General features: G+C 39.6%; 59 protein-coding genes and 3 tRNA genes (1 of these 62 only partly in view). 43 read left to right on the top strand and 19 right to left on the bottom strand.

Features of this window, described 5'->3' with window-relative positions:
- Window positions 1-55, bottom strand: partial view of a YtxH domain-containing protein gene (locus BLR37_RS04440; protein WP_039481004.1) — the 5' portion only. Its footprint begins 173 nt before the window's first position; 55 of the gene's 228 nt are visible here — the first part of the coding sequence; its start codon is at window positions 53-55; the stop codon falls past the left edge of the window.
- A gap of 90 nt (window positions 56-145) precedes the next feature.
- On the opposite strand from BLR37_RS04440, the gene BLR37_RS04435 reads away from it, so the two are divergent.
- Complete coding sequence (locus tag BLR37_RS04435) at window positions 146-769, top strand: HAD family hydrolase (RefSeq protein WP_090765141.1); 624 nt, start codon at window positions 146-148, stop codon at window positions 767-769.
- A 47-nt stretch (window positions 770-816) separates the two neighbouring features.
- On the opposite strand, the gene BLR37_RS04430 is transcribed toward BLR37_RS04435, so the two are convergent.
- On the bottom strand, window positions 817-2,505 hold the full coding sequence (locus BLR37_RS04430; protein WP_090765138.1) for a DUF6600 domain-containing protein: 1,689 nt from the start codon (window positions 2,503-2,505) through the stop codon (window positions 817-819).
- Between the two features lie 279 nt (window positions 2,506-2,784).
- On the opposite strand from BLR37_RS04430, the gene BLR37_RS04425 reads away from it, so the two are divergent.
- Together BLR37_RS04425 and BLR37_RS04420 are read left to right on the top strand one after the other, a co-directional pair.
- Window positions 2,785-3,486, top strand: coding sequence for an SAM-dependent methyltransferase (locus BLR37_RS04425; RefSeq protein ID WP_090765135.1), 702 nt, complete (start codon window positions 2,785-2,787; stop codon window positions 3,484-3,486).
- A gap of 250 nt (window positions 3,487-3,736) precedes the next feature.
- Complete coding sequence (locus BLR37_RS04420; RefSeq protein WP_090765130.1) at window positions 3,737-3,916, top strand: hypothetical protein; 180 nt, start codon at window positions 3,737-3,739, stop codon at window positions 3,914-3,916.
- Window positions 3,917-3,990: 74 nt separating this feature from the next.
- Here BLR37_RS04420 and BLR37_RS04415 read toward each other — a convergent pair whose 3' ends face one another.
- Complete coding sequence (locus BLR37_RS04415; protein WP_208599597.1) at window positions 3,991-4,515, bottom strand: DinB family protein; 525 nt, start codon at window positions 4,513-4,515, stop codon at window positions 3,991-3,993.
- A 320-nt stretch (window positions 4,516-4,835) separates the two neighbouring features.
- Here BLR37_RS04415 and BLR37_RS04410 point away from each other — a divergent pair, with 320 nt between their 5' ends.
- The gene (locus BLR37_RS04410) at window positions 4,836-5,597 is read left to right on the top strand and encodes a M57 family metalloprotease (RefSeq protein WP_090765125.1); all 762 of its coding nucleotides are present in this window, start codon (window positions 4,836-4,838) and stop codon (window positions 5,595-5,597) included.
- A gap of 78 nt (window positions 5,598-5,675) precedes the next feature.
- Here the strand turns inward: BLR37_RS04410 and BLR37_RS04405 are convergent, their stop codons facing one another.
- Both BLR37_RS04405 and BLR37_RS04400 read right to left on the bottom strand, forming a co-directional pair.
- Window positions 5,676-6,347, bottom strand: coding sequence for an NAD-dependent epimerase/dehydratase family protein (locus BLR37_RS04405; protein WP_090765122.1), 672 nt, complete (start codon window positions 6,345-6,347; stop codon window positions 5,676-5,678).
- Window positions 6,348-6,426: 79 nt separating this feature from the next.
- Window positions 6,427-8,562: a S9 family peptidase gene (locus BLR37_RS04400; protein ID WP_090766487.1), complete on the bottom strand. Its 2,136-nt coding sequence runs from the start codon at window positions 8,560-8,562 to the stop codon at window positions 6,427-6,429.
- Between the two features lie 224 nt (window positions 8,563-8,786).
- Between BLR37_RS04400 and BLR37_RS04395 the strand changes: the two genes are divergently transcribed.
- The 7 genes from BLR37_RS04395 (at window position 8,787) to BLR37_RS04365 (ending at window position 13,431) form a co-directional block, all read left to right on the top strand.
- The gene (locus tag BLR37_RS04395; protein ID WP_090765118.1) at window positions 8,787-9,359 is read left to right on the top strand and encodes a Crp/Fnr family transcriptional regulator; all 573 of its coding nucleotides are present in this window, start codon (window positions 8,787-8,789) and stop codon (window positions 9,357-9,359) included.
- Window positions 9,360-9,467: 108 nt separating this feature from the next.
- Complete coding sequence (locus tag BLR37_RS04390; RefSeq protein ID WP_090765114.1) at window positions 9,468-10,004, top strand: YceI family protein; 537 nt, start codon at window positions 9,468-9,470, stop codon at window positions 10,002-10,004.
- A 28-nt stretch (window positions 10,005-10,032) separates the two neighbouring features.
- The gene (locus tag BLR37_RS04385) at window positions 10,033-10,251 is read left to right on the top strand and encodes a tautomerase family protein (protein ID WP_090765111.1); all 219 of its coding nucleotides are present in this window, start codon (window positions 10,033-10,035) and stop codon (window positions 10,249-10,251) included.
- Between the two features lie 4 nt (window positions 10,252-10,255).
- Window positions 10,256-10,990 carry an SDR family NAD(P)-dependent oxidoreductase gene (locus tag BLR37_RS04380; RefSeq protein ID WP_090765109.1) on the top strand — a complete coding sequence of 245 codons (735 nt, stop codon included), beginning with the start codon at window positions 10,256-10,258 and terminating at the stop codon, window positions 10,988-10,990.
- 49 nt (window positions 10,991-11,039) lie between these two features.
- Window positions 11,040-11,444 carry a nuclear transport factor 2 family protein gene (locus BLR37_RS04375; protein ID WP_208599596.1) on the top strand — a complete coding sequence of 135 codons (405 nt, stop codon included), beginning with the start codon at window positions 11,040-11,042 and terminating at the stop codon, window positions 11,442-11,444.
- A 12-nt stretch (window positions 11,445-11,456) separates the two neighbouring features.
- Window positions 11,457-12,542: an NAD(P)H-dependent flavin oxidoreductase gene (locus BLR37_RS04370; RefSeq protein WP_090765103.1), complete on the top strand. Its 1,086-nt coding sequence runs from the start codon at window positions 11,457-11,459 to the stop codon at window positions 12,540-12,542.
- Between the two features lie 175 nt (window positions 12,543-12,717).
- Window positions 12,718-13,431, top strand: coding sequence for a hypothetical protein (locus BLR37_RS04365; RefSeq protein ID WP_090765100.1), 714 nt, complete (start codon window positions 12,718-12,720; stop codon window positions 13,429-13,431).
- A gap of 6 nt (window positions 13,432-13,437) precedes the next feature.
- Here BLR37_RS04365 and BLR37_RS04360 read toward each other — a convergent pair whose 3' ends face one another.
- Window positions 13,438-14,181, bottom strand: coding sequence for an ankyrin repeat domain-containing protein (locus tag BLR37_RS04360; protein ID WP_090765098.1), 744 nt, complete (start codon window positions 14,179-14,181; stop codon window positions 13,438-13,440).
- 256 nt (window positions 14,182-14,437) lie between these two features.
- On the opposite strand from BLR37_RS04360, the gene BLR37_RS04355 reads away from it, so the two are divergent.
- Window positions 14,438-15,310: an alpha/beta fold hydrolase gene (locus BLR37_RS04355; protein WP_090765095.1), complete on the top strand. Its 873-nt coding sequence runs from the start codon at window positions 14,438-14,440 to the stop codon at window positions 15,308-15,310.
- 80 nt (window positions 15,311-15,390) lie between these two features.
- Here BLR37_RS04355 and BLR37_RS04350 read toward each other — a convergent pair.
- From BLR37_RS04350 to BLR37_RS04340, 3 genes are all read right to left on the bottom strand, one after another.
- Window positions 15,391-15,477, bottom strand: a tRNA-Ser gene (locus BLR37_RS04350).
- A gap of 86 nt (window positions 15,478-15,563) precedes the next feature.
- On the bottom strand, window positions 15,564-16,994 hold the full coding sequence (gene pyk / locus BLR37_RS04345) for a pyruvate kinase (protein WP_039481053.1): 1,431 nt from the start codon (window positions 16,992-16,994) through the stop codon (window positions 15,564-15,566).
- Between the two features lie 149 nt (window positions 16,995-17,143).
- Window positions 17,144-17,563, bottom strand: a complete 420-nt coding sequence (locus BLR37_RS04340; RefSeq protein WP_090765092.1) for an IPExxxVDY family protein — start codon at window positions 17,561-17,563, stop codon at window positions 17,144-17,146.
- 158 nt (window positions 17,564-17,721) lie between these two features.
- On the opposite strand from BLR37_RS04340, the gene BLR37_RS04335 reads away from it, so the two are divergent.
- From BLR37_RS04335 to rnc, 3 genes are all read left to right on the top strand, one after another.
- Entirely contained in the window at window positions 17,722-17,958 is a 237-nt protein-coding gene (locus BLR37_RS04335; RefSeq protein ID WP_008508386.1) for an acyl carrier protein, read from the top strand.
- A gap of 21 nt (window positions 17,959-17,979) precedes the next feature.
- On the top strand, window positions 17,980-19,233 hold the full coding sequence (gene fabF, locus BLR37_RS04330) for a beta-ketoacyl-ACP synthase II (protein WP_090765090.1): 1,254 nt from the start codon (window positions 17,980-17,982) through the stop codon (window positions 19,231-19,233).
- A gap of 93 nt (window positions 19,234-19,326) precedes the next feature.
- Entirely contained in the window at window positions 19,327-20,055 is a 729-nt protein-coding gene (gene rnc, locus BLR37_RS04325) for a ribonuclease III (RefSeq protein WP_052266397.1), read from the top strand.
- A gap of 514 nt (window positions 20,056-20,569) precedes the next feature.
- Here rnc and BLR37_RS04320 read toward each other — a convergent pair.
- Together BLR37_RS04320 and BLR37_RS04315 are read right to left on the bottom strand one after the other, a co-directional pair.
- Window positions 20,570-21,280 carry a hypothetical protein gene (locus BLR37_RS04320; RefSeq protein WP_090765087.1) on the bottom strand — a complete coding sequence of 237 codons (711 nt, stop codon included), beginning with the start codon at window positions 21,278-21,280 and terminating at the stop codon, window positions 20,570-20,572.
- Window positions 21,281-21,287: 7 nt separating this feature from the next.
- Window positions 21,288-22,004: a hypothetical protein gene (locus BLR37_RS04315; protein ID WP_090765081.1), complete on the bottom strand. Its 717-nt coding sequence runs from the start codon at window positions 22,002-22,004 to the stop codon at window positions 21,288-21,290.
- 192 nt (window positions 22,005-22,196) lie between these two features.
- Here BLR37_RS04315 and BLR37_RS04310 point away from each other — a divergent pair, with 192 nt between their 5' ends.
- The 6 genes from BLR37_RS04310 (at window position 22,197) to BLR37_RS04280 (ending at window position 27,872) form a co-directional block, all read left to right on the top strand.
- Complete coding sequence (locus BLR37_RS04310; RefSeq protein ID WP_090765078.1) at window positions 22,197-22,925, top strand: lysophospholipid acyltransferase family protein; 729 nt, start codon at window positions 22,197-22,199, stop codon at window positions 22,923-22,925.
- Window positions 22,926-23,303: 378 nt separating this feature from the next.
- Complete coding sequence (locus BLR37_RS04300; RefSeq protein WP_039481089.1) at window positions 23,304-24,167, top strand: YicC/YloC family endoribonuclease; 864 nt, start codon at window positions 23,304-23,306, stop codon at window positions 24,165-24,167.
- A gap of 58 nt (window positions 24,168-24,225) precedes the next feature.
- Window positions 24,226-24,792, top strand: coding sequence for a guanylate kinase (gene gmk, locus BLR37_RS04295; RefSeq protein ID WP_090765072.1), 567 nt, complete (start codon window positions 24,226-24,228; stop codon window positions 24,790-24,792).
- Window positions 24,793-24,914: 122 nt separating this feature from the next.
- Window positions 24,915-25,490 (top strand): nicotinate (nicotinamide) nucleotide adenylyltransferase, encoded by a 576-nt coding sequence (gene nadD / locus BLR37_RS04290; protein ID WP_090765069.1) that lies wholly within the window; start codon window positions 24,915-24,917, stop codon window positions 25,488-25,490.
- A 110-nt stretch (window positions 25,491-25,600) separates the two neighbouring features.
- The gene (locus BLR37_RS04285) at window positions 25,601-27,301 is read left to right on the top strand and encodes a glycoside hydrolase family 3 protein (protein WP_090765066.1); all 1,701 of its coding nucleotides are present in this window, start codon (window positions 25,601-25,603) and stop codon (window positions 27,299-27,301) included.
- A 358-nt stretch (window positions 27,302-27,659) separates the two neighbouring features.
- Window positions 27,660-27,872, top strand: a complete 213-nt coding sequence (locus BLR37_RS04280) for a hypothetical protein (RefSeq protein WP_090765063.1) — start codon at window positions 27,660-27,662, stop codon at window positions 27,870-27,872.
- A 63-nt stretch (window positions 27,873-27,935) separates the two neighbouring features.
- Here BLR37_RS04280 and BLR37_RS04275 read toward each other — a convergent pair whose 3' ends face one another.
- Complete coding sequence (locus tag BLR37_RS04275; RefSeq protein ID WP_090765059.1) at window positions 27,936-28,469, bottom strand: thioredoxin family protein; 534 nt, start codon at window positions 28,467-28,469, stop codon at window positions 27,936-27,938.
- A 206-nt stretch (window positions 28,470-28,675) separates the two neighbouring features.
- On the opposite strand from BLR37_RS04275, the gene BLR37_RS04270 reads away from it, so the two are divergent.
- From BLR37_RS04270 to BLR37_RS04220, 11 genes are all read left to right on the top strand, one after another.
- Window positions 28,676-29,332 (top strand): TatD family hydrolase, encoded by a 657-nt coding sequence (locus tag BLR37_RS04270; RefSeq protein WP_090765056.1) that lies wholly within the window; start codon window positions 28,676-28,678, stop codon window positions 29,330-29,332.
- Window positions 29,333-29,415: 83 nt separating this feature from the next.
- A complete protein-coding gene (locus BLR37_RS04265) occupies window positions 29,416-30,204 on the top strand; it encodes a tRNA threonylcarbamoyladenosine dehydratase (protein ID WP_090765053.1) in 789 nt (262 codons plus the stop codon).
- 92 nt (window positions 30,205-30,296) lie between these two features.
- Complete coding sequence (locus BLR37_RS04260; RefSeq protein WP_208599595.1) at window positions 30,297-30,800, top strand: endonuclease domain-containing protein; 504 nt, start codon at window positions 30,297-30,299, stop codon at window positions 30,798-30,800.
- 99 nt (window positions 30,801-30,899) lie between these two features.
- Entirely contained in the window at window positions 30,900-34,115 is a 3,216-nt protein-coding gene (locus BLR37_RS04255; protein ID WP_208599594.1) for a UvrD-helicase domain-containing protein, read from the top strand.
- Window positions 34,116-36,974: a PD-(D/E)XK nuclease family protein gene (locus BLR37_RS04250; RefSeq protein WP_244154591.1), complete on the top strand. Its 2,859-nt coding sequence runs from the start codon at window positions 34,116-34,118 to the stop codon at window positions 36,972-36,974.
- Between the two features lie 287 nt (window positions 36,975-37,261).
- Window positions 37,262-37,699, top strand: coding sequence for an IS200/IS605 family transposase (gene tnpA, locus BLR37_RS04245; protein WP_090765048.1), 438 nt, complete (start codon window positions 37,262-37,264; stop codon window positions 37,697-37,699).
- Window positions 37,699-38,256 (top strand): GNAT family N-acetyltransferase, encoded by a 558-nt coding sequence (locus tag BLR37_RS04240; protein ID WP_090765045.1) that lies wholly within the window; start codon window positions 37,699-37,701, stop codon window positions 38,254-38,256. Before tnpA ends, BLR37_RS04240 begins: the two co-directional genes overlap by 1 nt.
- Before the next feature lie 246 nt (window positions 38,257-38,502).
- Window positions 38,503-39,489: a pyruvate dehydrogenase complex E1 component subunit beta gene (locus BLR37_RS04235; protein ID WP_090765042.1), complete on the top strand. Its 987-nt coding sequence runs from the start codon at window positions 38,503-38,505 to the stop codon at window positions 39,487-39,489.
- 187 nt (window positions 39,490-39,676) lie between these two features.
- Window positions 39,677-40,246 carry a pentapeptide repeat-containing protein gene (locus tag BLR37_RS04230; RefSeq protein ID WP_090765039.1) on the top strand — a complete coding sequence of 190 codons (570 nt, stop codon included), beginning with the start codon at window positions 39,677-39,679 and terminating at the stop codon, window positions 40,244-40,246.
- A gap of 44 nt (window positions 40,247-40,290) precedes the next feature.
- On the top strand, window positions 40,291-40,662 hold the full coding sequence (locus tag BLR37_RS04225; protein WP_090765036.1) for an iron chaperone: 372 nt from the start codon (window positions 40,291-40,293) through the stop codon (window positions 40,660-40,662).
- A 128-nt stretch (window positions 40,663-40,790) separates the two neighbouring features.
- Window positions 40,791-43,079: a Tex family protein gene (locus BLR37_RS04220; protein ID WP_090765034.1), complete on the top strand. Its 2,289-nt coding sequence runs from the start codon at window positions 40,791-40,793 to the stop codon at window positions 43,077-43,079.
- A 59-nt stretch (window positions 43,080-43,138) separates the two neighbouring features.
- Here the strand turns inward: BLR37_RS04220 and BLR37_RS04215 are convergent, their stop codons facing one another.
- On the bottom strand, window positions 43,139-44,218 hold the full coding sequence (locus BLR37_RS04215; protein WP_090765031.1) for a mechanosensitive ion channel family protein: 1,080 nt from the start codon (window positions 44,216-44,218) through the stop codon (window positions 43,139-43,141).
- A gap of 146 nt (window positions 44,219-44,364) precedes the next feature.
- On the opposite strand from BLR37_RS04215, the gene pnuC reads away from it, so the two are divergent.
- From pnuC to tsf, 7 genes are all read left to right on the top strand, one after another.
- Entirely contained in the window at window positions 44,365-45,027 is a 663-nt protein-coding gene (pnuC, locus tag BLR37_RS04210; protein ID WP_090766478.1) for a nicotinamide riboside transporter PnuC, read from the top strand.
- On the top strand, window positions 45,024-45,989 hold the full coding sequence (locus tag BLR37_RS04205) for an AAA family ATPase (RefSeq protein ID WP_090765028.1): 966 nt from the start codon (window positions 45,024-45,026) through the stop codon (window positions 45,987-45,989). Before pnuC ends, BLR37_RS04205 begins: the two co-directional genes overlap by 4 nt.
- Window positions 45,990-46,030: 41 nt before the next feature.
- On the top strand, window positions 46,031-46,159 hold the full coding sequence (locus BLR37_RS25730; RefSeq protein ID WP_208599613.1) for an ORF6N domain-containing protein: 129 nt from the start codon (window positions 46,031-46,033) through the stop codon (window positions 46,157-46,159).
- Between the two features lie 136 nt (window positions 46,160-46,295).
- On the top strand, window positions 46,296-46,739 hold the full coding sequence (rplM, locus tag BLR37_RS04195; protein WP_039481184.1) for a 50S ribosomal protein L13: 444 nt from the start codon (window positions 46,296-46,298) through the stop codon (window positions 46,737-46,739).
- 3 nt (window positions 46,740-46,742) lie between these two features.
- The gene (gene rpsI, locus BLR37_RS04190; RefSeq protein ID WP_090765025.1) at window positions 46,743-47,129 is read left to right on the top strand and encodes a 30S ribosomal protein S9; all 387 of its coding nucleotides are present in this window, start codon (window positions 46,743-46,745) and stop codon (window positions 47,127-47,129) included.
- Window positions 47,130-47,147: 18 nt separating this feature from the next.
- Window positions 47,148-47,981 carry a 30S ribosomal protein S2 gene (rpsB, locus tag BLR37_RS04185; RefSeq protein WP_039481189.1) on the top strand — a complete coding sequence of 278 codons (834 nt, stop codon included), beginning with the start codon at window positions 47,148-47,150 and terminating at the stop codon, window positions 47,979-47,981.
- A gap of 129 nt (window positions 47,982-48,110) precedes the next feature.
- The gene (gene tsf / locus BLR37_RS04180; RefSeq protein ID WP_039481192.1) at window positions 48,111-48,956 is read left to right on the top strand and encodes a translation elongation factor Ts; all 846 of its coding nucleotides are present in this window, start codon (window positions 48,111-48,113) and stop codon (window positions 48,954-48,956) included.
- Between the two features lie 122 nt (window positions 48,957-49,078).
- Here tsf and BLR37_RS04175 read toward each other — a convergent pair whose 3' ends face one another.
- Window positions 49,079-50,284: a metallophosphoesterase gene (locus tag BLR37_RS04175; protein ID WP_090765023.1), complete on the bottom strand. Its 1,206-nt coding sequence runs from the start codon at window positions 50,282-50,284 to the stop codon at window positions 49,079-49,081.
- A gap of 85 nt (window positions 50,285-50,369) precedes the next feature.
- On the opposite strand from BLR37_RS04175, the gene nagA reads away from it, so the two are divergent.
- The 3 genes from nagA to frr all read left to right on the top strand — a co-directional run bounded on the left by nagA (window position 50,370) and on the right by frr (window position 52,839).
- Window positions 50,370-51,467 carry an N-acetylglucosamine-6-phosphate deacetylase gene (gene nagA, locus BLR37_RS04170; RefSeq protein WP_090765021.1) on the top strand — a complete coding sequence of 366 codons (1,098 nt, stop codon included), beginning with the start codon at window positions 50,370-50,372 and terminating at the stop codon, window positions 51,465-51,467.
- A gap of 64 nt (window positions 51,468-51,531) precedes the next feature.
- Window positions 51,532-52,236 carry a UMP kinase gene (gene pyrH, locus BLR37_RS04165; RefSeq protein ID WP_090765018.1) on the top strand — a complete coding sequence of 235 codons (705 nt, stop codon included), beginning with the start codon at window positions 51,532-51,534 and terminating at the stop codon, window positions 52,234-52,236.
- Window positions 52,237-52,275: 39 nt separating this feature from the next.
- Complete coding sequence (gene frr, locus BLR37_RS04160) at window positions 52,276-52,839, top strand: ribosome recycling factor (RefSeq protein ID WP_039481207.1); 564 nt, start codon at window positions 52,276-52,278, stop codon at window positions 52,837-52,839.
- A gap of 61 nt (window positions 52,840-52,900) precedes the next feature.
- Here frr and BLR37_RS04155 read toward each other — a convergent pair whose 3' ends face one another.
- The 3 genes from BLR37_RS04155 to BLR37_RS25240 form a co-directional block, all read right to left on the bottom strand.
- The gene (locus tag BLR37_RS04155; protein WP_090765015.1) at window positions 52,901-53,917 is read right to left on the bottom strand and encodes a LacI family DNA-binding transcriptional regulator; all 1,017 of its coding nucleotides are present in this window, start codon (window positions 53,915-53,917) and stop codon (window positions 52,901-52,903) included.
- 147 nt (window positions 53,918-54,064) lie between these two features.
- Window positions 54,065-54,209: transfer RNA gene (locus BLR37_RS25245), tRNA-Asp, on the bottom strand.
- 70 nt (window positions 54,210-54,279) lie between these two features.
- A tRNA-Asp gene (locus tag BLR37_RS25240) sits at window positions 54,280-54,396 on the bottom strand.
- 156 nt (window positions 54,397-54,552) lie between these two features.
- On the opposite strand from BLR37_RS25240, the gene BLR37_RS04150 reads away from it, so the two are divergent.
- The gene (locus BLR37_RS04150; RefSeq protein ID WP_025145395.1) at window positions 54,553-55,029 is read left to right on the top strand and encodes an Lrp/AsnC ligand binding domain-containing protein; all 477 of its coding nucleotides are present in this window, start codon (window positions 54,553-54,555) and stop codon (window positions 55,027-55,029) included.
- 272 nt (window positions 55,030-55,301) lie between these two features.
- On the opposite strand, the gene feoB is transcribed toward BLR37_RS04150, so the two are convergent.
- Complete coding sequence (gene feoB, locus BLR37_RS04145) at window positions 55,302-57,410, bottom strand: ferrous iron transport protein B (RefSeq protein ID WP_090766475.1); 2,109 nt, start codon at window positions 57,408-57,410, stop codon at window positions 55,302-55,304.
- 11 nt (window positions 57,411-57,421) lie between these two features.
- The gene (locus BLR37_RS04140) at window positions 57,422-57,637 is read right to left on the bottom strand and encodes a FeoA family protein (protein WP_039481214.1); all 216 of its coding nucleotides are present in this window, start codon (window positions 57,635-57,637) and stop codon (window positions 57,422-57,424) included.
- Window positions 57,638-57,671: the final 34 nt, after the last annotated feature.

Here is a 57,671-nt window from a genome sequence, read left to right as displayed (position 1 = left end):
CTCCTAATGCTGCTCCGGCTAAAACGCCTACTATAATTTTTGTCTCTTTTTTCATGATATTAGTGATTTACTTATTAAACATATTTAGCGAAAAGGTGTTTTAATTTTTTTAATCTACAGGGATTCAAACAAAAACCAATCCACAATGAAAAGCATATTCTTTATAGATTTAGACAATACCATTTACTTTACCAAGCCAAACGAAGCACAGTTAATGGGCGAATTGTACCAGTTTTTAGAAAAACAGGATCTGGGAATTAGTAATGAAGCTTTTGCACTTGCCAAACAGGACATGTTGCGTACTCCTTTTCAAAAAGTGGCTAAAAAATATGGTTTCAGTGAAGAAGCGATGCCTGCCGTGCTGGCTTATTTACAGAACAGGGAAGTAACGCAACCCTTAAAACCTGCCGACGATTATCCCTGCATCAAAAATTTAAAAGGCCGGAAATTTATTGTAACCGCCGGTTTTACCAAACAACAAAATTCGAAAGTAAAAATGCTGGGTATTGCTGCCGATTTCGATTCTGTTTATGTAGTTGATGTATCGGTAAGCAATAAAAAGGAGGCCTTTCAGCAACTCATTGATAAACATAAGCTAAACAAAGCCGATATTTTAATTATTGGAGATGATGCCGAATCGGAAATTAAATTTGGTCTGGAGCTCGGTATCGATACTTTTTTGCTCGATCCTGAAAACCTGCATCCCGATGCGCCAAGTACTTTTCGGGGAATTAATCTGAGTAGTTTGCCGGCTGCTGCGGGGCAATGATTTGTAGACAAATAAAAAAGTCCCGGTTTGCACCGGGACTTTTAATGTTATCCTCTACCACCTCTTGATGGTCTTCCGCCTTCAGAACCGCTTCTTTCTCCGCCACCACCACGTTGTTGGGGAGCTTCCATTCTTCTTTGTTCCTGACGTTGTTGCATTTGCTGTTGTTGCTGTGCCCTTTGTTGTTGTACCTGAGCGTCACGCTGTGCACGTTCCTGCTGTTGCTGCTGTGCACGTTGTTGCTGCATCTGTGCATCTCGCTGAGCTCTTTCCTGCTGCTGTTGTGCACGCTGTTGCTGCATTTGCTCATTACGCTGTTGTTGCATCTGAGCATCGCGTTGTGTCCTTTCCTGCTGTTGTTGGGCACGTTGTTGTTGCATTTGCTCGTTACGTTGCTGCTGCATCTGAGCATCACGTTGCGTTCTTTCTTGTTGCTGCTGTGTACGTTGTTGCTGCATCTGCTCATTACGTTGCTGTTGCAATTGACCATCGCGCTGAGCACGCTCTTGCTGCTGTTGTTGTGCACGTTGTTGGTCAGCTTGTCCACGTTGTTGCATTTGTATATCACGCTGTGCGCGTTGCTGATCCTGACTCATACGGTCCTGATTACGCTGTTGACGCATCTGCTCAAAACGTTGTTGCTGCTCCTGACTTCTGTCTGGGTTAGACTGGCCATTTCTGCCATCTATGCCATTTGCACCATTTCTGCTTATCCTTCCGTTCCCATCTCTGTTGTAAGCTTCACCTCTGTTATTATTAGGCTGGTTATCCCTGCCAACATTGTTATCGTTGCGTCTATCAGGTTGTCCTATACGATTGTTATCATTTCTTGATCCAAAACGGTTGTCATTATTGTTGCCATTGCGTTGCTCACGGGTAGCATAACCTTCATTTCTACCGTTTCTGCTTATACCAGCATTGCCTTGCTCAAATCTTCTTGGCGCTGCACTGCGGTTATCAACCTGGTTACGTTCTGGTCTTGGCCTGTAAATAGATACTTCTCTGCCACCTACCCGGCTTGCACCCGGTCTGTTGCTTTGCGCATACCTGTAAACGGTTACATCGCGATTGGTTGCCCTTCTGATATCTTCAATCCTCGGACCACCGTAGTAACTTCTTCTGTTGTACACATAAGTGTTGTTAATGATTGTGGTGTTACGGATGTACACATTGTTACGGCCATAATCATAACGAGGGAAACTGCTGATATAAATATTACGTTGTGGAATAAAGTTCCAGCAGAACTCTGGCACTACATAACGGCGGCCAAAGCTTAAATGGATGCTAATGGTTGGCGCCATTGGTGCCCAGCCGTAATAACCATCTCCACTTCTCCAGTCAACCCATGCAGGTCCCCAGGTAGTATCTGGCAACCAGATCCATTGTCTGTAACTGTTAATTACCCAGCGGCCATAGTGGAAAGGTGCCCAGCCCCAATCGTAATTGGAAACCCAGGTATTACCGTATTCGGTCATTGCCCAGCGGCCATTGCTATAGTAAGGACGGAAATCGCTCTGATCTACATCCGGGCGCCAAACATAACCATATTGCGGGTCTTGTATCCAGGTGCCATAAGGCGAAAGCTCATCGTAGAAAGTTTGTAAAGAAATATTGCCAGTGCTATAACCATCATCCTGGTAATCGTCCTGGTAGTCTTGTGCCCTGACAAGGGTGGTGGTTCCGGCAAGGAGCCCAAAAAGCCCCAGCACAAGTGCCGTAAATTTCAGTGTTTTCATTTGTGTGTTTTATTTTAATAACCTAATGTGTGTGTATCAATTAGAGCACCAAAAATTCAGAAAGTTTAATATGCAAGCATAGTTTCGATGTTTTCCCTCAAATATTGCCCTAAAGGCCATATTTAACTCTTATTTAACGTTTTAAGCAAAGTTTAATTGTGCAGAAAAGAAGTCAGTTAGAAATAAAATTTGCTACACCTGTGTTTACAAAAGAGATTATATTGCAACTGTATTAAACTTTAAAACATAAATCCTATTTATTGTAAGTATTTTTGTAGCATGCAAAAAGGCACTTTATACCTTATTCCGGTACCGCTGGCTGAAGAGGTAGCACACAAAACTTTCACCCCTTATCTGGTTGATACGATTAACCAGATCGACACTTATATTGTAGAAAACAGCAAAACAGCCCGCCGCTTTTTAAAGGAAGCCGGATTGAAGACCCCGCAAAAGGACTTAATCGTTCATGATTATGGTAAACATAACCGCAATGATTTAGGGCAATTTTTTACAGAGCTTACGGCAGGTAAAGATGTTGGTTTAATGAGCGAAGCCGGTTGCCCGGGCATTGCCGATCCCGGAGCGGATATTGTTGCCGAAGCACACAAGCGTGGTATAAAAGTAGTACCATTGGTAGGGCCAAGTTCTATCTTGCTGGCGTTAATGGCATCAGGCTTTAACGGTCAAAGCTTTGCTTTTTGGGGATATTTGCCTATTGATAAAGAACAGCGAACCAAAAGGATTAAAGATTTAGATTTATCAGCGAGCCGTTATAAACAAACCCAGATTTTTATCGAAACACCTTTCCGCAATAACCAGTTGTTTGAAGAGGTTTTAAAAAGCTGCAAACCCAATACCCAGGTTTGTGTAGCCTGCAACCTGACTGGTGAAGATGAATTTATTAAAACCCAAAGCGTTTACAACTGGCGCAAAGAGGAAATAGATTTGCATAAAAAACCAACTATATTTTTGTTGTATTAGGTGGTTTAATCGTTCATTAGCCATTGGTTCATTGGTATTACAAACTGCCATTTGTAAACTGGTTAATTGTTTAAATTGGTTAACCGACTCAAAAGGCAGTCACCTAACTCTAAACTTATATTTAGTTTATTGGAAAACTGCATATTGACAAACCGGCTGAAAGCATTTCTCTAAAAAAACAAAACATATTGAAAGCCCTGCGGTTGTTATAGTAGCGCTCTTCAATATGGTTACACTAAATTTTAGAGTTATGAAAAACACGGGCACACCAAAAAACAACCCGACGGTACAGGGAAGTTCAATCGCCGACAGGGCTAATCACGATGTTAAAACCGATAAAAAAATACAGGGAATAACCAATGGTGGTGGTCAAAGGTCTGATCAGACTTCCAATAAAGACAACCAGCGAAAGTACGACAACAAGAAATAAAAAAATGCGGATGATCTTCAAATCATCCGCATTTTTTTATCACTAATCTATTTTTCTGACAGAACAAAAATGCCTTATTTGGCCATCACATTATAAAAATTATAATCCGTCATAGGTGCACCGGTAATGCCTAAATTGTGGCATATGGTTATAATCTGTCCACGATGGTAAGTACTGTGGTTAAACACATGCATTACATATTCAAAGTTCTGAAAATCGCTGGTAAACCAGGGGCTCTGAATTGGTGTATTTTCCTCAAGCCTGCTTTCGCTTAATGCGGTAACGTACACCGCCAGATTTTCCGACTGTTTTAGCAAATCATCAAAGACATTATCCAGACTTCCATACTCGCGAAATTCAAATTCGGTTTTACTTAAAATTGAATACCAATACTCCTGCGTTTGTAAGATATGGGCTAAGGTTAATTTTACACTTTTAAAGCTCGATAAAACTTCTTGTTCCAGTAAATGTTCCGGATGGTTTTTTAACCAGTTTACCAGGGCTAAATTGGCCCAGAAATTATAGTTAGCATAATTTTTCATTAAATAAACAAGAGAAGTTTCTTCTTTTGTTTCAGCGAATAATGGTTCTTGTATCATATCTTTTTGCTTTAGTTACACAAAGAAACTACACCCCACTGACAACCCTATGGCAGTGTAGTTTTTACACAAAAAATATTTTTGAAAATTATTTACCAGCCTGTAAAAATCTTTTAAAGAAGTCTTCAAAAACAATATAAACATACAAAATATAAGGCATTAAAAATATACTTGTGTAAATTTTAAAATACAATAACGATTTTAACCTAGCTACAGCACAGCAAGATTCAGTTTTCGTGTAAAATTCTGTCACAGTCAAATTCCAATGTAACAAGTTGTGTTACATTTGTTTTGTTACCGAAACAACTAACTTATTATTTATGAAAAAATTAATTCAAACTATCGCTGTGGCAGCGATGATGACCCTTGTAATCGTATCGTGTAAAAAAAACCAGGAAACGATAACCGACGAACCACAGGCAACCGTAAAAAATGCCGACAAAGTTTTGCAATACATTAAAGATCTGGGCTTCCCGGCCGAAAGTATTGTAGATAACGGAAGCGAATTTGTGGTGGAAGAAGATATCCTGTTTCCGAAAGATATGGTAGTCCCTTTTGTTACTGAAGGGCCAAAAACGGAGCAATATTACACAGGGAGCATTGTTAACAGCACCAAAAAGCTAAACATCAGGGTTTTTATAGATCCTTCTATGACCTCAATGACCAGCGAAATTAACAGTGGTATTGCCCAATGGAATGCAGTACCGAACTCTACACTCCGCTTTAATGTGGTAACCGCAGCTCCTTACGATATCCTGATTAAAGATGAAAATTTAGGATCGGGCACCTGTGGCCAGGGTCAATTTCCATCAGGTGGAAGTGCTGGTGCTTTAATTAAAATCAACAAAAGTTACATTGCCGGCAATTCATTTGCACAACGTGCCAGAACGATTTGTCATGAATTTGGCCATTGCATCTCATTCAGGCACACCAACTGGGCTGCACGTGGCGAATCGACAGCTACAAATGTACCTGGAGTTACCGGAACAGATGCTTTATCGCTCATGAACGGTGGCCAGTGTAATTCTGGTGCAACGGTATTATCACAAAAAGATAAAGATGCTACGGCAGCTTTATATTAAAATATTTTTCAGATCAATTATTAACCTAATCCAGTTTGGGTAACAAGATAAGCTCGGGCTGCCAACTGGCGCCCGAGCTTATGCTTTTGCCAAAGCAATAATATCTTTCCCTTCCAAAACCCGCCTTTGGTTATGCTGCTTAAGAGTATGAATCATGGCATCGCTTAATTCGGCCATGGTACAGAAACCACCCGGATAAACTGCCCTCCCAATGGGAAATAGCCAGTTAATGTATTTGTAAAATTTATGCGCATATTTTTGACCGGGCAGAGGTTTAATAAAACCCGGGCGAAAATTAAAAACCTGTTGAAAAGGTAATTTCTTCAAATCGTTTTCAGTTTTACCCTTTACCTGTGCCCATTTTAAGCGGCTGTTTTCATCAGTACCGCCCCCAGATACATAGCAAAAAGTCATGCCGCTATTCAACCTGCTCAATGTTTCGGCCACATGCATGGTTAAAGTATAGGTCATTTTATAATATACCTCGCTATCAACCCCCACCGAACTTATACCCAGACAAAAGAAACAGGCATGATAGCCCGATAGCTGGCTTTCGATGGTTGAAAAGTCAAAAAAGTCGGTATGGATAATTTCTTTAAGTTTAGGGTGCGTATAACCACAGGGTTTTCTGTTAATCACCAAAACGGTATCGATCTCTTTGCTTTCCAGGCAACGCATTAAAACACCTTCGCCAACCATGCCCGTAGCGCCGGTAATAATCACATTGTGCTGATCTTTCGTTTTTTCCATGGTCTAGGCCTTTTTATTTATAACCTAAAATACGTGTTTATTTAAACAAAAAGAGCAGCTAAATAGCTGCTCTTCAAAATTATCTGTTCACTGAACCTTGCATCGGGTAATCTTTTGGTGTTTCAGCACCTAAAAGATGCTGTACAAAATAATCCCAGCGGCGACGCATCATGTAAGGCGAATAAGCCCCATAACCGTGTGCGCTGTTTGGAAAAATAACCAGATCGAAAGATTTATTAGCCTTTTCTAAAGCCTCTACAACCAATAACGTATTATAAGGTGGTACGTTATCGTCCATCATACCGTGTACCAGCATTAATTTACCTTTTAAGTTTTTTGCATAGTTCTGGTTAGCCTGTGCTTCATAATCCGAATTTTCTACCAAACCGTTATAACGTTCGCCCCAATCATCCTCATAGTTTCTGTTATCATGGTTACCTGATTCGGCAATACCCACTTTAAAGAAATCGGGGTAACGGAACATGGCTGCAGCAGTGGCAAAACCACCGCCTGAATGGCCCCAAATACCTACCTTAGTAGTATCCATAGGATATTTGGCAGAAAGCTGACGAATAGCTGCAATCTGATCTGGCAAAGTATTTTCGGCCATGTTACCATAGCTCATATCGTGAAAGCTTTTAGAACGATCTGGATTACTGGTTCCTTCCATTACCACTACAATAAATCCCAGTTCGGCTAATGCCTGGTTATCTCCACGTGAGGCTGAAAATGCCCAGCTGCCCACACTTCCGCCCTGCGGACCTGGATAAATATAATCGATAACCGGGTATTTTTTAGTTGCATCCATTTGGGTTGGCGTAAATACCAAACCATAAATATCGGTTTTACCGTCTTTAGCTTTAACCGAAACCGGTGTTGGTGCTTTCCATCCGGTGGCCGATAAACGCGAAACATCTGTTTTTTCTAAATTCTGAATCAGATTGCCTTTAATACTCCGCAATACGGTAACCGCTGGCACATTGGGCTGCGAATAACTATCAATAAAATACTCGAATGATGGGGAAAAAGTAACCTGGTGATTGCCTTCTTCAGGTGTTAACGATACCAGGTTTTTACCATCGAAACCAATTTTATATAAATGGCTGAAGTAAGGATTACCTGCTTCACGACCATTAGCAAAGAAATAGAGCGTACGGTTTTTTTCATCAACCTTAACCAGGCGGCTAACCACCCAGTTTCCTTTGGTAATCTGGTTTTTCACTTTTCCAGTTGTTGCATCGTACAAATACAGATGTCCCCAGTTATCGCGCTCCGAATACCAGATAATTTCTTTAGAAGCAGGTAAGTAACGCCAGTTAATGGCTCCTTGCCCTGATTCATATTGCGTTTTTACGGTTTCTTCGAAAACTTCGCGAACAGCTCCGGTTGTTGCATTGGCAATGCGGAATTTTTCCTGTTTATGATCGCGCGAGGTAGACAAAAAAGCCACTTCCGAACCATCGGCCTTCCAGTCGATATCATCAAAAGTACCACTGCTCGAAATGTCGTCACTTAAAGTTGCACGGTGCGGATCGGCAGGAATAGCTAAAGACACTACTTTAGGGTTTTCTACATCAATTACCACACGTCTGATGGTAGCAATTTGTTTATCGCCAGGTAAAGGATACTTCCAGGCTTTTAAAACAGGTGCGCCCACATTGGTAGTTACCAAATACATATCTTTAGAATTCCTTTGATCTTGTTGAAAGGTGGCTATTTTTTTCGAATCCGGCGACCAGCGCAAAATCGGGGCATCGCTATGCTTCCAACCCGCGTTATCAGTGGCGTAGCCATAATCTTTAACACCATCAGTAGTGAGCTGGGTTAATTGGCCTGAGGCAATATCTTTTACAAAAAGATTGTAGTCTTTTATCAGAATGGATTTTTTACCATCTGGTGATACCACTTCGTTGCGGCCCCTATACATTCGTGCAGGTAAAGCAGGAGGATTTTTATACTCAGTGGTTAAGGTTTTGGTTTTCTTTACCGGATCGACCAGAAAGGTTTGCTCAGTACTTTGGTTTTTTGTGGTGTACCAAAATTTATCGCCCTCAAGCCAGTTGGGCTGTACACTGGCATGATCGATGTACTTTGCGGTGTTATAGCCCATAAAACTTTCCGCCCTTTGGTAATCTGCAACGGTTAAAGCTTTTTGCTGAGCATTTGCCGCAATGGCTAAAGTACAAGCCGTTACGGTAAGCCAATTTTTATTCATAATATGTTGTTGGTTAATCTCGGCGATAAAAATAAGACTGTTTTGGCACATAAATGGTATTAAAGCTGATACAAATTTTGATCAGATGAGTATCTTAATGAATCAGCGTGATTATTATCTAAGTTTAAGATTTTGCCTTTAGGTGTTGCGATGCACACAATGTGAATTGTTAAAACTGCATTATTTTTCTAATTTTATTTTCACTTATTCCAAATAACAGCACCATGTCAGCTAAAGAAATTCTTCAAAATTATGTTGCCAAAACTATTTCTTTAACGGATGAGCAGTTCGACTATTTTTTTTCTCATTTTAAGCCACAATCTTTCAAAAAAGGCCAGGCGATTATTACTGCCGGCGACCGGGTAAACTGCGAGTACTTTGTCACTTCTGGCTGTTTAAAGGCTTTTTACATTAACGACGATCTGAAGATGTTTATCCTTCAGTTTGCTATGCCTACCTGGTGGGCTTCAGATTTCGACGCGCTGTATAGTGGAAATGTAGCTACGATTGGCCTGGATTGCATTACGGATGCTGAAGTGTTGTGTTTGACCAATGCCGACCGCGAAAAACTTTGCAAAGAAATACATGCCATTGAACATTTTTTCAGGTGGCGTACCAATAAGGGATATGTGGCTTCGCAAAAAAGGCTGCTTTCTTTCATGAACAACGATACCAAACACCGGTACGAAGAATTATTGGCGCAGTATCCCGAATTGTACAACCTGGTACCCAAACAATTAATTGCAGCTTATTTAGGTGTATCGCGCGAAACCTTAAGCCGCCTCTATAATTCATAAAGTGACCTACATCACATAAAACCAGTGCTTAGGCTAATGTGACTTACATCACGGAGCCAGCCCGCATATCCTTTCCATATTTGTACTGTTAATTTAAAACAACAAAAAATGGAAACAACAAATTTTAACGTTAATGGCGCTCAGAGCGAAATTAACTGGATAGGCCGCAAAGTAACTGGTGCACACAATGGAACAATCGCAATCAAATCTGGCGAACTTGTATTGAGCAACAATAAACTTACCGGTGGTAAATTTACGATCGATACTACTTCAATTATTATTCTGGATGTAACAGATGAAGGCACCAACGCACAATTTGCCGGACACCTGGCATCAGACGATTTCTTCTCATCGGAAAAACACCCTGAAGCATTTTTTACTATTACTGCAGTAGAAGCCATAGATAACAGCAACTACAACATTACCGGCGATTTAACAATTAAAGACATCACTAACGAAGTAAGTTTTGTTGCTAAAGTCGATTTAAACAACGATAAACTAATCGCCAGTGGCAAAATTGTTATCGACAGGACAAAATACAACATGAAATTCCGTTCTGGTAATTTCTTTCAGAATTTAGGCGATACACTGATCTATAATGATTTTGATTTAAATGTTGATCTCGCTGCCGAGCTTGCAGCTTAAGGATTGTTAAACTTAAAAAAACAAAGTCATGCCATACGTAAAAATAGAAGTAACACGCGAAGGTGTTACCCGCGAACAAAAGCAAACCTTGATTAAAGGGACTACCGATTTAATTAGTGATACCCTGAACAAAGATCCGCACCTTACCCACATTGTTATCCAGGAAATTGAGCTGGACGACTGGGGTTATGCCGGAGAACAAGTATCAGTTTTAAGGGAAAAAGGCATTACAGCCAATAAAAAATAAAGCCATGAAAAAGCAAACCATCATTGTTACCGGTGCATCATCAGGCATTGGTAAAGCAGTAGCCCGTTTATTTGTCGAAAAAGGCCATAATGTGATCTTGAATTCGACAACTGCCGAAAAACTGGAACAAGTCTATCAGGAACTTGGCGCCGGCGAAAATATAGCCATGGTAGCCGGAAATGTAAGCGATAAAAGCACAGGAGCGCGTTTACTGGAAGTAGCCTTAGCCAGGTTTGGCTCGGTAGATGTGCTGGTTAATAATGCCGGAATATATGAAACAAAACCGTTTTTAGAAGTAGACGAAGCTTACCTCAACCGGTTCTTAAACACCAATTTTAAAGGCACTTATTTTACCACACAAAGCATTATCCCACAAATGTTAAAGCAAAACAGTGGCGTGGTAATTAACATTGGTACGCCATTAGTATATCATGCTTTAGGCGGTGCACCAAGTACAGCGCCCATATCCAGCAAAGGGGCCATCCACGCATTAACCCTGCAACTCGCTGCCGAATTTGGTACACGTAACATCAGGGTAAACACCATTGCACCAGGAGTAATCCGCACGCCCATGCATGCAGGAGAAGATGATAAAAGTGCAGGACTGCATTTGCTCAATCGTGTAGGCGAAGTAGCAGACGTGGCAGAAATGGTGTACACGGTGGCCAAAAGTAATTTCATTAGCGGCGCTATTATCAATGTAGATGGCGGAATGGGTGCCGGCCACAATTTGAATTAAATTGAGAGGTTTTATTTTAATGGCTTTCTTGTTTTGCATATCGTTAAGCTTGAAAGCACAACAGACAGAAAAAATGGAAAATAACCAGCAAAGCAAGATGGCCATTACACAGGCACTTGAAGATTATTATTTTAAAGGCATTTATGAAGGTGATATTAGCCGGCTTAAACAAATTTTTCACCCGGATACGTATCTTTATGGGGATATAAAAGGGCAACCCTATGCCAAAACACTGGCAGTGTACCTTGATGGCGTTGCTAACCGGCAAAGCCCAAAAGATAGCGGTAAACCTTTTAAGGGAAGCATTATTTCGATAGATGTGATTAATTCTATCGCTATAGCCAAAGCGCAGGTGCAGATGTACGAATTTGTTTATGTCGATTTATTATCATTTCACCAGATAAACGGCAAATGGTTTATTGTTAACAAAATGCTCAGCGATATAGCTGAATAAAAGTAAAACACGATGTGGTACGAGAACAAAGTTAGCCAGTTGTTGGGTATTCAATACCCGATATTGCAGGGACCTTTTGGAGGCAATCTCTCATCAGTGGAGTTGGTGGCAGCCGTATCAAATGCAGGTGGATTGGGCGGATATGGGGCCTACACCTTAAACCCCAATGAAATAGTCGCGGTACACCAGCAAATATCAGCCGCTACCAACAAACCATACAACCTCAACCTGTGGGTATCGGATAATGATCTCGCAGAAACTGATACAGACCAGCAATTTGAAAAAACGAGTGCGCTGTTTAAGCCTTATTTTGATGAGTTGAATATACCACTTCCACCAAAACCAGCTCCTTTTAGCTCTCGTTTCGAAAACCAGCTTCAGGTAGTGCTTGATCTCAAACCCAAAGTATTTAGTTTTATGTTTGGTGCCCTACCGGCCGATGTGCTGGAGGAGTGCAAAAAACGTGGAATTATTACCGTTGGAGCGGCAACTACTTTAGATGAAGCAATATTTTTAGCCGATACAGGCGTAGATATGATTATTGCTTCCGGTTTCGAAGCTGGTGGTCACCGGCCTTCTTTTTTAGACAGGTCAGAAAATTCGATTACCGGAACCTTTGTACTTTTACAGCTCATTAAAGAAAAAGTAAAAATACCTGTGATCGCTGCCGGCGGCATAGCCACTGGTAAAGGGATTGCTGCTGCACTTACCCTGGGTGCCGATGCGGCACAGATTGGCACGGCTTTCCTGGCCTGTAATGAATCGAATGCGCTACCCATCCACAAAGAAATGCTTTTCTCAGATGCGGCAAGATATACCAAATTATCGCGCGCATTTACCGGGCGCTTGGGTCGAGGTATTACCACCCGCATAGCCAGCGAACAAACCGGCAATGAGGCTGGTTTTTTACCCTTTCCTTTACAAACAACTTTTATTTCGCCTTTGCGAAAAGCAGCCATTGAACAGCAAAAATGGGATATGGTAATGTTCTGGAGCGGGCAAATAGCGCCAATTTTAAAACACAGAGAAGCTAAAATACTGATGGAAGCATTGGTAACAGAAACCACTGCTTATTTCGAAAACCTTAAAACGGGATAATAACATTAGCACCAAACATATAAAGGCTATACAAAGCGCTGAAGAAAGTATTAAAATCTGCGCTTTGTATAGCCTGTTTTTCTAGTGGCCGACGATGGTTTAGCGACAGTAAATTTGGTATTATCATTCACTTTATTAACTTTGAATTACAAAGCACTTTTAAATACACCAAATCATGAAACTACTCGTTCAACTACAGCAATTTCAGGAAGAAGCCCGTTACAATATCTGGTTTCGCATTTTTACTGTTTTTTGCCGTGTAGCGCTCGCGGCTAGTTTTATTCCGTCAGGCATTGTGAAAATTATGGGTGAAAGATTTACCGCACTGCCTCCCAATAACCCATTGGGCCATTATTTTGATGCGCTTCATCTCACAGGCTATTATTATACCTTTATCGGCATTGCTCAGCTCTGTATAGCTTTGCTCCTGCTCATTCCACGAACGGCTTTTGTTGGTGCTTTGGCCTACTTCCCGGTAATTATTAATATTTGTGTTTTAACCTATGCCACCCGGTTTGAAGGTACACGGATTGTTACCCTGATGGTACTGGCTGATCTTTACTTGTTGTTTTGGGATTATAAGCGTTTAAAAGCGATTGTATGGTCGGCGGGTTTACCTAAAGCCCCTTTGAGTAAAAAGTTCCCCTTCGCCTTTGCAGGATTCGTGATTGCTGCCATTGCCGCTGTGGTACTCAGCAATCAATTTCTGTACGAAATAAGACCCGGCAATTCTATGGCAGAATGCAAAAATCAAAGTGCCGGAGGTAAAAACCCTAAAGGCTGCGCTATATTTTGCGATTGTATTTACCAAAAGGGTTTACCACTTGATAGCTGCCTGAAGGAATATGCAAAAACGAAGGCTTCGGGCAAAGCCGATAAATCGCATTAAAATTGATTATGAGCTTAAGTAACGGTTTGGAATATTCTTTGGCTCGTAACTAATCCCGTACCGGGCATGAAATAAAAGCGAAATAATTTTATAGGTATCCTGCTCGGTCCTTTGAAACTGAGGCAGCAATCCCATCATGGCATAACTTAAGGGATTTACCGCCGGAATAAAAGTTTCCCATTCGTAACCTTTGCCCCAAATTAATCCCTTAATTGTTAATGAGAGGTTACATGAACGCTCCAGTAGCAAATGTGCTACCTCCAAGCCATAAGCCCGGTGCTGATTTACTGTATGAAATATTGGCGTTTGACCTCCAAAACCAAAATCATCTACACCAGCTTTAGCATTGATGTCGGCTCCGCTTTCAATTAAAAGTTTCGCGCACGCAACCTGATTAAATTCAGCACATATGTGCAATAAAGTTACCTCGAATAATGGCGTAAAAGCACAACGCAAGGTATATTTCCGATTAATAATTGCCGGATTATCCATCAAGCAATCTGCTAGCCTGGCCTGTTCATCAAGCAAAACGGCTAGCAAGGCCTCATCATCGAAATTTAGGCCCTGATCTACAAATGCTTTTACACAATCTTTAAATCTGGAAGTTCTGCCGTATTCGCTCGTCAACTCATAAATAAGCGGAACATTATTGTAAAGATCATTCGGATTAACGCCGTTACTCAAGCATTCGATAATACCTTCAACGTCGTGCGCTTCAATTTCACCAATAATTCTTTTCAAATAATCCACCTCTTTAATATTATGTTGTGATCAAATCTATTCACACTTGCATTAACCTAATATAAGAAATATGAAAAGCATTTTTGCTTTATGGATAGGAAATTTGATACCGGTAGCATTGTTTTTTTCAGTACAAAACCAACGATCTACATAAAATTATTTGTCGGAATCCGCCCCTAAATTGTCCTTTTTGCACCACCTATAATCATCAAATGTTGCTGAACTTTATATTATCATTAACAATCAAACTAAACCTGCAACTTTTATGAAAAACAGACTAAAACCAGGAAATCTTATTAAATTATTCCTCCTAATTGCAATTATTATGGCTGCAGCTAAATCCAATGCGCAACAAATTAAACCCACCAGCAGCGGCTATGCAACTGCTAATGGCACCAAAGTTTATTACGAAGTATACGGCGAGGGTAAACCAATTGTTTTACTGCATGGTGCTTATTATACCATCGAAATGAATTGGGCACAATTGATACCTGAACTGGCAAAAACAAGAAAGGTAATAGCCTTAGAATTGCAAGGACATGGGCACACGCCCTATTCAGATCGGAAGTTATCAAGGGCAACTTTAGCCAGCGACGTGGAGCAAGTGATGAATTACCTAAAAATTGACAGTGCTGATGTAGCTGGATACAGTTTTGGTGGCCAGATTGCCTATCAGTTTGCAATACAAAGTCCTAAACGGTTGAGAAAATTAGTTATCATTTCTGCTGCCTACAAAACTGAAGGCTGGGTGCCTGAAGTAAGCAATGTATTTAAAATAATGAAACCAGAATTTTTAGCAAATTCGCCTATGCAAGTGGCCTACAATGCTGTAGCACCAGATAAAACAAAGTGGACAAAGTTTGTGGAGCAAATGATTGCCTCAGCTGGCGAGCCATTTAATTTGGGCGATGAAAATATTGCGAAAATCACTGCTCCCGTGTTAATCATATCAGGCGACAATGATGGTATGGATAAAATTGAACTGGCAAAAACATATAAATTGTTGGGAGGTGGCGTTGCAGCAGATATGCAACCAATGCCCAAATCGCACCTGGCCATTGTTCCCAATCAAACACATGTGAGCCTGATGAAACAGACCAAAATAATATTTGAGTATTTAGATGCTTTTTTACAATAACCGGGCAAGAGAGTAATGTTAGATTCCCCTTGACAATCACAATAAAAAAAGCGCTGAAAATCAGCGCTTTTAATATTTCGCGGAGAGAGAGGGATTCGAACCCTCGATACCGTTGCCAGTATACAAACTTTCCAGGCTTGCTCTTTCGACCACTCAGACACCTCTCCGGTAAGGCTGCAAAAATATATTTTTTATTGGTAAAAAAAATGCTCCCGGAATAAATCGGGAGCATTTCTAAATAGATTAATCGCTATTAGTCTATAACAGTGATTTTTAACATATTGGTTTTACCTTTAGCTTCGATTGGAATAGCTGCAGTATTGATAATAATATCTCCTTGTTTAACCAGTTTTTTGCTTTTTAAGAATTCGTTCACCTCAATGATAGTGTTATCGGTACTTTCCCACTTATCGTAGTAGAAACCTCTTACACCCCAAAGTAAGCTTACCGCATTTAATAAAGCACGGTTGCTGGTAAAAATAAAGGTTAATGCTTCAGGGCGGTGGCTCGAAATTTCGAAAGCAGTATAACCGCTTAAAGTCATCGAAACAATACCTACTGCATTGGTTTGTTTAGCTAAGAAACAAGCCGAATCGCAAATTGCATCACTTAAGAAAGACTCTGATTTCGGTTTTAAAAATTTATCAGGATTGAAAGGATAATTGTTCTCTTCAATGTTCTGGATAATTTTTTGCATCGTTTCAATAACGATCAATGGAAACTCACCTACAGATGTTTCACCACTTAACATTACCGCATCGGCACCATCTAACACAGAGTTGGCAACGTCATTCACCTCAGCACGTGTAGGGCGAGGCGTAGTAATCATACTCTCTAACATCTGTGTAGCAACAATTACAGGTTTAGAAGCTGCTCTACATTTGGCAACAATCATTTTCTGTAATAATGGCACTTCTTCCATCGGACACTCAACACCCAAATCGCCACGGGCAACCATAATACCATCAGTTGCTGCAATAATCTCATCGATATTTGCGATTGCTTCAGGTTTTTCAATTTTGGCAATTACACGCGCAGATTTACCACGCTCGGCAATTATTTTTTTCAATTCGATAATATCTTCAGCTTTACGCACAAAAGATAAACCAACCCACTCTACATCGTTATCCAATACAAAATCAAGGTTCTCACGGTCTTCTGGTGTTAAAGAAGGAATAGAAACTTTAGTATTTGGCAGGTTTACGCCTTTTCTTGAAGTTAAAATACCACCGTGAACAATCTCGCATACAACTTCATCTTTCAGGTTGGTAGATAAAACTTTCATTTGAAGCTTTCCATCATCCAAAAGGATAATCTCGCCAGCCTGTACATCCTGAGGGAAGTTTTGGTAAGTGATATAAATTCTTTCTTCATTACCAATACATTCGTTGGTGGTAATTACGGTTGTTTTACCGTTGATGAGGTTAATACCACCTTCTTTTACCAAGCCAATACGGATTTTAGGCCCCTGTAAATCGGCAAGGATACCTACATTATAATCGTATTTTTTGTTTAAATCGCGGATGGTATCCAAAACCGCCTGATGATCGGCCTGCGATCCGTGCGAAAAGTTTAGACGGCAAACATCTAAACCTGCGTTAAACATACTATATAATACATCTGGTTTTGCCGATGCAGGCCCTAGTGTGGCTACAATTTTGGTTCTCGAATGAAAAGGTTTCATTTAATTAATTGATTTTAGGATGCGGTTTTAGAAAACGCAATTGTTTATCTAAAATAGACAAACCGCATTAAATTTTATATATTTTGTTTCTTTGTTCTTTGTTTGTAACCGTCAAATATAGTGTATTTTATACACCAAGTATATAATTTTTATATTACCAAATTCTCCTTACTCTTTAACTTAGTCGGATCTATCTTTGCAGCCACCTGTATATCAGGCAGTTTATTTAATCCATTTAACAGATAATCCAAATCTTCCTTATCTATAAATTCTTTAATAATGATGAAGAAATCGACCTTGTTCATCTCCGGAATTAAAAAACCATCGCTACTTCTGTTGCTGATCAGATAATATTCTACCTCGCCTTGCTCTACAAAAAAGTAATATTTAGAGAAACACCAGGCCGGTTCGTCAATATTAAAAAAAATTTCGTGGTCTTCTATCTTTTCAAATTGTGTGTTTAAACGGGTATTAATTTTGTGGCAAAGCACATAGTCTTTTAGGGGTGCAGTAATCGCAATTAGTATAAAATCAAGGTCTAAGGTAAGTTTTAGGTATGTTCTATTCAAAGCGAAATAATTAATTTACAGAACGAAATTAAAAAACTAATTCTATATTCGCTGTGTTATTGAGGTACCAAAATTACGTATCGAAATAAAAACATTTGAAAATTGTAAGAATTTATTTTTCTTTGCACAGAATTATTTAACCATTAAATTATAAAATTATGTCTGATATTGCTTCAAGAGTTAAGGCTATTATCGTAGAAAAACTAGGTGTTGACGAAAGCGAAGTTACGCCAGAGGCTTCATTCACCAACGATTTAGGTGCAGATTCTTTAGATACCGTAGAGTTGATTATGGAATTTGAAAAAGAATTCAATGTAGCTATTCCTGATGATCAGGCTGAAACCATCGGTACTGTTGGTCAAGCAATCGCTTATTTGGAAAAAAACGTTAAATAGAATTACGCTTTTTCAGTATAAATGGAATTAAAAAGAGTAGTAGTAACAGGGTTGGGTGCGCTCACTCCTATAGGCAATAATGTTCCTGATTTTTGGGAAGGATTGACTAACGGGGTGAGTGGCGCTGCTCCTATTAAGGGTTTTGACACTGAAAAGTTCAAGACTAAATTCGCATGTGAGGTTAAAAATTTCAATCCAGAAGACTTTTTGGAGAAAAAAGAGGCCCGCAAGCTAGATCCGTTTGTACAATATGCCCTTGTGGCTACAGATGAGGCTGTGAAGGATGGAGGTTTCGATTTCGAAAAATTAGATACCAACCGAATCGGCGTTATCTGGGGTGCGGGCATAGGTGGATTGAAAACATTTTTGGATGAAATTTCAAATTTTGCCAAAGGTGATGGTACGCCTAGATACAATCCATTTTTTATTCCTAAAATGATTATTGATATTGCTCCAGGGCATATCTCTATCAAATACGGTTTACGTGGACCGAATTTTGCAACTGTTTCGGCATGTGCTTCTTCTACCAACGCCATGATTGATGCATTTAACTATATCCGCCTGGGTATGGCCGATGTAATTATCAGTGGAGGTTCTGAAGCAATCATTAACGAAGCAGGTATGGGTGGTTTTAACGCCATGCATGCATTATCAACCCGTAACGAAGATCCGGCAACCGCATCACGTCCTTTTGATAAAGACCGCGATGGCTTCGTAGCTGGCGAAGGTGCAGGAACCATTATTTTAGAAGAACTTGAACACGCTAAAGCAAGGGGTGCAAAAATTTATGCAGAACTTGTAGGCGGTGGAATGAGTGCTGATGCTAATCACATCACTGCACCACATCCTGAAGGTTTAGGTGCCAGAATGGTAATGACAAATGCACTAAAAGATGCCGGCTTAACACCTGCCGATATAGACTATATCAATGTTCATGGTACTTCTACACCGCTTGGTGATATTAGCGAAACCAAAGCCATTGGTACATTATTTGGCGAAGATGCTTACCGTTTAAACATCAGCTCGACCAAATCAATGACTGGCCACCTTTTAGGAGCTGCCGGAGCTGTTGAAGCAATTGCCGCTATTCTTGCTGTTAAAAATGATATTGTTCCTCCAACAATTAATCACTTTACAGATGATCCTGCATTTGACCCTAAATTGAATTTTACTTTTAACAAAGCGCAAAAACGTACCGTTAGAGCGGCTTTAAGTAATACATTCGGCTTTGGTGGTCATAACGCTTCTGTGATTTTCAAGAAATACGAAGATTAATTTAGCGCAGCTGCCATATAATTTTGTATGCTAATTAAAAATAGATAACTTAGTTAAATATGCTGATTAGCCGTTAATTGTGTTATTTATTTAATGCCGATATTAAAATTATATAAACTTTATCTTTCTCCCGAAAAGGAGTTTGTTAAAAAGCTGAGAAATATTTTAGGCTTTATTCCAGGGAATGTTACGCTATATAAAATGGCGTTCAGGCACCGCTCTGTGGCTAAGGTTTTAAAAAATGGCAGCAGAAGCAGCAATGAACGTCTGGAGTTTTTAGGCGATGCTGTTTTAGGATCGGTAATAGCAGAATTACTTTTTAAACATTATCCGTACAAAGAAGAAGGTTTCTTAACCGAAATGCGTTCTAAAATTGTAAACCGGGCTAACCTGAACCAATTGGCCAAAAAAATTGGTTTTGATAAGCTTATTCAATTCGATCAGCGCTCGGTAAGCATTCAAACCAAGCACAATTCGATGCTCGGCGATGCTTTTGAAGCCATTGTTGGGGCCATTTACATGGATAAAGGCTATAACTTTACCAAAGAGTTTTTGCTTCGCCGCATTGTAAAGCCCCACATCGATATCCATACCCTCGAGCAAACAGAAACCAATTTCAAAAGCAAGCTGATTGAATGGTGCCAGCGCCACGGCAAAGACGTGATGTTTGAACTGGTACAGAATGGTGAAGGCGAAAGTGCCAAATTGTTTACCATCAGCGCCATTGTTGAAGGCGAAAAATATGGTACTGGAAGAGACTATAACAAGAAAAACGCCGAAAAACTAGCTGCAGAAAAGGCTTGCGAGGCACTTAGCATTTAGAAGTTCATCAGTTCACTGGTCATTAGTTCATTGATAACTGCCTATTGCAAACTGTATTAGGGTTAACTGACGCCAAACGAATATCGTCATTGCGAAGCCAGACTTTGCGAGCTGAAGCAATCTTTTGGATTGTATTAACCGACTCCAAACACCCAACTCCAAAATTATTCATCTGGTCCCATTAGTAACTGCAAACCGCTAACTGTAAACTGAACAATGGTTAATCGGTTAAATGTTTAATTGGTTAACTGGACTCTCAACTCCGAACTTTATTCATCTGGCCTCATTAGTAACTGCAAACCGCCAACTGTAAACTATAATGGTTAATCGGTTAATTGCTTAAACTGGTTATGAGTAACTGCAAACCGCAAACTGTACAATGGTTAATCGGTTAATTGCTTAAACTGGTCATGAGTAACTGCAAACGGCACAATGGTTAACAGAACATTTGCCCTATGCCCTATGCTCACAACCGGCTCCCGATTTAAGACTCCAGACTAACGACTCCCACCTACTACTTCCCTTTCCCGAGCGTATCAGTAAATTTCTTTGAAGATTCTTTAATATATTTAATGTAATCGTAGCTATTCCAGTATTGGGCTTTATCAAATTCAGGGCGGCAGTTGAGCATATATTTCTCTAAGGTATCGCCTCTTAATTCTGTATTGTTTTTAATGATACTCTGGTTAAAATATACATCAATCTGCGATTGTTTAATCTCATTATCTGCATAACGGCCAAACCTGCGTGCGTTCTTGGGGTCGCTACCAAATAAATTGTACAGGGCATTTAGCGGACTGAATATAGCCGATAATAAGGTAGTTTTACCACCGTTGTATACTCCTTTATTCTTATATTCCCTTTTAATTTCGGCTAAATCTTGCTGTTTGGTATTACCATAAACGGTTACATCATCAAGTGTGGTACTTGCCCGTACCAGATAAACAATAATATCTTGCTGGCTTTTTACCACCACCCTTTGGTCGATCAGATTCCGTTTTATTACCAAAAGGGTATCGCCAACTTTAGCTTTAAGCTGAAACATCCCAATATCATTACTCCCTACACCAATACCGGTACGCAAATTGGTAATTTCTGATAGCGCAATCCGGATATTCGACCCCTTTTCGATCACCACACCTTTCACAATAAAATCCTGCGCTTTGGCTAATAAGCCTATCGTGGTTAAAAGAATGAGTATGATGATAAATTTAAAATTCTTCATGTTGTATTTAATTGGTACGTTTCAAAGTATCGGTATATTGTTTAGCCGACTCTTTGATGTATTTAACCGCATCGTAATTGTTCCAGTTGCTGGCCATACTGCTGCTGGGATAATAATCAAGCAAAAACTTATCCAGTTCCTTTCCCCTTAATGTGGTATAACTGGTTACCAGGCTTTTATTAAAAAATTTATCGATCTCAATTAAGCTCAGCTCTTTTTTATAATATCGGTTAAATTTACGCGCCCTGGTTGGAGTTTTCCCAAATAACTCGTAAAAAAATGTTAACGGGCTGCCACCAAAGGGATTTAATAAAATTAATGGTGGTTTACCCGCATAAAAAGAGCCGCTATTCTTAAAATCGCGCTTAATATCTTCCATTTCCTGCTTTTTAGTCTGCCCTTTAACCGTTACTTCTTCCAGCATAGTACTACCTCTTACCAGGTAAACTACCAAATCATCGTCTGTTTTAACTACCAGTTTTTGATCGGTTAAATTCCTTTTTTTAACCAATAAGGTATCTCCTACCCTGGCATTGAGCTGAAACAGGCCAATCTCGTTGCTGGTTGCCCCCATCTTATTGTTCAGGTTGGTAATCTCGGCCAGGGCAACCCGCACATTCGAACCTTTTTCAATCACCACACCCTTAAGCATAAAGTTTTGGGCCATACCATTAAAACCTGGTATTAAGCCAATCAGTAAGACAATAAATTTTAAAGACTTCATGGCGTTAAATGAGTTAATTGATTTAGACTTTCCTGGCGATGCACTAATTTAACAGCAGATTGGTTTTGTTGTTTGTTTCCTGCTTTAATTGTTACATCCCAAAGCAAATAAAAATGCTTTCATATCTCTAAGATATTTTTCGTAAAATTAACATTTGTTACACGTTCAAACTGTTAACAAAACGTTAATAACATGAGAAAGCTACTGGGCGGATTTTATTTATTGTACGCAGCAATTGTATTTTTTATACTCATGGTTATGGTGTGCCCCTTCATTATCCTCAGCATGGGCATTTTTAACGAGAAAACCGGTCGCAAGATTTCGTTCTGGTTTTTGAAATTCTGGGCCTGGGGCTTTAGTTTATTAACCTTCCTGTGGTTTACCACCCGGGCCACTCCAATTGACACCGAAAGGGCTTACATTTATGTTGGTAACCACAGTTCGTTTTTAGATGCCGTTGCCATTGTGCTTGGCATTCCGCAGGCTTTTAGTCCGCTGGGGAAAATAGAAATGCTTAAAATACCGGTTTTTGGCTGGATTTATAAACGTTTGGTGGTGATGATTGACCGCAGCAGCCGCGAAAGCCGCGATCATTCGGTAGCTGAATTACGCAAAGACCTGGCAGAGGGGCAATCGATTTTAATTTTCCCTGAAGGAACAATGAATAAAACAGACCAGCCATTGGCTCCTTTTTACGATGGTGCTTTCCGCCTGGCCATAGAAACCCAAACACCCATTTTACCTTTTGCCATACGCAACAGCAGAGCACATTTACCGCGCACCGATCCGCTTTTGTTAAATCCGGGCATTATTAAAACGGTATTTGGCGAAGCCATCGAAGTAAAGGGTTTGGCAGCAGAAGATTTAGAAAAGCTGAAGCAAAAAACATTTGAAGCGATTTTAAAACTATTGGAAAAATAGGCTCATTTTATTAGAAAATGAACACTTCGGTACTTTTGGCCAAAGCAGTCCTGCTGTCCGTTTTATCCCGAATATCCCGATAGCTATCGGGACGGGGATGTCACTCCCATCAGGTTTAAGAGCCAACGTTCTGCACTTTGTAGGAAACAGGTTTGGCCAAAGGCTAAGGCCTTGAAAATTAAACCCGATTGAAGCGGGCACGGAGTGTAACGAAGTAAAGCGTAAAGCGGGACTGCTTAAGCGATGAAAAACTGAACGTTGGTTTTCAAAATATCAGCAGTGTCATATTTTATTTGCAACTATCCACAATTCTAAGGCCCCGGCCATTATTATTTCTGCTTTCAGCTTAAAACCCTATCTTTGCGCATGATAAAATCCATGACAGGATACGGCTTAGCAACAGCCGATTATGCAAATGCGAAGTATAGTGTCGAAATCAAATCGCTCAACAGCAAATTCCTGGAGCTCAATTTAAAATATCCTAAATCTTTCTCCGATAAAGAATTGATCTTGCGCAATGTATGCAGCAAAGATATTGAAAGAGGAAAAGTAAGTTTAAGCATCAATGTAGAACGCAGCAATGGCGAAGTTACAGGAGCTACCATTAATACTGCTTTATTGAGCCACTATTACCAGCAACTGGTTGCCGTTAACAACGAGTTAGGTGCCGATAGCAGCAATTTGCTGCAAACAGCCTTAACTTTCCCTGATGTAATTAGCTATAAGGAAGAAAGTGTTAGCGAAGACGAGTGGAACCACCTTTACAAGATTTTTACTGAGGCCCTGGCCAATTTTAACCAGTTCAGGGAAGATGAAGGTGCCGTTTTAAAGGCCGATTTAGAATTGCGCATTAAAAATATCCTGTCGTACTTTAAATCTGTTGAAGAACTGGAGCCCAAAAGAATTACCGCTATCCGCGATAAATTTAACCAGTTTTTAGAGGATGCGGTGGGTAAGGTTAACATCGACCAGAACCGTTTTGAACAAGAGTTGATCTACTACATTGATAAGATTGACATCACGGAAGAAAAAACACGTTTAAAAAGTCATTGCGACTACTTTTTACAAACGTTAACCAGCAAGGAAGCAAACGGTAAAAAAATGGGCTTTATCTCGCAGGAAATAGGAAGAGAGATTAACACCATGGGTGCTAAGGCTAACGATGCCCAAATGCAACAGTTTGTGGTGGGAATGAAAGAAGAATTAGAAAAGATAAAAGAACAATTACTGAATGTGTTGTAACGTTGGGCGGAAAGCGATAAGCGCTTAACGCCAGACGCCAATCGCAAAACTATTAAAAATGCAAGGCAAATTAATTATATTTTCGGCACCATCAGGAGCAGGTAAAACAACTATTGTACATCATTTATTAAAGAAATTTCCTGAGCTGAGCTTTTCTATTTCTGCAACTACGCGCGAGTTAAGGGGAACTGAAAAACACGAGAACGACTATTATTTTATCAGTAAGGAAGAGTTTTTACATAAAGTAGCCCACCAGGAATTTGTAGAGTTTGAAGAAGTTTACAACGGCACTTTTTATGGCACTTTACGCTCGGAGATCGAACGGATCTGGAACGAAGGTAAACATGTTATTTTCGACATTGATGTTGAAGGAGGTATCCGTTTAAAAAGAAAATACGAAGAAGACGCACTGGCCATTTTTGTTCAGCCACCATCGTTAGAGGTATTAAAAGAGCGTTTAAGCGGCCGCGGAACGGATAGCCCTGAAAAATTACAGGAGCGCTTTGTTAAAGCCGAAAAAGAATTGCTGTATGCCAATAAGTTTGATGTGATTTTAAAGAATTATGATCTGGCAACAGCCTGTGCAGAAGCCGAGCAATTGGTAGGGAATTTCTTGAAGAAATAAATTCCATCATTGCGAACTGCAGCGACGGGAAAAGAGCACAAGGGTGAAGCAATCTTTTTGCAAATTAGATTGCTTCGGCTCGCTCAATCCAGCCTCGCAATGACGGACACAAATACTGAAACATGAAAACTGGTCTCTTCTTCGGTTCCTACAACCCCATCCACACCGGTCATTTAATTATCGCCAACTACATGGCTAACCATACCGAACTGGTTGAGGTTTGGCTGGTGGTTTCACCGCATAACCCGCTAAAGGATAAAAATGGTTTAACCAATATGTACGACCGTTTGGAGATGGCCAAACTGGCAACCGAAAATGCCGAACACATCCGCGTTAGCGATATTGAATTTGCCCTCCCACAGCCCTCATATACCGTTGATACCTTAGCTTACCTGCAGGAAAAATATCCTGAAAAAGAATTTGTACTGATTATGGGAGCTGATAACCTCGTTTCTTTTAAAAAGTGGAAAAACTACGAGGTACTGTTAAAAAACTATCAGATTTATGTGTACCCGAGGCCTGGAGCAAACGTTAAAGAGTGGGAAAACCATCCGGCAATCACTTTTACCCAAACACCTTTAATGGAAATTTCTTCAACCTTTATCCGCAAGGCAATTAAAGCACGAAAGAATGTTCAGTTTTTCCTACCCGATAAGGTAATCGATTTTATTGAAGGTAAGGGAATGTATAAATCTTAAGCACCCAATGCCTTTTTTAAAACCTACTGTATTAAATCGATTACTTGGATTAGTTTTTGTTTAATACGGCTTTGGTTTATTAATTTAGCTGACCTGATACAACAAAACAAGTGAAAAAAAATCTTTTTATACTCATTGCCCTCTGTGGCGCTGCGTTTTCTGGCAGTGCACAACAAAAATCTTATTTAGAAATGTTAGCCAATCAGCCTAAATGGGTCGATTCGGTTTTCAATAAACTAAACCGCCGGGAGCGCATTGCACAGATGTTCTTTGTACGCGCGCACACTAACCTCGGGCAAAAATATACCGATTCGGTTGGCCAGGTGATTAAACGCGAACAGTTGGGCGGGGTAATCTTTTTTCAGGGCGGTCCGGGCCGGCAGGCCATTGCCACCAATGCCTATCAGAAATTAAGCCATGTGCCCTTAATTGTAGCTAATGATGGCGAATGGGGTTTAGGTATGCGCTTAGACAGTACTATTTCTTATCCTTACCAGATGACTCTTGGCGCTATCCAAAACAAGGATCTTTTGTATAAAATGGGCTTAGAGGTGGCCAAAGATTACAAACGCATGGGCATGCAGATGAATTTGGCTCCTGACGCGGACATTAACAACAATCCCAAAAATCCGGTAATTAACTACCGTTCTTTTGGCGAAAATAAATACAATGTAGCAACCAAAGTTGCCGCCTATATGAAAGGCATGCAAGATGGCGGTTTACTAACCACTTTAAAGCACTTTCCGGGCCATGGCGATACCGATGTAGATTCGCACTACGATTTGCCACAACTAACCTTTTCGGCTACCCGGTTAGATACTTTAGAAATGTACCCTTTTAAAGAACTGATTAAACAGGGCGCGTCGGGTGTGATGATTGCCCACATGAATATTCCATCACTTGATAACACACCGAATTTGCCTTCTACCCTTTCTAAACCTATTGTTACCGGCATTTTAAAGCAAAAACTTGGATTTAAAGGTCTGATCATTTCTGATGCAATGGACATGAAAGGTGTGGTTAAATATTTTAAAAACGGCGAAGCCGATTTAATGGGAATTATTGCGGGGAACGATATCCTCGAGCTTTCTGAAAATAGCGATAGGGCCATTAAACTGGTACGTAAAGCGGTTAGACAAGACCGTATAAGCATGAAAGATATCGATGCAAGCGTACGCAAGATATTAACCGCAAAATACTGGGCAGGTTTAGCCAAAAAGGATACCGTGGTAACACAAGGGATAGTTGCTGCCGTTAACCGGAATGCCAGCAATGCATTGGTACAGGAACTTGCCAATGCATCAGTTACGTTATTAAAAGGTAAAGATTACATCAAACGGTTAATACCCATTAGAAGAACTGCTATCATCAGTATTGGTGTACCTTCAGTTACCACTTTCCAGAAAGAAATTGCTAAAGGCTACTATAACTCGGTTTATTATGTTCTGGATAAAGATGCCAATCCAACTCAAATCTCGAACATTGCCCGCGAAATCGGTGCGTTTGATCAGGTTATTGTTGGTATTCATGATAGCCGCTCACGTCCGGCCAATAACATGCCGCTAAATGCCGGCGTAAAGAATTTCATTAAAGAATTATCAGGAAAAAATGCTGTTTTTGCGCTATTTGCTAATCCATACAACCTGGCAGGTTTACCAGGACTGGAAAATAGCAAAGGACTTGTTATAGCTTATCAAAAAGAAGATTACATGCAGGTTTCGGCCGCAGCCGTAATTAATAACAGATTGGTACCAACGGGTAAACTGCCGGTAAGTGTGGCTCCTAATTATAAATTTGGAGAAGGTCTTTAAATAAATTAGTATTAACCACAAAGCCGTAATTAATAACAGATTGGTACCAACGGGTAAACTGCCGGTAAGTGTGGCTCCTAATTATAAATTTGGAGAAGGTCTTTAAATAAATTAGTATTAACCACCAAGGCACGAATAATCGTTCCGTCATTCTGGCGCAGGCCAGAATCTCTCTCTTTTAACGATAAAAGCATTACAGTTAAAATCTCGGATGATGAATCATTCGAGATTTTTCATATAGCCACAGGTTGCATTTGAACTTTAATCTTTGGCCTTTCTGCTTTGGTCTTTAGTCTTTCTGCTTTTTCCAAAACAATTTCCGGCTAAAAGTGATTATCTAATTATAAATCTTAATGTTATGATAGATCCGGAAAACGACAACTATTCCAACGATCCTAACGATGCACTGCGCCGGGAGGATGAGGTAGAAAATATCAACGAAATTAATGGCGACGATACCAGCATTGAGTATGATAAAGATATGCTGGAACAAGCCGATGAAGCTTCAAGACCATCATATGAACTCGATTTGGATGATTTTGAAGATAACGACGATGATTTAGATGATTAAAAAAAACGGCAGATCAAATTTAGCAATTTGATCTGCCGTTTTTTATGCTAAAGCTCTGTAAAACTACTTTGCTTTTGGTTTATACGTCTCAGGATTAACTGCTGTAGTCGTCCATCCCTTTAAAAAAGCGGTTATCTTTTTTACATCGTGACCAACTTTCTTTTTGCCATTCGTGCCTACTTCTTCTGTCTCCAGGTACGAAGAGTTTTCAATGTGCAATACCTTTCCTTTTCCATCCAAAACTAAAAATACCGGAAAACCGAAACGTTGCGGGTAGCCTAAACTGGCTAAAACACTTTCGTTTTTATTTTCGGGGCTGTAATTAACCAGTACGGTTTCGAAGTTATCGTTGATGTATTTTTTCAATGTAGCAGTACTATCAACCAAGTTGTGAAAAGCAATGCACCAGGTGCACCAGTTACCACCAACCTGTAATAAAACATGCTTATTTTCTTTTGCTGCCTTTGCAACCGCTGCTGCAATATCTGCTTTAGCATTGGCCTGAGGATTATAAATATGAACCCCTTCTTTTTTCGCCTGACTAAAAGCCGCTGTTGACACAAACACAGCCACCAGTAGAATGATTATCTTTTTCATGATTTTTTAGAATAATAAAGTAAAAATAAGAAAGCCTACTAATGTAATAGATTATTCGCAAATTCTTTACAGAACGGAAACATTAGATAGTCCATAGTCCATAAGATGGGCCGGTTGCCAGAAAAATAGTTTAATCTCTCGAGCAGTTTTTCCATCTTAACACCTCCATACCAACATTTTCCCTATTTCTTTATCTTTGTCCTTCAATGGATTTTTTAGATCTACATACCCACAAAACAGCAGAGCAGCAGGGTGCCATTAGCATCCAGAGTTTATCGTTAACCAGCGATATATTTCTGGCTATGCCTAAAAAAAAGCCAATTTCTGTGGGACTACATCCCTGGTTCGCCAGGCTCGAAACCCTCGAACTGCAAATGCGTTACCTGGAAGTAGTAGGCAAACAAACTAACGTGAAATTAATTGGTGAGTGTGGCCTGGATAAACTCAGAGGAGAAAATGTAAATAACCAGCTGCTTATTTTAACTGAACAAATTAAGCTTGCCGAACGATTGAATAAGCCATTGATATTGCACTGCGTAAAATGCTTTTCCGAGCTCATTGCGCTAAAAGATCAGCTTCAGGTGAAAGTTCCGATGATTATCCATGGTTTTAACAAAAATGAAGCCTTAGGTAAACAACTACTAAGTAAAGGCTTTCTGCTCTCCTTTGGTACGGCCATATTAAAAAAGGATTCAGGTGCAGCCAAGCTAATCCAGGAAATCGACAACTTCTTTCTCGAAACCGACGATTCAGCCATTTCTATTCAAGAAATTTATGAGGCCGCAGCCAATTTAAAAAAATGTACGGTTGATGAACTTAAAGCTTGTATTTTTGCCAACTGGAAAAAATTGAATTTATTGTAAAATAGCCACGGAGACACTGAAACCACGGAAAAATATCAATTCCATATAAATCGGTTTCTCTTTGGTAAAATGGAAAAGTTATAATGTCTGATGTAACCTGGCTTTCACGCTCCGCCCTTCTTGTAGGTAATGATGGAATAGAAAAACTACAAGCTAAACACGTTTTGGTAATCGGTTTAGGAGGTGTAGGCTCTTTTGCTGCAGAATTTATTTGCCGTTCGGGAATTGGCGAAATGACTATTGTTGATGGTGATGTGGTAGATCCCACCAACAGGAACAGACAACTACCAGCTTTGGCTACCAATCATGGTGTGGGCAAGGCAGAAATTATGCGCGAGCGTTTACAGGCGATTAATCCCGAGCTCAAGCTTCATGTAGTCGATACTTTCCTTACCCCCGAAAAATGCCGGGAGATTTTAGAAGGTAAATTCGATTACATTATGGACTGCATTGATAGTGTAATGCCTAAAATTACCTTGCTATCTACAGCACTGCAGAAAAATATCCCGATTGTAAGTTCAATGGGTGCGGGTGGCAAATTAGATCCGACTAAACTTAGAATTACTTTACTTCCAGAAACCTACCAATGCGTTTTTGCCAGCTATGTACGCAAGCGGCTAAACAAACTTGAAAATGCGGCAAAAATTAAGGCTGTTTTCTCAACAGAGGAAGTGGATAAAAACTCCATGATTATGACCGATGGCAGCAACTTTAAGCGTTCGGCCTATGGCACCATTTCTTACCTTCCTGCAGCATTTGGGGGCGCCTGCGCATCAGTAGTAATCCGCGATTTACTGGGCTTAAAAATTGAAATGTCAGAAAGGCCCGAAAGGATCAGGCGTAAGCCACTGAAGAAAAAGAAAAAAGCTTAAGAGAATAGCATTGTTGAAATCATGATTTCGGGAAGATTTTAAATTGTTGTAAGTTAGGGTATAATAAATATGCTTTTGTATTTAAGCCCGTTATGCAACAAAAAACTAACACACCTGTCGGTTCTGGCATGCTAAATTCCCCTCTTTCAGAGGGGTGTCCGCAGGACGGGGTGTCTGGTATTGTAACTGGAAAATTAATCATTAACGGCATAAGTTTAGCAACAAGCCCAACTAAAGCTCTACCGTGTGAATCCCGGTTAAAAGACAGAGCAAAAGCATTAAGACAAGCCCGAAACTTGCCGGAGGTACTCTTCTGGATGCAGGTAACAAAAAAACGTTTTCATAAGATAGATTTCGACCGGCAACGTGTAATAGGCCCTTACATTGTTGATTTTTACATCAAACAACTTAGCTTAATCATTGAAATTGATGGTTCAAGCCACGACAATAAACAGGTTTATGATAAACGCCGTGAAGATTATTTAATATCGCTGGGATTAAAAGTATATCGGATATCCGTTAGTGATATAATGAAAAAAATGGAGTTTGTAATTATGGGGCTGGAAGAATATCTCATTAAAGAATATGGAATATAACCTTAATTATCAGCAAAAAAAATTAAACACAATTAATAATAGCACTAAACCACCCCGCCCTGCGGGCACCCCTCCACCGGAGGGGAATTGATAAAAGTTATGCCCAAACCACTCAAAATTCTTCAAGCTTCTGCAGGTTCTGGTAAAACATTCAGTTTAACAGCGCATTACCTTACGCTCCTGTTTTCAGGAGAAAATAAATACCGGGAAATTTTAGCAGTTACCTTTACCAACAAGGCTACCGAGGAAATGAAAACCCGGATCCTGGAAGTATTGTTAGGCCTGGCAAAGGGTAATCCGGTAAAAAAAATAGACGATTACCGGCAACTCATATTGCAGGCCTATCCGCAAATCAGCGGCCAGGAACTTCAATTCAAAGCAGATAAAATTTACCGTAAAATCCTGCACGATTACAGCCGTTTCTCTGTCAGTACGATTGATGGTTTTGTGCAAAAAGTAATCCGTGGTTTCGCTTTCGAGCTGGGCCTCAATGCCGATTATAATTTAGAGATGAATTATGATAAAGTTAAAGATGACCTGGTAACTAAACTGGATGAGGCTTTAGACCATAACAAACAACTCTTACAGTGGATAATCGATCTGGCCATTGAGCGGATCAGCGATAATAAAAGCTGGAATTATAAATTTGAGCTTTACAACCTGATTGGTGAGATATTTTCTGAACGTTTCCAGATTTTTGAAGATGCCGTAACTGCGCTGGGTTTAGAAAATCTGGACGAACTTTTCAAAAAATACATCAGCATCACTAAAACCGAAATCAAAAATTTTGAGGAAGAAATTATCCGCATTGCTACCGATGCACATGAAGCCCTGGGCGTAACTGGTGTTGAAAATGAACACCTTAAAGGGAAATCGCGCAGCGCACTCGCTAAAGTCATACTAATTGCACGTGGCGATTTTTCTAAAATTGAGCCACTCTTTAACCTCATTGATGAACCAGAGGAGTGGTTTCAGAAAAACACCAGCTTCCCTGATGCCTACGAAATTGTAAATCCGCTGCTTAAAAAGCTTAAAGATCATTACCAGCAGCATTTACCCAACTATAGCCTGGCCATTGCATTCAACAAGAACCTGTATTATTTAAGGCTGATGCAGGAAATCGCCATCCTTTTAAAAGAATACCGTGCAGAAAATGATAACCTGCTCATCAGCGATGCACAGAAATTAATTTCAGGAATTACCGAAGATGCCGGCGATAATCCCTCATTTATCTGGGAAAAAGTGGGTAATCGGTACCGCAACTTCCTATTCGATGAATTTCAGGATACCTCAACCAGTCAGTGGGGAAGTTTTAAATCACTGCTCACCAATGCCATGGCCACGCCAAGCGAAACGCTGATTGACCACTTGATTGTAGGCGACACCAAACAATCGATCTACCGCTGGCGTAATGGCGATTGGAATATCCTGCACCAACACGCCAGGCGCGATGTAGGCATCGAAAATGTAATGGAAGATAGTTTGGCCGAAAATTACCGGAGTACGGAGAACATCATCACTTTTAATAATTTTCTTTACAGGTCTATCCCACTTGCACTGCAAAATGAATTAAACCAAAACCTGCTCACCAAACCTGATAGCATTTCTTCGTGGTGGGACGCAGAACACTATACCCACATTATTACCGACATTTATGGTAGTTCGACACAGAACTTCGCGCCCAATACGCCAAAAGGAGGCACCATAAAGATTAAAAAATTTGGTAAAGAGCATGCCCCCAACGAGGCGCGTTTTACCGAAACTACTTTCAGGGATATTGCCCTTGATGATATCATTAATGAAATAAAAACACTTCGTGAGCATAACTATGCACTAAAAGACATTGCTATTTTGGTTCGTTCAAACAGTGAAGCCATGCTCACCGTTAGAAAATTAATGGAGCATAAATTGCCTGTTTTATCTGGCGATGCTTTATTGATTTCCAATAACACAGCCATACAACTTATTATCAACACCCTTAAAGTACTCATTGGCTTAGAATCGCAAACAGCTTTATACAAAGCCAACTGCATTGCGCTTTATCATGCTATACAAGAAAAAGAGGTAAATGCTAATCATTACCTTAACCTCAGTAACCGACCATTAAACAGCCTTAACGATGTTTTACCTGCTGCACTTTGCGAAAACTGGCAAAGCTGGTTACAATTGCCCTTACCAGAACTTGTAGAGATCCTGATTGAAAGTTACGATTTAAAAAATCTGGCGGCTAATCTCCCCTATTTACTCGCTTTTAGGGATTTGACCGCGTCTGCCGGCAAACTGGGCGAAAAAGGAATTATTGCTTTCTTAACCTGGTGGGAAGAAGATGGAGTTAAAAAGTCTTTACCCTCGCCAGAAGGTGCTGATGCCATCCAGATCATTACCATACACAAATCGAAAGGACTTGCTTTTAGAGCTGTTTTTGTACCTTTCTGCAATTGGGAAATCAAAGGCAAGGCAAACGGCACTTTTTGGGTTTCATCTGATGAAACCGTTTACAAAGAACTGCGTGGCATTCCACTCAAATACAACGAGGCGCTTGCCGATTCGGCCATTGCCAAAGCCTATTACGAGGAATTGCTTTACAACAACATGGATGCGCTAAATATGCTCTATGTGGCTACTACGCGTTCAAAAGATTACCTCTATATCGCCACAATGGCCAAAAAAGAATTTAAGCTATCCAATATGGGCGATGTCATCAACCTCACTTTCGAGAACGAGTTTGATGAAAATGGGGTGTATGAAATTGTAGATTTTGTTTCAGCTGAAAGCAAAAAGGATGAAGCAAACTTTATTGATCTGCAAAGTTATCCTACCACTACACGCTTATCAGAATTATATATTCCATCAGAAGATAAACACCTACGGCATCTGGTTAATATCGAAAAATCAGGTAGAAAAGGTTCGCTCCTCCACGATATATTAGCCAATGCCAGTACCCAAAAAGAAGTTGAAGATTATATTACCAGTTTGATTTTAGACGGGATTATACAGGAGGATGAAAAGCCAAACCTGCTGACTAAGGCGCTCGAGGTACTCGAAAATACCGATCTAAAGGCGGTTTTAAGCAAAGCCACTGGCAGCATCACCGAGAAAAATATTATTGATGCAAAAGGTAAACTTCACCGTCCCGATCGCATTTTGTTCAATAAAGATGAAGTAATTATTCTGGATTATAAGTTTACACTTACCGAAACCGATAAACACCTGGAGCAGGTAGAAAATTATAAAAAACTGCTTTTGGATATGGGGCACAGTCAGGTTTCGGCCTATTTGTTTTACGCCGTTACCGGCAAATTAAAGTTAGTTTAAATGATTAAGCCATTTTTACAAGAAGTTGTCGAAGATTTAATTGAGCGGTTTGGTACTAACCTCCAGCATTGCGCTATCGTTTTTAACAACAAGCGCCCCGCTGCTTATATGCAGAAATACCTGGCCAATGTTATTCAAAAACCCTTTTTTAGTCCTTCATTTTATACCATACAAGAGTTTTTTGCTGCTGCTACCAACTATAAAATTGCCGATTTTTACCTGCAGTTTTTTACCCTGCATAAAATTTACAATCAACTTTTAGCTGAAGAACAACTGGAGCCTATATCAAGTCATAAATTTTTCCCGCTGGCCAAAATTATTTTAAGCGATTTTACCCAGATAGATAACGACTTGGTTGATGCAGAAAAACTCTACCGCGACCTGGAAGATATTTCAGTAATTAATAAAGATTTCGATTATTTAAGTCCCGAACAATATGAATTTCTAGCGCAATTCTGGACTTCCTACTCAGAAGGGAAACATAAAAAACAGCAGGAGCTTTTTATTAAAATGTGGCGCAGAATGCCCAAACTTTACCATAAGTTTCACGCCACCCTTAAAACTCAGGATTACTTAACCAATGGTTATGTATACCGACACTTGGCTGAAGAAATTGGACAACAAGAAAATTTACCTGTAGATTTTGAAAAAGGGAAGATTATTCTGGTAGGTTTTAATGCGCTTACCCGGGCCGAAGCTAAAATATTTACACAATTACAGGAAGCAGGCAAAGCGCTTTTTTATTTCGATGCAGACGAATATTATTTAAACGATCCTTTACAGGAAGCAGGCTTATTTTTACGCAAAAACCTCAATTTATTGGGATTAAAGAATGAGTTTGAACACAACACCAGCCTGATGAAAACAGAATCACATCAGGTTAATGTTTTTAAAGTTCAGGGACAATCGGCACAGGCCAAAATTTTAAACAATATCCTGGCTGATGATTATTCAGATCAAAAAGAAATTGGCTCTACCGTTGTGGTTCTGGCCGATGAAAGCCTGCTACTACCTGCCCTGCAAACTATCCCTACCAGCTACAACCAAAAAACAATCGAATTAAACGTAACCATGGGTTTTGCCCTGGCTACCTCCAGCATATTCGGTTTGGCCGATTTGTGGTTTGCCAGTCAGCTGGAAATTATACACAACGGTAAAGTGAGTTATAAAAATGTTGAAGCCTTTTTAACACATCCACTCACGGGTTTAAGCCAGAAAATGCGGGATAAAATCCTCACAGCATTGTTAACCGAAAATGAAGTCGAAATTCAGCACGAACGTTTACTGAGGCAAAGTGGTTTGTTTGAAGTTTTTTATAAAAAAATCGACAGTCCCAAAAGTGTAGTACCTTATCTGCTTTCGGTGCTCGATTTTATTTTAACCCGCCTGTCGAATGCCAAAACACTTAAAAAAATCGACGCTGAGCTTTTTGTTAAAACCATTCAGGAACTTAACCGACTGCACGATACCTTTGGCAAACATATCGGCGAAGAAGATATAACCTTTGTCATTTATTTGGTGCAAAAATCGTTGCAAACAATAGCTGTTCCACTTTCAGGCGATCCTTTGAACGGCATACAACTAATGGGTTTATTAGAAACAAGGAACCTGAATTTTGATAAAGTGGTCATTTTAGGCTTTAACGAAGGTATTATCCCCAAATCATCTATTGGCAACAGTTTTATTCCAGATAGCATCCGACGGGTATACGGCCTTCCGGTACTCGAAAACCTCGATGCCATTTCATCTTACATGGTTTACCGCTTAATGCAACGCGCAAAGCAGATCAACTTTGTTTACAATAGCCTCACCGACGAATCTACATCAGGTGAAGTTAGCCGGATTTTAAAACAGCTGGAGTACGAAAGCAGTTTCAGTTTTGCCTACCATGAACTTAATTTAGAAGTAAAAACAGAAGCTTTTAGGGAAGTAAAAATCGAAAAAACCAATAATGTCTTTATCCAGCAAACGCTGCAAAAATACCTCGACAAACAAAAAGTACTTTCACCTTCGGCGTTAACGCAATATATTTCCAATCCGATCGATTTCTTTTTCAACTACATTGCGGGCATTAAAGAGCCGAAAGAAGTTAGCGCAGTGGTTGAAGCCAACGAAATTGGTTCAATTTTGCACAAGGTGATGGAATATTTCTACGAAGATTTGAGAAAAGCAGAAATAACTACCGACAAGATCAAGGAAAAAAGAAAGCAAATTCCTGCTTTAACCCAAAAAGCCTTTAACGCGGTTATGTTTAACCATCCGGATAAGGCTATGGAATACAAAGGCATGCAGAAGGTGATTCTGTCTATAGTTGAGGCCTATGTAAACATCATTTTAAATCAGGACGAAAACCAGGCGCCCTTTAACACCATCAGCTTGGAACAAAAGGTCGAGGCTGAAATCAATTTTCCTTTAAACAACAGAGAAGCGAGTGTTAAAATTTTCGGTTTTATAGACCGTGTGGATGTAAAAGATGGTATAACCAGAATCGTAGATTACAAAACCGGAAGTGACAAACTCACTTTTAAAGATGTTCCCGAACTTTTCAATTCGGATGGTAAAAACATCAATAAAGCGCTGGTGCAAACCCTGCTTTACACATACGCATACGAGCAATTTTCGGGCAAAACCAGGGTAGAGCCAAATCTTTATGTAGTTAAAACCATGGCTGTAGATGGCGTTTGGTTTAAATCAGGCAGACAAACCCTTTCTGGCGAATACCTGGAAGAAATAAAACCAGAATTCTTAGCTGAGCTTAGAAAAAAACTGACTGAACTTTTTGAAGCGCCTTATTTTGTGGCCAGCACGGTAGAGGATAACTACAAATACTCTATTTACAAAACGTTGTTTGGAAAATAATTCGGCTAAAGCAAATAGTGCTTTTTTATTGGCTGTTGGCTGAAGCCAACAGCGATGAACTAGATATGCTAAAAAGTGGATAATTCTTGACTAGTAATTCTTCTTTTCTTTCCATCAGCTAAAGCTGATGGAAAACAATAAAGATAAAATTCGGCTTCATTATCAGTCATTTAGCTCATCTAAAATTCATCGCAGTCAGCTTCAGCTGACTGAAACATTATAATATTTCCATATGGCTTTAGCCAAAAAAACGTATATTGGTTTAGTATAGTCTAAAATATTAAATTATGTCGTATGTAAGAATTTGGGTACACCTGGTGTTCTCAACTAAAAACCGACATCCCTATTTAACCAAGAATATCCGTTACAAAGTCCATAAGCACATTATGGATAACTGTAAAAACAAATCCATTTTTCTTCAATCGATAAATGGATTTACCGATCATTTACACTGCTTAATTTCATTAGGAAAGGATCAGTCTATTTCAAACGTTGCTCAGTTAATTAAAGGAGAATCGTCCTTTTGGATTAACCAAAATAAATTAACTGAAATCCCATTTATGTGGCAAGGCGAATACTATGCAGCTTCAGTAAGCGAATCAAAATTAAATTCGGTTATCAATTATATTAAAAACCAGGAAGCTCATCATTCAAAAAAATCATTTGCCGATGAGGTAAAAGAATTTGAGGATAAATATAAATTTGTATTACAAAAAGATCCCTGATGCTAACCTTAAACTTCACCAAATTCCCTGTATTGGAAACCGAAAGATTAATCCTCCGCGAGCATCAGCTAGCAGATGCCAATAATTTATTCGCCATGCGTACCAATGAAACGGTGATGAAGTATATTGATAGGGAAAGACCAAAAGACCTGTTAGAAATCAAAACATTCATTACCACCTTTAACGAAGGTTTCGAAAATGGCGACAATTTAGCCTGGGTAATTGCCAGAAAAGAAGATCCGGAAAATATGATTGGGTCCATTGGCTATTGGCGCACTGATTTTGCCAACCACAGGGCCGAGATCGGCTACATGCTTCACCCCGACTACTGGCGCAAGGGTATCATTTCAGAAGCATTGAAAAAAACAATTGATTTTGGTTTTCAGGATATGAATCTGCATACCATCAAGGCTAACATCAATGTTGAAAACGACGCTTCCAGGCAAATACTGCTTAAACATGGTTTTGTAAAAGAGGCCCTTTTCAGGCAGGATTATTATTTCAGGGGCCAGTTTTTAGACAGCGAAATTTATGGTTTATTAAATCCAAACCACTAAAAACCAGCTTTTCTCATTTTGGGATACATTTTTTCAAAAAAAATATTTCGGAAAACAAGCAAACCAGCAAGCAATCGATTCTTTTATTGGCGCAAAAGCACAATAATATTTCCCTTATCTGCAATTAGCAAAAATCGCATGTAAAAAACCTCGTAATCAAGTACAATTATTACAAAACACACAGATTATTGCCTTTGGTTTCAAAGCGATTAATAATTATATTTGCCACCGTTATTAAAATTTACAATGAGAGAAATCCAATTTAGAGAAGCACTTCGCGAAGCCATGAGCGAAGAAATGCGTAAAGATGACCGCGTTTTTTTATTAGGTGAAGAAGTAGCAGAATATAACGGTGCATACAAAGTAAGTCAAGGCATGCTTGATGAGTTTGGTGCTAAACGTATTATCGATACACCGATTGCCGAATTAGGTTTCGCTGGTATTGCAACTGGTGCAGCTACTGCTGGCCTTATTCCAATTGTAGAGTTCATGACATTTAACTTCTCTTTAGTTGCAATCGATCAGATTATCAACGGAGCAGCTAAAATCTTATCAATGAGCGGTGGTCAGTTTTCATGCCCTATGGTTTTCCGCGGCCCAACAGGTAACGCAGGCCAGTTAGGTGCACAACACTCTCAAAACTTCGAGAACTGGTATGCTAACACACCAGGTTTAAAAGTGGTAGTTCCGGCTACACCTTACGATGCAAAAGGTTTATTAAAACAGTCTATCATTGATCCGGATCCGGTTATCTTCATGGAATCGGAAGTAATGTACGGTGATAAAGGCGACGTTCCTGCTGAAGAATACTATATCGAAATAGGAAAAGCCAACGTAACCAAGCAAGGTACCGATGTAACAATCGTAACTTTTGGTAAAATGTTAACCCGCGTGGTTAACCCTGCTGTTGAAGAATTAACCAAAGAGGGAATTAATGTAGAAGTAATCGATTTACGTACTGTTCGCCCTATCGATTATGCAACAATCATCGAATCTGTTAAGAAAACAAATCGTTTAGTTGTAGTTGAAGAAGCATGGCCATTGGCTTCAATTTCTTCAGAAATTGCTTTCAACGTACAAAGAAACGCATTCGATTATTTAGATGCACCAGTTTTACGTATCACTTGTGCCGATGTTCCCCTTCCATACTCTCCAACTTTAATTGCAGCAAGCTTACCAAATGCTGAGCGCGTAGTTAAAGCGGTAAAAGAAGTAATGTACGCAACGAAATAAATTGTCATTCTGCAAATAGCGCAGAGTTTCATTAAATATAGAATCCTCCAATTAATTTGGGGGATTTTTTTTGTGCTTAAACCTCACAGGTTTTCGAAACCTGCGAGGTTTTATCTATAAAATTTCAATTACAGCAGTTAGTCCAAACCTTAATTTTTTATCTTCGCTGATAAGAAAAATATCCTCCATGTCTGAATACACAGCCGACCAAACCTTCGAAAAAGCCGATTTTACCTTACGTGCCTTACCAAAAGCAGAATATGAAAACTGTAAATTTATCAATTGCGATTTTTCCGGTTCAGATTTAAGCGGTGTTAAATTTCTCGATTGTCAATTTACCCATTGCAACCTGAGTCTGGCTAATATTACCAAAACAACATTTAACGAGGTAAACTTTAGTGATTGCAAAATGCTGGGGCTAAGGTTCGAAAATTGTAATGATTTTGGTTTAGCATTCAACTTTAGCAATTCAAAACTGGATCATTGTTCTTTCTACAAACTCAAATTAAAAAAGACAACCTTTAAAAATTCGCAACTACACGAAGTTGATTTTTCAGAAACAGACCTGTCTGGTTCAACTTTCGACAACTGCGATTTACTCCATGCTACTTTCGACAGAACGATGTTAGAAAAAGCTGATTTCAGGACAGCTTATAATTTTTCAATCGATCCCGATAACAACCGGATTAAAAAAGCTAAATTCTCGCAATCGGGTCTGGCAGGTCTGCTGCAAAAGTATGATATCTTAATCAGCTGATCATTTATCGGAGATTCTTTGTAATTTCATAGTAAGATAAAGTTATGGAACAGCCAAAACCGGAAAACATCGACCAATACATCGCCAATTTCCCTGCAGCAACCCAGAAGCTGCTACAGCAAGTGCGTGAAACAATTCATCTTGCCGTGCCTGATGCTAAAGAAGTAATCAGTTATGGCATGCCAGCGTTTAAGCAAAAGGGAGTTTTAGTTTACTTTGCAGGTTACGCCAAACATATTGGTTTTTACCCAACAGGTTCGGGCATCGAGGCTTTTAAAAATGAATTTGGCAGTTATAAATGGAGCAAGGGTGCGGTTCAGTCTCCAATAGATCAACCCATGCCTTTGGATCTGATTACGCGTATAACCAAATTTAAAGCGGAACGTGATTTAGAGAAAACGCAAAAAAAGAAGTAAAATACCTTACAAGATACCCTTACATCAGTTTTCTGGAGAATTTACTCACACATTTCGGTGGAAAACTTGATTTTAAAAAGCCTTGATTTCTAAAAATCATAACTAGCTTTGATCTTTTAATTTTTGATATGTTAACCCACCATAAAATAATTGCAGCCGAATTAAAAGTTGCAGAAAAGCAGGTAACTGCTACGATAAATTTGTTAGATGAAGGTGCAACCGTCCCCTTCATTTCCCGTTACCGTAAAGAATTAACCGGCAGTTTAGATGAGGTTGAAGTAGCTGCAATCCGCGACCGCGTTTTACAACTACGCGATCTGGATAAACGCCGCGAAGCCATCTTAAAATCGATGACCGATTTAGGAAAATTAACCCCCGAATTGGAGAAACAGATTAACGAGGCCGAAACCATTTCGCTTTTAGAAGATATTTACTTACCCTACAAGCCTAAGCGTAAAACGCGTGCATCAGTTGCTAAAGAAAAAGGACTGGAGCCACTTGCTTTGCAGATTTTTGATCAGAGCAGTTTCGATCTGGATACTGAAGCTGATAAATTTATTGATACCGAAAAAGGTGTAAATAGTTTAGACGAAGCTTTAGCAGGAGCTAGGGATATTATTGCAGAAATGATTTCTGAAAATGCAGAAGCACGTACCAAAATGCGCACTTACTTCCAGGAAAAAGCAGAATTTAAATCTGAGGTAATCAAAGGAAAAGAAGAAGAAGGCATTAAATATAAGGATTACTTTGAGTGGAATGAGCCCGTTAAAACTGCAGCTTCACACCGTGTGCTGGCTATGCGCCGTGGCGAAAAAGAACTGATTTTACGCTTAGATGCGCTTCCGCCTGCAGAGGATGCTATTGCTTTACTCGAAAACCAGTTTGTCACTGGAAATAACGCTGCGTCCAAACAAGTACAGCAGGCTTTGGAAGATGGCTACAAACGTTTGCTGGAACCAGCCATGGAAACCGAATTACGTGTTTTCACTAAACAAAAAGCTGACGAAGAAGCGATCCGTGTTTTTGCCGAAAATGCGCGTCAGCTGTTATTGGCAGCACCAATGGGACAAAAAAATGTACTCGCCATTGATCCGGGTTTCCGTACGGGTTGTAAAGTGGTTTGTTTAGATAAGCAAGGGCAATTATTAGAAAATACTGCCATTTATCCGCATACCGGGCAAGGAAATGTTAAAAATGCCGAATTCACCATTCAGCAACTTTGCGAAAAATATGATATCGAAGCCATTGCCATTGGTAATGGAACAGCAGGAAGAGAAACAGAAGCTTTTGTTCGGGGCTTAAATTTACCACATATCACCATTGTAATGGTAAATGAAAGCGGTGCATCGATTTATTCTGCCTCTGAAGTAGCGCGCGAAGAATTCCCGACTCAGGATATTACTGTTCGTGGAGCGGTATCTATCGGCCGCCGCTTAATGGACCCTTTGGCAGAACTGGTAAAAATCGACCCAAAATCTATTGGCGTTGGTCAGTATCAACACGATGTAGATCAAAACAAATTGCAGGCCAGCCTGGATGATACTGTAATTAGTGCTGTAAATGCGGTTGGTGTGGAGTTAAATACCGCTTCTAAACAAATTTTAGCTTACGTTTCTGGCTTAGGGCCAGCTTTGGCACAAAATATTGTAGATTACAGAAATACCCATGGTGCTTTTAAAAACCGCGAAAGTCTTAAAAAAGTTCCGCGTTTGGGTGATAAAGCTTACGAGCAGGCAGCGGGTTTCCTGCGCATTCGCAATGCAGAAAATGTATTGGATACCAGCGGGGTACACCCGGAGCGTTATGCTGTGGTAGACAAAATGGCTAAAGACCTTGGAACAACGGTGTCTGCACTGATGAAAGATACCCAGCTACAAAAACAGATAAAGCCGCAACAGTATGTGACCGATGAAATTGGTTTACCTACCCTTAACGACATCTTAAAAGAGCTCGCCAAACCCGGCCGTGATCCACGCGAGCAATTTGAAGCTTTTAGCTTTACAGAAGGGGTTAATGAAATTGCAGATTTAAGAACAGGTATGAAATTGCCGGGTATTGTTACCAACATTACCAATTTTGGTGCCTTTGTTGATATCGGCGTTCACCAGGATGGATTGGTACATACCAGTCAGCTGGCAAACCGTTTTGTAGCCAACCCTAACGATGTGGTAAAAGTGCATCAAAAGGTAGAGGTTACAGTAATGGAAGTTGATGTAGCCCGCAAAAGGATTTCGTTATCGATGAAAACTGAAGCTAGTCCGAAGTCGGAAGTCCGCAGTCGGGAGCATAGAGAGCAAAAATCTAAACAAGACTTTAAAAATAACAATAAGCAAACCTTTAAGCCCCGTAATGAGCCAAAAGACGCCGATGGCGATTTACAGGAAAAATTAGCCAAGCTTAAAGGTATGTTTAAATAGTTCAAGCTGCTAAAATGAGCCTGTCGAAGTATTTTGTAGTCTTCGACAGGCTCATTTTTCTACATCTGCTCTAACTTATCGTTAATCTCTAACCGCTTTCTCGGTAAACTTTCCGGATAATTGGATTGGATAAAGGCAATCATTTTTTCTCTGACATGGCAGCGTAAATCAAAAGCTTTGGAAGAACTCGCGGCACTCATTAAAAAACGCACTTCGATAGTACCATCTTTTGTGCTATCCGTTACCTGTACCACATTCACCCGTTTATCCCAAAAAGGGTTCGAATTTAATAAACGGGTCAGCTCTTCCCGCATGGGCTCAACCGGAATCGTATAATCCAGATAAAGAAAAACAGTACCCAGTAAATCTGCCGAAACCCGGGTCCAGTTTTGAAAAGGTTTTTCGATAAAATAAGTAATTGGTAAAATCAACCTGCGCTGATCCCAGATATTAACCACTACGTAGGTTAGCGTAATTTCCTCGACCTTTCCCCATTCGCCTTCTACAATCAAAACATCATCAATACGAATAGGTTGTGTAAAAGCAATCTGAAAGCCAGCCAATAAGTTTCCCAGCGATTTTTGTGCTGCAAAACCGATAATGATCCCGCCAATACCAACGCCGGTAAGCAAGCCCGCTCCTATTTTACGCATGCTTTCAAAACTCAGCAGAATAATGGCAGCCGTAATCAGAATAATTAAAGAAACTATAAACTTCCGTACAAATTGCAACTGTGTCCTGATTTTGCGCTCTTTCAGGTTATTTTCTTTATTCAGATCATATTTAAAATAAAAATAATCTTCCAGCACGTTGATCGTCCGAACCAGAATCAAAGCAAAGGTGATGGTAAGTGCAATTTCTAAAACCTTTTCTAATGGGATGCGATAAACCAATGGCATTTCCATTAACGATAAAGAAAAATTCAACAGCAATAACGGAATAAACACGCCAACCGGGTAGCATAAATGTTTGATAATGGATTTGATGAAGATAAAATCCCACCAGCGCGATAACAGGATAAAGACTTTATGAATTACAAACTTGATGAAGATTCCTAGCAAAACAGCAAGCAAGCCAATAATGATATTCTTTAGAAACAAGGGGATCGGCGAACCGAATAAATGATCAAGGTACTGCATAAAAAATGGATTGATGAACTTATAAACCGAGCCGCATCAGCACATAAATTAACAGCTGTGCTTACTTTTTGTTTATGCCCGGGTGAGTACGGCAAATCAATAAATTGTATATTTTAGGGATTTATATTTCTAAAAAGAATCAGCAGATGGATTTTTTCAATGCGCAAAGCATATTTTTTACAGTCCTGGAATACAAAATGAGCTATTTAGAGTTCTTTGCGGTAATAACAGGAATTATCTCGGTGATTCTTTCAGCAAAAGCAAGTATCTGGAGCTGGCCTGCCGGAATCGTTAATGTGTTTCTCTCGGCATTCTTATATTATCAAACCCAGCTCTATCCCGATATGTTTCTGATGGTTTTCTTTTTTATTACCAATATTATGGGCTGGTGGCGTTGGGCCAATCCCAAACCCGAAGAAGAGGATAAAAATAAAGAACTTAAAATCAGTTTTATGCCCTTAAAGCAGTTTTTACTTTTACTAATTGTTGGTATTGCCGGCACGTTGCTTATGGGTACTTTGGCCAGGCAGCTGCATAACTGGTTACCATTATTGTTTAATTTACCAAGTGCTTACCCTTTTGTCGATTCGTTTATTTTTGTGATGAGTGTAATCACTACCTTTTTAATGATCCAGAAAAGGGTAGAATGCTGGATTATCTGGCTTTTGATCGATATTGTAGCTACGTATCTCTATTTTCTGAAAGGAATTAAATTTATGGGTATCGAATATTTCATTTTTACCATTATTGCCGGCTTTGCATTGTGGAATTGGATTAAGGAATACAGGAGTTACAGCAAAATCACATGAAAAGAGGTTTAGTAATCGGCAAATTTATGCCCATCCACAATGGGCATATTGCCTTAATCAATTTCGCTGCAGCACAATGTGATGAACTGATTGTATCAATGAGTTTTACCCCTCACGATCCTATTCCTGCTGAGCTTCGTTTTGGCTGGATTATGGAAATTTTTAAAGATCAACCGCATATTAAACCCGCCATTATTGTCGATGATTTTGATAATGAAGCGCTTCCCTTGATCGAAAGAACAAAGCTCTGGGCATTAAGAATGCGCGAAGTTTATCCGAAAATTGATATCCTTTTCAGTTCAGAAGATTATGGAGCACCTTTTGCGATGAATATGGCCGCCCAACATATTTTATTTGATCAGCAGCGAAGTGCAATTCCGGTTTCGGCCACACTCATCAGAAATGCCCCTTTTAAACATTGGCCATATATTCCTGATGTAGTTAAACCTTATTTTGTGAAAAAAGTGTGCCTCTACGGACCTGAAAGTACGGGCAAATCAACTTTGGCCGAAAAAATGGCGAAGCATTACCGCACTGTGTTTGTTCCTGAAGTGGCGCGGGAACTCATTACCTCGAACGACATTACCATTAATGACATCATTAAAATTGGCCAGGCACAAACTGGCCGGGTGAGGGAAAAAGTTAGTATTGCCAATAAAATCGTTTTTTGCGATACCGATCTGATCACTACAAAAATTTATGCGCAGTATTATTTAAACCAGGTTCCCGATATCCTGAATAAACTTGAAAACGAAATCAGTTACGATTTATACTTCCTGCTGGATATTGATGTAGCATGGGTGGCCGATCATCTTCGCGATTTTGGAGACCGGCGACTGGAAATGTTCAACTTATTTAAATCAGAACTCGAAAAACGTGGAATTAACTATATCCTGATCAGTGGAGGTTATGAAGAACGCGAAGAAAAGATCATAAAAATTATAGATGATATGTTGATGTAAAGCAAATAAGTAGAAATCCTGACCGATTTTCAAAAGACTTCATGTTTAAGCTTACTGTCGAAGAATGGTTAAACTTGAAGTCGCAATTTGCGACTTCAAGTTGGGGTGGTAGAAGAAAACTTCCTTATGTTTTACCGAACATGGTATCCCGATGCTCTCGAGTGTATTGAGTAGCAAACAAGCTAGGTCATTATTGCAATAAAAATTTTTCTCTTCAACTATTTGATAATAAAAGTATTCTATCTATCTTTGCAGTCCCAATTTTAATGGGAATAATAAATTGTTTAATAAATTAAATACAAGCAAGTGAATACGTTAAGTTACAAAACTGTCTCGGCCAATGCTAAAACTGTAAACAAACAGTGGATTGTTGTTGATGCGGAAGGCGAGATTTTGGGGCGCTTGTCATCGAAGATCGCTATGATCATCCGTGGTAAAAACAAGCCTGAGTACACCCCACACGTAGATTGCGGAGATAACGTAATTGTTATCAATGCAGACAAGGTTAAATTGACAGGAAACAAATTCAGCGAAAAGCAATATGTTTCTTACACTGGTTATCCAGGTGGTCAACGTTTTATCTCTCCAAAAGAGTTAATGGCGAAACACCCTCAACGTGTAATCGAGAAAGCGGTACGTGGTATGTTACCGAAAACTAAATTGGGTAAAAAATTATACACCAATCTTTTTGTGTATGCTGGTGCAAACCACCCTCATGCAGCTCAATCTCCAAAAACCATTAAACTTTAAGAAATGTCAGTTACTAACACTTCAGGAAGAAGAAAAACAGCTGTTGCACGTATCTACTTAAAAGATGGTGCCGGAGCAATTACCGTTAACGGTAAAGATCACAAAGAATATTTCCCTACTTTACCTTTACAATATATCGTAAACCAAAGTTTAGAAGTTGCTGAACTTACTGGTCGTTATGATATCACTGTAAACGTACAAGGCGGTGGAGTAAAAGGACAAGCAGAAGCTGTTCGTTTAGCTATTGCTAAAGCGATTGTTGAACTAGATGCGGAGAAAAAACCTGCATTACGTGCTAAAGGCCTAATGACGCGTGATATGCGTATGGTTGAGCGTAAGAAACCAGGACGTGCTAAAGCTCGTAAGAAATTCCAATTCAGTAAACGTTAATCACAGGAGGCAAAGACAATGGCAAGAACAACTTATCAAGACTTATTGGATGCAGGTGTACACTTTGGTCACCTTACCCGTAAATGGAATCCAAAAATGGCTCCTTACATTTTCATGGAGCGTAATGGAATTCACATTATAGATTTAAATAAAACTTTAACTAAAACTGAAGAAGCTGCGGCTGCGATTAAACAAATCGTAAAATCAGGACGTAAAGTTTTATTTGTATCAACAAAAAAACAAGCTAAAGGAATCGTAGCTGAGCAAGCTAAAAAAGTAAACATGCCTTTCGTAACCGAGCGTTGGTTAGGTGGTATGTTAACTAACTTTGCTACTGTTCGTAAGTCAATCAAAAAGATGTCTAACATCGATAAAATGACTAAAGACGGTACTTATGCTATCCTTTCTAAAAAAGAGCGTTTAATGATCCAACGTGAGCGTATTAAATTAGAATCACTTTTAGGTGGTATTGCTGATTTAAACCGTTTACCTGCAGCTTTATTCTTAATTGATGTTAAGAAAGAGCACATCGCGGTAACTGAAGCGTTAAAATTAAACATCCCTACTTTTGCGATGGTTGATACTAACTCTGATCCTTCTAACATCGATTTCCCAATCCCTGCGAATGATGATGCTACAAAATCTATCTCTTTAATTACTGATGTAATTATCAAAGCGATTGAAGAAGGTTTAGAAGAGCGTAAACGCGAAAAAGATGATGAAGCAGAAAAAGAAGCAGTAGCTGCTAAAGCTGCAGCTGATGCGCCTGAAGCTAAAGAGCCAAGACGTAAAAAAGCTGCTGAAGCTGAGGTTGAAGCCTCTTCATCAGAAGAAACTAAAACAGAAGAATAGTAATATTTTTTAATTGCAGGTTACTGGTTTCAGGTTTTAAGTTGGCTTAACATGAGTTTAACTTAGCGCTTGTAACTTGTAACCTGTAGTTGTTATAACAAGATTGTAAATTTTAAAAAAGGAAATAAAATGTCTACAGTACAAATTTCTGCAGCAGATGTAAACAAATTGCGTCAACAAACTGGCGCTGGTATGATGGATTGCAAAAAAGCTTTAGTTGAAGCTAATGGTGATTTCGAAGCAGCTGTTGATTTATTGCGCAAAAAAGGTCAAAAAGTATCTGCCGCTCGTTCTGGTAATGCTACTTCTGAAGGTTTAGTATCAATCGCTGTTTCAGCAGACGGTACAAATGGTAAATTAGTTGCTTTAGCTTGCGAAACTGAGCCAGTTTCTAAAGTTGAAGATTTCCGTAACTTAGCTCAGGCTGTTTTAGCTGCTGCGGTTGCCAACAATCCAGCTAATGCTGAAGAATTATCAGCAATTACTTTAGAAGACGGACGTACAGTTGCCGAAACTATCACTGAATTAACCGGTAAAATCGGCGAGAAAATCGTTATCCAAGAGTATGCAAATATCTCTGGCGAAAAAATCGTTTCTTATATCCACTCTAACGGCAAAATGGGCGTTTTAGTAGTATTCGAAGGTGCTAACGGCGTAGATATTACTGAAGCTGGTAAAGATGTTGCGATGCAAATTGCTGCAATGAACCCGGTTGCTGTTGATAAAGAAGGTGTTGATCCTGCTACTATCGAGCGTGAAATCGAGATTGCTAAAGATGTTATCCGTCAGGAAGGTAAACCAGAAGAAATGGTTGAAAAAATCGCTGCTGGTAAATTAAACAAATTCTACAAAGACAGCACTTTATTAAACCAGGAGTTTGTTAAAGATAGCTCTGTAGATGTTCGTAAATTCTTAGACAACACTGTTAAAGGATTAACTGTATCTGCTTTCAAACGTGTACAATTAGGTGCATAAGCACTAAAAAACATATTAATAAGAGCTCCAAGAAATTGGGGCTTTTTTTTTGATATAAGATTTTTAGAGTTGTCAACTTTAATGGCCAGTTTGCTAAAAAGTTGACAACTCTTATTCATCTCCTATTTCCTCAAGGCAGTATAAGTGCCTACTTCTTTGCCCGAATCATCAATCATGCTTGCCACCAGCTTATTTTTATCTGCCTTAATTTTAGTAATGGTTCTTGTTCCTTTTTGAGGGCCGCCACCTATAATTAACGGATAGTGATTTAAGTTTTTATCTGGCTGATGCACCATGTATTTGTGGGTATGTCCGCTTAGTACCAAATCTACCTTTCCCTGGTTTAATAAAGGTTCAAACAATTCAGTACAATGTTTTGGCCCGTGGGCATCGCCCGAATAACGTGGCGGAATATGCATCAATACAACACGGAAAGGTGCTTTTTTAAATTCTTTTGAATTGATTTCCGTTTTAAGCCACTCTGCCTGTTGAATGCGGTAATCGTCAAAGTTTACAATGCCTGCATAAACCGGATGCGCATCTTCCTTGTCTTCGCCGGTATCGATAATTACAAAACGTACAGGGCCCAAGGTAAAAGCCGTATGACCAACATGCATGTAATATTGCGCAAACTCACGCGCAAATTTACCACGTGTTTCGTGGTTGCCCCTAACGTAGATAAAAGGTGTATTTTTAGCAAAATTATCTACACAGGGTTGCAACATGTGGTCGATAATCTGTTTTTCATCCGTTTGGTAATCAAAAATATCACCATTAAAGAAAACAAAATCCTGCTGGGCGGCCGGCACAAGTCCTAACAAATGTGGAATAGACTCAGGTCGATCGTGGATATCGTTCATCATCACAAACGATACCTCTTCTTTAGCCTGATTGGCATTTAAAAACGATTCAACATTGCTGCTTACCGTTTCGCCGTAAGTTAATTTGTAAGGCTGAAAATCTTTAATTTCTTTAGAAACGATTTTATAATAATACTTTGTTCCGGGTTTTAAATGATTAAGCGTTACTGCATTTAACTTGCTATTGGCCTGCATTAAGCCCAATTCGGCTTTGCCATAAGCTTTCTGATTTAACTGATCGGCCTGCTCACCAAACTCAACCCAGCCTGCCGCATTTTTGTTGGTTAACCACAAAATCGTCATCGAGTTATTAAAATTGGTTTGCAGGTAAGGCCCAACTGCAATTTTAAATGCATCTTCCCTTTCAGTAACATTTGCAATAGCTGCACCAGGAGCAACCAGCGTTGCAGCACTCAAAGTAAGTCCGGCCTTTAGAAAGTTCCTTCTATTAGACTGATTTTCATTCATTTGATTAGTTTATCTTATTAACCAAATATATCGTTACAATATTTAACTTTGATTGTGTAAGCTTAAATTTACTCAAACGTTTGTTATGTCTAAGATCATCCCCAATACTTCCTATTATAATAACGATACACAAATAACCGGTCAGGAAATTGAAATCAGCAACGCTGAAATCGTTGCAATCAGACCGGCAAATACAAAGGGCGATGGCCAGTCGATTACGGTACCTGGCTTTATAGATTTACAGATTTATGGTTCAGGTGGCCGCCTGTTCTCAGCCGATCCAACAATCGAATCGTTAACCCTTATGGAAGATGATTTACTCAAAAAAGGAACTACCGGTTTTCTGGCCTGCCTGGCTACCAATACTCCTGAAATTTTTAATGCCTGCATCGAAACTGTTAAAGCGCATCGGGCCTCAGCAAAAAACTGTCTGGGCTTGCATTTAGAAGGCCCGTTTTTAAATCCAAAGCGTTTAGGGGCACATGTTCCCGCATTTGTTCGCAAGGCCTCTTTAGATGAAATCAAACAGTTGCTCGATTTTGGTGATGGCGTAGTTAAGATGATGACCATTGCCCCCGAGCTTCAGGATGATGAGGTAATACAATACCTACTTGATAATGGCGTGGTAGTATCTTTAGGCCATAGTAACGCTACTTTCGAAGAAGCTACATCTGCCTACAATAAAGGTATACAAACCACCACACATCTTTTTAATGCCATGAGCCCGATTCATCACCGTGAGCCTGGTATTCCCACTGCGGTTTTTAACCACAATAAGGCAATGGCCAGCATTATTGCCGATGGCCAGCATGTAGATTTTGAGGTGATTAAGTTTGCGCAAAAATTATTAAAAGACCGCTTGTTTCTTATTACAGATGCAGTTACCGCATGTGCCACAGGCCCCTACCAACATATACAAAAAGGAAATAAATATGTAATGCCTGATGGTACGCTTTCCGGTTCCTCCTTAACAATGCTCGAAGCCGTTATAAATTGCGTAACTCAATGCGGGATCGATTTAAATGATGCACTGAAAATGGCCACACTTTACCCTGCCAAATTAATCGGTATAGAGCACTTAACAGCTAAAATAGAAGTGGGTGAAGCTGCTAATTTACTCGTACTTAATGATGCGCTCGAACTAAAAGAAGTGATATTTAAAGGAGAAAAAATTTCTATTTAAATATTTACATCAATTGTTGAAAAGCATAGCGAGGTATTAAAAAATTGTTAATATTTTTGGGGTCATGAAATACAAACGCATCCTACTAAAGCTTAGCGGAGAATCGCTAATGGGCGACAAACAATACGGCATTGATAATGAGCGCGTTAAACAATACGCAGAAGATATTAAAGCTGTACACGATAAAGGTTTAGAAATCGCAATCGTAATTGGTGGAGGAAACATTTTTAGAGGTTTAAGTGCCGAAAAAAGCGGGATGGACAGAGCACAGGCCGATTATATGGGTATGTTAGCTACTGTAATCAACTCAATGGCCTTACAAGATGCCTTAGAAAAAGTGGACATTAAAACACGCTTACTTACAGCGATTAAAATGGAACAAATTTGTGAGCCGTTTATCCGCAGAAGAGCTGTTCGCCACCTTGAAAAAGGACGTGTAGTTATTTTTGGTGCCGGTACAGGTAACCCTTACTTTACCACCGATTCTGCTGCTGCATTACGCGCAATAGAAATTAAAGCCGATGTGGTATTAAAAGGAACCCGAGTAGATGGCATTTATACTGCCGATCCGGAGAAAGATCCCGCAGCAACAAAATTTGAAGAAATTTCTTTCAGAGAAGTGTATGATAAGGGGCTTAATGTTATGGACATGACCGCTTTTACGCTTTGTGAAGAAAACCAGTTGCCAATTATTGTGTTTGATATGAATAAACATGGTAACTTCATGAAAATTGCCAGTGGTGAACCAATTGGTACTCTGGTTAAATAAGCATTTTAGAAAAAACAAATTGTAGAAATACACACAATTATGAACGAACTCATACAATTACAATTAATGGATGCCCAGTCTTCAATGGATAAAGCCATTGATCATTGCGAAGCTGAATTAACTAAAATTAGAGCTGGTAAGGCATCAGCAGGAATGCTTGATGGCATTTTCGTTGATTATTATGGCGCTTCGACTGCTTTAGCACAGGTGGCCAGCATCAATACCCCTGATGCCAGAACAATTGTGATCCAGCCATGGGAAAAATCGCTTTTAACGGTAATCGAAAAAGCGATACAGGTTGCCAACATTGGTATTAACCCACAAAATGATGGTATTGTAATCCGTTTGGTTGTTCCACCACTAACCGAAGAGCGTAGAAAGGAACTGGTTAAAAAAGTGAAAGAGGAAGCTGAAAGAGGCCGTATCACCGTACGTAACATCCGTAAAGATGCCAATACCAAAATTCAAAAATTAAAAGGAGAAGGCGTATCTGACGACGAAATCAAAACCGGTGAAGGCGAAGTTCAGAAATTAACTGATGCGTATATCATTAAAGTAGATAAACACGCCGAAGCAAAAGAAAAAGACGTAATGACAGTTTAATCTATTTAAACAACAATAAAAAAGGGAACGGACTAAAAATCGGTTCCCTTTTTTGTTGAAATTACTTCTTTGCGCTCGACGGCCTTACATTTAACGTAGTAGGAAGCGAAATTTGCGTATTTCCGGCATTTTGCCCTGCTTTTTTAAGTTTGTTAAGCAAAACCTTCATAATGTTCTCTGCAATAGCTTCAAGAGGCTGTGCGATCGCCGTAACAGGTGGCTCGCAGAATTCCAAAATCTCAAAATCATCAAACGATACCACGGCCAGGTCTTTATGAATCCGGATTCCCGATTTTCTAAAGGTCCTTAAACCATCTAAACAGATATAGTTGGCTGCAAAAATTACTGCATCGAGCTGCTTTTCGGCTTTAAAAAAGCTAATCATCTCCTGAATCGAATCTTCAGATCCCGTATATTTGATTTTCTTTACAACAGCTGGTAGCTTGTGTTTTTCAATTGCTGTTTCGTAGCCCGCTAAGCGATCAACCATTTGTAGTTGCTGTGTATCAATAGTAACAAAAGCTATATTTTTATAACCATTGTTAATCAGGTGCTCAGTTGCATCAAACGTGCTTTTCTGGTTATCAATAATTACATAATCAGTTTTTACCTCCTGTACGTAGCGGTCAAATAAAACTACCGGCGCATCGGTTTGGATTAGTTTTTTCACTTCATCTTCCAAACCTTCTGGCAAGGCCATAATGTAACCATCAACATGACGGTCTTCAAAAATCTGAAGCAACTCTATGGCTTTTTCCGTATCGTTACGCGTACTGCTAAAAAGAATTTTATAACCCAGATTCGATGCAATTTCATCGATATGGCGGGCTATACCCGAAAAAAACGGCTCAGAAATATCATCAACCAAAAAGCCAATAATTTTTGTTTTACCCGTTCGTAAACTTGTGGCAAGTGCATTTGGCTGATAGTTTAGCTCCGCAACCAGATCGAGAACTTTCTTGGTAAGGGCTTCACTAATATTTTTTTCACGCGCCTTTCCATTAATTACAAATGATACCGTGGTAATGGAAATATTTAATTGTTTGGCTATATCTTTTATTGAAACGCGTTTCTTCATCACAGTGCTTAGTCGTTTTGAATAATTTAAGCTGGTAATATAACAATAATCTGTAAAGTTTGTCAGCTAAACCAGCCGCACTAAACAAAAAAAAGAGCAACCTATCCAGGATTGCTCGATTAACTAACTTATTATTCATAAAAAATGCTGTTGGGGAAGGAGTCGAACCTTCAAGGGGTAGTTAGCTACAGTTCAAAAAATTAATTTGTGGTCAACCCAATAAACTGCGTTTGTCCCATTATTCCCCACCACCGAGACAAGGAGGCGTGTCTGCCAATTTCACCACCCAACATTCAAAAGTTAACAGTTTTCAATTTGTAGTTTCGAATTTTAAACTCTTAACCGTAAATTGTCAACTGAACTGGCTGTAGGGGAAGGAATCGAACCTTCAAGGAGTGGTTAGTACCGAAACCGGTATATTCCCATTATTCTCCGCCACCGAGACAAGGAGGTGTGTCTGCCTGTTTCACCACCCTACAGTATGTTCAGCAATTTTGAAAGAACGTTTCCTTTTTGTTAATTGCTTGATACAAATGTAAAGGAACAACCAATACCTTGCAAATATTTTAAACATTTAATTTTATTTTTATAATATTGATAAATATTCGTAAATTCGCTTATCATAATTCAAAAATATGCTTAAAAAAGACAATTCCAATTTAGAAATTGACAACCTCGATATCGATATATTGAAACAATTGATGCAGGATGCCACTAAACCCTATACAGAAATAGCTAAAGATTTGATCGTTTCGGGCGGTACCATACACGTGCGGATGAAGAAGTTACAGGAAATGGGCATTATTAAAGGCTCTCATTTAATCATCGATCCGCAAAAGGCCGGCTACGATATTTGTGCCTTTTTGGGTATTTATCTCGAGAAGGGAATTCAGTATAAAGATGCGGTTGCGCAGCTCAGCAAAATTAAGGAGGTGGTAGAATTGCACTATACTACAGGTGCCTACAGTATGTTCGCTAAAATTATCTGCAGAGATACCAATCACCTGCGTCATGTTTTAAATGAAGAAATACAGGCAGTGAACGGCATTCAGCGTACAGAGACTTTAATCTCGTTAGAAGAGAGTATTAAAAGACAAATTGAGTTAGGATAAGAGCAAAGCAAAAGCAAAAAAAATTCATTAAGGTAAAATGATATTATATGCCTTCTATAATAAAATGCTTTTAGTTATGCTCGACTATGATTAGGAAATGAACGTTCAGCGGGATTTCGGAAACAGTAGTCCCGTTATTCGCTATAGCCCCGAATTGCAATCGGGGGCTGCCGCTACTACCGGGTTTAGCAACAAAAGTCTGTGCAATAAAGGGCAAATTATCTATTCTCCCCCTCGACTATGCCTTGGGAGACAAAAAAGAAAAGATAACATTATTTTAGCAACTGGTAAGCAACCAGCGCAGCAACATAAGCCATAGCAGTCATATAAACTAACTGAATAACCGGCCATTTCCAGCCTTTGGTTTCGCGGTAAACAATGGCCACGGTACTCATGCATTGCATGGCAAAAGCGTAAAACAGCATTAACGAAATACCGGTTGCAAAAGAGTAAACCGGCAACCCCGTACGGCTGTTAACCGAAGCGGCCATGCGCGCTCTTATGGTCGTGGTGTCCTCATCGCCCCCATCAACACTGTAAATGGTTGCCATAGTACCTACAAAGGCTTCACGGGCGGCAAAAGAGGTAATTAAGCCTATACCAATCTTCCAATCGTAACCCAGTGGACGAATTACAGGCTCAATCCAGTGACCGAGCACACCCACATAAGAATTTTCGAGCTTTTCGGTAGCTTCTAAAACCTTAATGTGATCGGTATTTTTTGTGGTATCGGCCAGCGCCGCAGCATATTTCTTTTCTATATTTTCGAAACGATCTCCGGGCCCGTAAGCAGCCATTACCCAAAGAATAACCGAAATGGCAATAATTACTTTACCCGCTTCAAAAACAAAGGTTTTCGATTTCTCATACATGGTAAAAAGTACGTTCTTCCACCTTGGCATGCGGTAAACAGGCAGCTCCATAATAAAATACGACCTTTCTTTGGTTTTGATGATGAATTTCATCACCCAGGCCACCAGTACCGCAGCCAGAATACCAACCAGATACATGACCATTAACGCTAAACCTTGCAGGTTAAAAATACCCAATACGTGCTTTTGCGGAATAATCAAAGATATAATCAGGATATATACCGGTAACCGGGCCGAACAGCTAACCAAAGGGGTTACCATAATGGTTATCATCCGGTCTTTCCAGTTTTCGATATTCCGGGCAGCCATAATTGATGGTACAGCGCAAGCTAGGCCCCCAATCATAGGCACTACCGATTTTCCGTTAAGGCCTACCTTACTCATGATTTTATCCATCATAAAGGTAACCCGGGCCATGTAACCCGTATCTTCTAAAATGGATATAAAGGCAAAAAGAATGGCAATTTGCGGGATAAAAACAAAAATACCCCCTAAACCTGCAATAACGCCATCCAATAATAAGTCGGTAAGCATACCTGCAGGCAAATATTCGTGACCGAGCTCAGTAATAAAACCAAAGCCGCTTTCAATCCAATCCATCGGGTAGGATGACCAGGCGAAGATGGCATTGAAAATTACAAACAGAATGAATAAGAATATGGCAAAACCCCAAACTTTATGGGTAAGTACAGTATCGAGTTTGTCGCTGAATGAAAACTTTTTCTCGGTGCCTTTATCCACCACCACATCAGCCAGTATAGTGCTTAAATGCTTATAACGTGCAATGGTTTCAGCAGCCTGTATTTTGGCCGACTCGAAATGGTTCGATTGCTCTATTTCCTCAATTTCTTCCTGCTCTTTTTCGGTAAAGAAAGTTAAATGCTCATGCTGGTGTAAAACCTGCAGGGCATAATAATCGTTATCAGAATTCAGCTTCGTTTTGATAGCATTAATTGCCTCAGGGGCAAGAAAATTTAAATCAACTTCCTGAAGCTGGGTAGCTATTTTAGTGGTATTGGCAATTGCGTTTTTAAGCTTATCGATCCCGATATTGTTCCGTGCAGAGATAGAAACTACCTGAATGCCTAATTTTTCGGCCAGTTTATCGAGATTAATCTCAATGCCCTGTTTGGCAGAAAGATCGATCATGTTTAAAGCCAAAATCATTGGGATGCCAAGATCAGCCACCTGCGAATACAAAAGCATGTTTCGCTTAAGATTGGATGCATCGGTAACCAATACAATTACATCGGGATGGCTATTGTTTTTTTGATCGGCCAGTACCTGAAAAACAATGCTTTCGTCAGCACTTTTGGGGTAAAGACTATAAGTTCCGGGTAAATCGATAATTTCGGCATCTTTACCGACTGAAAGTTTGGTAAAACCTGTTTTTTTATCGACTGTAATGCCTGGAAAATTACCTATTTTCTGATTTAAACCCGTTAAACGGTTAAATAACGTAGACTTACCTGTATTGGGATTACCAACTAATGCAACTTTAATATCCAAACCCAACTTATTTATTGAATGATAACCACATCAGCCTCGCTTTTACGTAAACAAAGCTGATAACCCGCAACACGAATGGCCATTGGATCGCCAAGAGGGGCAAAACGCTCAACCTCTACAACTTCGCCCGGCAAGCAGCCCATCTCCATCAGCTTTACAGACATATCTAAATCTGTAAAAGCTACAATTGTTCCTTTTTCTCCAACTTTTAAGTGCGAAAGTTTCATCTGCGTTTATTTTATTTCATTAGCCAGATGGGGC

The sequence above is a fragment of the Pedobacter soli genome, assembly GCF_900101435.1.
GTDB lineage: Bacteria > Bacteroidota > Bacteroidia > Sphingobacteriales > Sphingobacteriaceae > Pedobacter > Pedobacter soli.
Note: the sequence above shows the minus strand (reverse complement) of the source record. Positions and strands in the feature narration are given on the sequence as shown.

Bases quoted from the DNA above. Each gene is read 5' to 3' on its own strand.
- BLR37_RS04435 (WP_090765141.1), top strand. From the start codon at position 146: ATGAAAAGCATATTCTTTATAGATTTAGACAATACCATTTACTTTACC.
- BLR37_RS04430 (WP_090765138.1), bottom strand. From the start codon at position 2,505: ATGAAAACACTGAAATTTACGGCACTTGTGCTGGGGCTTTTTGGGCTC.
- BLR37_RS04425 (WP_090765135.1), top strand. From the start codon at position 2,785: ATGCAAAAAGGCACTTTATACCTTATTCCGGTACCGCTGGCTGAAGAG.
- BLR37_RS04420 (WP_090765130.1), top strand. From the start codon at position 3,737: ATGAAAAACACGGGCACACCAAAAAACAACCCGACGGTACAGGGAAGT.
- BLR37_RS04415 (WP_208599597.1), bottom strand. From the start codon at position 4,515: ATGATACAAGAACCATTATTCGCTGAAACAAAAGAAGAAACTTCTCTT.
- BLR37_RS04410 (WP_090765125.1), top strand. From the start codon at position 4,836: ATGAAAAAATTAATTCAAACTATCGCTGTGGCAGCGATGATGACCCTT.
- BLR37_RS04405 (WP_090765122.1), bottom strand. From the start codon at position 6,347: ATGGAAAAAACGAAAGATCAGCACAATGTGATTATTACCGGCGCTACG.
- BLR37_RS04400 (WP_090766487.1), bottom strand. From the start codon at position 8,562: ATGAATAAAAATTGGCTTACCGTAACGGCTTGTACTTTAGCCATTGCG.
- BLR37_RS04395 (WP_090765118.1), top strand. From the start codon at position 8,787: ATGTCAGCTAAAGAAATTCTTCAAAATTATGTTGCCAAAACTATTTCT.
- BLR37_RS04390 (WP_090765114.1), top strand. From the start codon at position 9,468: ATGGAAACAACAAATTTTAACGTTAATGGCGCTCAGAGCGAAATTAAC.
- BLR37_RS04385 (WP_090765111.1), top strand. From the start codon at position 10,033: ATGCCATACGTAAAAATAGAAGTAACACGCGAAGGTGTTACCCGCGAA.
- BLR37_RS04380 (WP_090765109.1), top strand. From the start codon at position 10,256: ATGAAAAAGCAAACCATCATTGTTACCGGTGCATCATCAGGCATTGGT.
- BLR37_RS04370 (WP_090765103.1), top strand. From the start codon at position 11,457: ATGTGGTACGAGAACAAAGTTAGCCAGTTGTTGGGTATTCAATACCCG.
- BLR37_RS04365 (WP_090765100.1), top strand. From the start codon at position 12,718: ATGAAACTACTCGTTCAACTACAGCAATTTCAGGAAGAAGCCCGTTAC.
- BLR37_RS04355 (WP_090765095.1), top strand. From the start codon at position 14,438: ATGAAAAACAGACTAAAACCAGGAAATCTTATTAAATTATTCCTCCTA.
- pyk (WP_039481053.1), bottom strand. From the start codon at position 16,994: ATGAAACCTTTTCATTCGAGAACCAAAATTGTAGCCACACTAGGGCCT.
- BLR37_RS04335 (WP_008508386.1), top strand. From the start codon at position 17,722: ATGTCTGATATTGCTTCAAGAGTTAAGGCTATTATCGTAGAAAAACTA.
- fabF (WP_090765090.1), top strand. From the start codon at position 17,980: ATGGAATTAAAAAGAGTAGTAGTAACAGGGTTGGGTGCGCTCACTCCT.
- rnc (WP_052266397.1), top strand. From the start codon at position 19,327: ATGCCGATATTAAAATTATATAAACTTTATCTTTCTCCCGAAAAGGAG.
- BLR37_RS04320 (WP_090765087.1), bottom strand. From the start codon at position 21,280: ATGAAGAATTTTAAATTTATCATCATACTCATTCTTTTAACCACGATA.
- BLR37_RS04315 (WP_090765081.1), bottom strand. From the start codon at position 22,004: ATGAAGTCTTTAAAATTTATTGTCTTACTGATTGGCTTAATACCAGGT.
- BLR37_RS04310 (WP_090765078.1), top strand. From the start codon at position 22,197: ATGAGAAAGCTACTGGGCGGATTTTATTTATTGTACGCAGCAATTGTA.
- BLR37_RS04300 (WP_039481089.1), top strand. From the start codon at position 23,304: ATGACAGGATACGGCTTAGCAACAGCCGATTATGCAAATGCGAAGTAT.
- gmk (WP_090765072.1), top strand. From the start codon at position 24,226: ATGCAAGGCAAATTAATTATATTTTCGGCACCATCAGGAGCAGGTAAA.
- nadD (WP_090765069.1), top strand. From the start codon at position 24,915: ATGAAAACTGGTCTCTTCTTCGGTTCCTACAACCCCATCCACACCGGT.
- BLR37_RS04280 (WP_090765063.1), top strand. From the start codon at position 27,660: ATGATAGATCCGGAAAACGACAACTATTCCAACGATCCTAACGATGCA.
- BLR37_RS04275 (WP_090765059.1), bottom strand. From the start codon at position 28,469: ATGAAAAAGATAATCATTCTACTGGTGGCTGTGTTTGTGTCAACAGCG.
- BLR37_RS04270 (WP_090765056.1), top strand. From the start codon at position 28,676: ATGGATTTTTTAGATCTACATACCCACAAAACAGCAGAGCAGCAGGGT.
- BLR37_RS04265 (WP_090765053.1), top strand. From the start codon at position 29,416: ATGTCTGATGTAACCTGGCTTTCACGCTCCGCCCTTCTTGTAGGTAAT.
- BLR37_RS04260 (WP_208599595.1), top strand. From the start codon at position 30,297: ATGCAACAAAAAACTAACACACCTGTCGGTTCTGGCATGCTAAATTCC.
- BLR37_RS04255 (WP_208599594.1), top strand. From the start codon at position 30,900: ATGCCCAAACCACTCAAAATTCTTCAAGCTTCTGCAGGTTCTGGTAAA.
- BLR37_RS04250 (WP_244154591.1), top strand. From the start codon at position 34,116: ATGATTAAGCCATTTTTACAAGAAGTTGTCGAAGATTTAATTGAGCGG.
- tnpA (WP_090765048.1), top strand. From the start codon at position 37,262: ATGTCGTATGTAAGAATTTGGGTACACCTGGTGTTCTCAACTAAAAAC.
- BLR37_RS04240 (WP_090765045.1), top strand. From the start codon at position 37,699: ATGCTAACCTTAAACTTCACCAAATTCCCTGTATTGGAAACCGAAAGA.
- BLR37_RS04235 (WP_090765042.1), top strand. From the start codon at position 38,503: ATGAGAGAAATCCAATTTAGAGAAGCACTTCGCGAAGCCATGAGCGAA.
- BLR37_RS04230 (WP_090765039.1), top strand. From the start codon at position 39,677: ATGTCTGAATACACAGCCGACCAAACCTTCGAAAAAGCCGATTTTACC.
- BLR37_RS04225 (WP_090765036.1), top strand. From the start codon at position 40,291: ATGGAACAGCCAAAACCGGAAAACATCGACCAATACATCGCCAATTTC.
- BLR37_RS04220 (WP_090765034.1), top strand. From the start codon at position 40,791: ATGTTAACCCACCATAAAATAATTGCAGCCGAATTAAAAGTTGCAGAA.
- BLR37_RS04215 (WP_090765031.1), bottom strand. From the start codon at position 44,218: ATGCAGTACCTTGATCATTTATTCGGTTCGCCGATCCCCTTGTTTCTA.
- pnuC (WP_090766478.1), top strand. From the start codon at position 44,365: ATGGATTTTTTCAATGCGCAAAGCATATTTTTTACAGTCCTGGAATAC.
- BLR37_RS04205 (WP_090765028.1), top strand. From the start codon at position 45,024: ATGAAAAGAGGTTTAGTAATCGGCAAATTTATGCCCATCCACAATGGG.
- BLR37_RS25730 (WP_208599613.1), top strand. From the start codon at position 46,031: ATGTTTAAGCTTACTGTCGAAGAATGGTTAAACTTGAAGTCGCAATTT.
- rpsI (WP_090765025.1), top strand. From the start codon at position 46,743: ATGTCAGTTACTAACACTTCAGGAAGAAGAAAAACAGCTGTTGCACGT.
- rpsB (WP_039481189.1), top strand. From the start codon at position 47,148: ATGGCAAGAACAACTTATCAAGACTTATTGGATGCAGGTGTACACTTT.
- tsf (WP_039481192.1), top strand. From the start codon at position 48,111: ATGTCTACAGTACAAATTTCTGCAGCAGATGTAAACAAATTGCGTCAA.
- BLR37_RS04175 (WP_090765023.1), bottom strand. From the start codon at position 50,284: ATGAATGAAAATCAGTCTAATAGAAGGAACTTTCTAAAGGCCGGACTT.
- nagA (WP_090765021.1), top strand. From the start codon at position 50,370: ATGTCTAAGATCATCCCCAATACTTCCTATTATAATAACGATACACAA.
- pyrH (WP_090765018.1), top strand. From the start codon at position 51,532: ATGAAATACAAACGCATCCTACTAAAGCTTAGCGGAGAATCGCTAATG.
- frr (WP_039481207.1), top strand. From the start codon at position 52,276: ATGAACGAACTCATACAATTACAATTAATGGATGCCCAGTCTTCAATG.
- BLR37_RS04155 (WP_090765015.1), bottom strand. From the start codon at position 53,917: ATGAAGAAACGCGTTTCAATAAAAGATATAGCCAAACAATTAAATATT.
- BLR37_RS04150 (WP_025145395.1), top strand. From the start codon at position 54,553: ATGCTTAAAAAAGACAATTCCAATTTAGAAATTGACAACCTCGATATC.
- BLR37_RS04140 (WP_039481214.1), bottom strand. From the start codon at position 57,637: ATGAAACTTTCGCACTTAAAAGTTGGAGAAAAAGGAACAATTGTAGCT.